General features: G+C 41.6%; 50 protein-coding genes (2 of these 50 running past the window's edge). 17 read left to right on the forward strand and 33 right to left on the reverse strand.

Annotation, left to right across the window (positions count from 1 at the left end; all coding sequences use genetic code 11):
- Positions 1–2102: the 3' portion of a TonB-dependent receptor domain-containing protein gene (locus FTT99_RS04130; protein ID WP_180131759.1), read on the forward strand. The gene continues 28 nt to the left of window position 1, outside the view; 2102 of the gene's 2130 nt are visible here — the last part of the coding sequence; its start codon lies off the left edge, out of view; the stop codon is at positions 2100–2102.
- Between the two features lie 106 nt (positions 2103–2208).
- Here FTT99_RS04130 and FTT99_RS04135 read toward each other — a convergent pair whose 3' ends face one another.
- Both FTT99_RS04135 and FTT99_RS04140 read right to left on the reverse strand, forming a co-directional pair.
- Positions 2209–3645: an amidase gene (locus FTT99_RS04135; protein WP_180131756.1), complete on the reverse strand. Its 1437-nt coding sequence runs from the start codon at positions 3643–3645 to the stop codon at positions 2209–2211.
- Positions 3646–3765: 120 nt separating this feature from the next.
- Complete coding sequence (locus FTT99_RS04140; RefSeq protein ID WP_180131800.1) at positions 3766–5190, reverse strand: PLP-dependent aminotransferase family protein; 1425 nt, start codon at positions 5188–5190, stop codon at positions 3766–3768.
- A gap of 197 nt (positions 5191–5387) precedes the next feature.
- On the opposite strand from FTT99_RS04140, the gene FTT99_RS04145 reads away from it, so the two are divergent.
- Positions 5388–6203, forward strand: coding sequence for a hypothetical protein (locus FTT99_RS04145; RefSeq protein WP_180131753.1), 816 nt, complete (start codon positions 5388–5390; stop codon positions 6201–6203).
- A gap of 209 nt (positions 6204–6412) precedes the next feature.
- Here FTT99_RS04145 and FTT99_RS04150 read toward each other — a convergent pair whose 3' ends face one another.
- Positions 6413–6571 (reverse strand): hypothetical protein, encoded by a 159-nt coding sequence (locus tag FTT99_RS04150; RefSeq protein WP_168379604.1) that lies wholly within the window; start codon positions 6569–6571, stop codon positions 6413–6415.
- Between the two features lie 121 nt (positions 6572–6692).
- Entirely contained in the window at positions 6693–7574 is an 882-nt protein-coding gene (locus FTT99_RS04155; RefSeq protein ID WP_078193328.1) for a LysR family transcriptional regulator, read from the reverse strand.
- Between the two features lie 163 nt (positions 7575–7737).
- Here FTT99_RS04155 and FTT99_RS04160 point away from each other — a divergent pair, with 163 nt between their 5' ends.
- The 8 genes from FTT99_RS04160 (at position 7738) to FTT99_RS16440 (ending at position 18410) form a co-directional block, all read left to right on the forward strand.
- Positions 7738–9255 (forward strand): CoA-acylating methylmalonate-semialdehyde dehydrogenase, encoded by a 1518-nt coding sequence (locus FTT99_RS04160; protein ID WP_180131750.1) that lies wholly within the window; start codon positions 7738–7740, stop codon positions 9253–9255.
- A gap of 15 nt (positions 9256–9270) precedes the next feature.
- On the forward strand, positions 9271–10161 hold the full coding sequence (gene mmsB / locus FTT99_RS04165; RefSeq protein WP_180131748.1) for a 3-hydroxyisobutyrate dehydrogenase: 891 nt from the start codon (positions 9271–9273) through the stop codon (positions 10159–10161).
- Between the two features lie 89 nt (positions 10162–10250).
- A complete protein-coding gene (locus FTT99_RS04170) occupies positions 10251–11906 on the forward strand; it encodes an AMP-binding protein (RefSeq protein WP_180131745.1) in 1656 nt (551 codons plus the stop codon).
- 121 nt (positions 11907–12027) lie between these two features.
- A complete protein-coding gene (locus FTT99_RS04175; protein WP_180035213.1) occupies positions 12028–13155 on the forward strand; it encodes an acyl-CoA dehydrogenase family protein in 1128 nt (375 codons plus the stop codon).
- An 80-nt stretch (positions 13156–13235) separates the two neighbouring features.
- Positions 13236–14009: an enoyl-CoA hydratase gene (locus tag FTT99_RS04180; RefSeq protein WP_180131742.1), complete on the forward strand. Its 774-nt coding sequence runs from the start codon at positions 13236–13238 to the stop codon at positions 14007–14009.
- A gap of 23 nt (positions 14010–14032) precedes the next feature.
- Positions 14033–15058: an enoyl-CoA hydratase/isomerase family protein gene (locus tag FTT99_RS04185; protein WP_180131739.1), complete on the forward strand. Its 1026-nt coding sequence runs from the start codon at positions 14033–14035 to the stop codon at positions 15056–15058.
- Between the two features lie 203 nt (positions 15059–15261).
- Positions 15262–16599: an MFS transporter gene (locus FTT99_RS04190; protein ID WP_180131736.1), complete on the forward strand. Its 1338-nt coding sequence runs from the start codon at positions 15262–15264 to the stop codon at positions 16597–16599.
- Positions 16600–17975: 1376 nt separating this feature from the next.
- Complete coding sequence (locus FTT99_RS16440; RefSeq protein ID WP_257229259.1) at positions 17976–18410, forward strand: cupin domain-containing protein; 435 nt, start codon at positions 17976–17978, stop codon at positions 18408–18410.
- A gap of 5 nt (positions 18411–18415) precedes the next feature.
- Here the strand turns inward: FTT99_RS16440 and FTT99_RS04200 are convergent, their stop codons facing one another.
- The 12 genes from FTT99_RS04200 to paaA form a co-directional block, all read right to left on the reverse strand.
- Positions 18416–19015, reverse strand: coding sequence for a gamma carbonic anhydrase family protein (locus FTT99_RS04200; protein WP_180161257.1), 600 nt, complete (start codon positions 19013–19015; stop codon positions 18416–18418).
- Positions 19016–19054: 39 nt separating this feature from the next.
- Positions 19055–19996, reverse strand: a complete 942-nt coding sequence (locus tag FTT99_RS04205; RefSeq protein WP_180129795.1) for a PaaX family transcriptional regulator C-terminal domain-containing protein — start codon at positions 19994–19996, stop codon at positions 19055–19057.
- Positions 19997–20053: 57 nt separating this feature from the next.
- The gene (paaK, locus tag FTT99_RS04210; RefSeq protein ID WP_180129792.1) at positions 20054–21346 is read right to left on the reverse strand and encodes a phenylacetate--CoA ligase PaaK; all 1293 of its coding nucleotides are present in this window, start codon (positions 21344–21346) and stop codon (positions 20054–20056) included.
- A 46-nt stretch (positions 21347–21392) separates the two neighbouring features.
- A complete protein-coding gene (gene pcaF, locus FTT99_RS04215) occupies positions 21393–22613 on the reverse strand; it encodes a 3-oxoadipyl-CoA thiolase (RefSeq protein ID WP_180129809.1) in 1221 nt (406 codons plus the stop codon).
- A 10-nt stretch (positions 22614–22623) separates the two neighbouring features.
- Positions 22624–24171: a 3-hydroxyacyl-CoA dehydrogenase gene (locus FTT99_RS04220; RefSeq protein WP_180129790.1), complete on the reverse strand. Its 1548-nt coding sequence runs from the start codon at positions 24169–24171 to the stop codon at positions 22624–22626.
- Positions 24172–24174: 3 nt separating this feature from the next.
- Positions 24175–24966 (reverse strand): 2-(1,2-epoxy-1,2-dihydrophenyl)acetyl-CoA isomerase PaaG, encoded by a 792-nt coding sequence (paaG, locus tag FTT99_RS04225; protein ID WP_078193733.1) that lies wholly within the window; start codon positions 24964–24966, stop codon positions 24175–24177.
- Positions 24966–25736, reverse strand: coding sequence for an enoyl-CoA hydratase-related protein (locus FTT99_RS04230; protein ID WP_180035256.1), 771 nt, complete (start codon positions 25734–25736; stop codon positions 24966–24968). Before FTT99_RS04230 ends, paaG begins: the two co-directional genes overlap by 1 nt.
- A 25-nt stretch (positions 25737–25761) precedes the next feature.
- A complete protein-coding gene (gene paaE, locus FTT99_RS04235) occupies positions 25762–26820 on the reverse strand; it encodes a 1,2-phenylacetyl-CoA epoxidase subunit PaaE (RefSeq protein WP_180035206.1) in 1059 nt (352 codons plus the stop codon).
- Between the two features lie 61 nt (positions 26821–26881).
- On the reverse strand, positions 26882–27382 hold the full coding sequence (paaD, locus tag FTT99_RS04240; protein ID WP_180023685.1) for a 1,2-phenylacetyl-CoA epoxidase subunit PaaD: 501 nt from the start codon (positions 27380–27382) through the stop codon (positions 26882–26884).
- Between the two features lie 27 nt (positions 27383–27409).
- Positions 27410–28165, reverse strand: a complete 756-nt coding sequence (gene paaC / locus FTT99_RS04245) for a 1,2-phenylacetyl-CoA epoxidase subunit PaaC (RefSeq protein WP_078193736.1) — start codon at positions 28163–28165, stop codon at positions 27410–27412.
- A gap of 15 nt (positions 28166–28180) precedes the next feature.
- Complete coding sequence (gene paaB, locus FTT99_RS04250; protein WP_078193737.1) at positions 28181–28471, reverse strand: 1,2-phenylacetyl-CoA epoxidase subunit PaaB; 291 nt, start codon at positions 28469–28471, stop codon at positions 28181–28183.
- Positions 28472–28508: 37 nt separating this feature from the next.
- The gene (gene paaA / locus FTT99_RS04255; protein ID WP_111884663.1) at positions 28509–29453 is read right to left on the reverse strand and encodes a 1,2-phenylacetyl-CoA epoxidase subunit PaaA; all 945 of its coding nucleotides are present in this window, start codon (positions 29451–29453) and stop codon (positions 28509–28511) included.
- A gap of 262 nt (positions 29454–29715) precedes the next feature.
- Between paaA and paaZ the strand changes: the two genes are divergently transcribed.
- From paaZ to FTT99_RS04275, 4 genes are all read left to right on the forward strand, one after another.
- Entirely contained in the window at positions 29716–31830 is a 2115-nt protein-coding gene (gene paaZ / locus FTT99_RS04260) for a phenylacetic acid degradation bifunctional protein PaaZ (protein WP_180129788.1), read from the forward strand.
- Between the two features lie 300 nt (positions 31831–32130).
- Positions 32131–33516, forward strand: a complete 1386-nt coding sequence (locus FTT99_RS04265; RefSeq protein WP_180129786.1) for an MFS transporter — start codon at positions 32131–32133, stop codon at positions 33514–33516.
- A gap of 398 nt (positions 33517–33914) precedes the next feature.
- Positions 33915–34151, forward strand: a complete 237-nt coding sequence (locus FTT99_RS04270) for a VF530 family DNA-binding protein (protein ID WP_078193741.1) — start codon at positions 33915–33917, stop codon at positions 34149–34151.
- A gap of 128 nt (positions 34152–34279) precedes the next feature.
- Complete coding sequence (locus FTT99_RS04275; RefSeq protein ID WP_111884666.1) at positions 34280–34978, forward strand: DUF1826 domain-containing protein; 699 nt, start codon at positions 34280–34282, stop codon at positions 34976–34978.
- A gap of 43 nt (positions 34979–35021) precedes the next feature.
- Here the strand turns inward: FTT99_RS04275 and FTT99_RS04280 are convergent, their stop codons facing one another.
- The 16 genes from FTT99_RS04280 to FTT99_RS04355 all read right to left on the reverse strand — a co-directional run bounded on the left by FTT99_RS04280 (position 35022) and on the right by FTT99_RS04355 (position 53509).
- Complete coding sequence (locus FTT99_RS04280) at positions 35022–35231, reverse strand: hypothetical protein (protein WP_180129784.1); 210 nt, start codon at positions 35229–35231, stop codon at positions 35022–35024.
- 195 nt (positions 35232–35426) lie between these two features.
- Complete coding sequence (locus FTT99_RS04285; protein WP_257229258.1) at positions 35427–35708, reverse strand: cation efflux protein, CzcI-like; 282 nt, start codon at positions 35706–35708, stop codon at positions 35427–35429.
- Positions 35709–35903: 195 nt separating this feature from the next.
- A complete protein-coding gene (locus FTT99_RS04290) occupies positions 35904–37307 on the reverse strand; it encodes an amino acid permease (protein ID WP_180129782.1) in 1404 nt (467 codons plus the stop codon).
- A gap of 213 nt (positions 37308–37520) precedes the next feature.
- Complete coding sequence (locus FTT99_RS04295) at positions 37521–38159, reverse strand: ATP-binding cassette domain-containing protein (RefSeq protein ID WP_180004427.1); 639 nt, start codon at positions 38157–38159, stop codon at positions 37521–37523.
- Positions 38146–38844 carry a molybdate ABC transporter permease subunit gene (gene modB / locus FTT99_RS04300; protein ID WP_180129780.1) on the reverse strand — a complete coding sequence of 233 codons (699 nt, stop codon included), beginning with the start codon at positions 38842–38844 and terminating at the stop codon, positions 38146–38148. Before modB ends, FTT99_RS04295 begins: the two co-directional genes overlap by 14 nt.
- 3 nt (positions 38845–38847) lie before the next feature.
- Positions 38848–39609 carry a molybdate ABC transporter substrate-binding protein gene (modA, locus tag FTT99_RS04305; RefSeq protein WP_180129777.1) on the reverse strand — a complete coding sequence of 254 codons (762 nt, stop codon included), beginning with the start codon at positions 39607–39609 and terminating at the stop codon, positions 38848–38850.
- 9 nt (positions 39610–39618) lie between these two features.
- Positions 39619–40866, reverse strand: coding sequence for a molybdopterin molybdotransferase MoeA (locus FTT99_RS04310; protein WP_180129776.1), 1248 nt, complete (start codon positions 40864–40866; stop codon positions 39619–39621).
- Positions 40863–41786: a bifunctional molybdenum cofactor biosynthesis protein MoaC/MoaB gene (gene moaCB, locus FTT99_RS04315; RefSeq protein WP_180129774.1), complete on the reverse strand. Its 924-nt coding sequence runs from the start codon at positions 41784–41786 to the stop codon at positions 40863–40865. The genes FTT99_RS04310 and moaCB overlap by 4 nt, the downstream gene beginning before the upstream one ends.
- A 51-nt stretch (positions 41787–41837) precedes the next feature.
- Complete coding sequence (locus FTT99_RS04320; RefSeq protein ID WP_180129773.1) at positions 41838–42404, reverse strand: molybdenum cofactor biosynthesis protein MoaE; 567 nt, start codon at positions 42402–42404, stop codon at positions 41838–41840.
- A 2-nt stretch (positions 42405–42406) separates the two neighbouring features.
- On the reverse strand, positions 42407–42658 hold the full coding sequence (locus FTT99_RS04325; protein WP_180161288.1) for a MoaD/ThiS family protein: 252 nt from the start codon (positions 42656–42658) through the stop codon (positions 42407–42409).
- 2 nt (positions 42659–42660) lie between these two features.
- A complete protein-coding gene (moaA, locus tag FTT99_RS04330; RefSeq protein WP_180129771.1) occupies positions 42661–43698 on the reverse strand; it encodes a GTP 3',8-cyclase MoaA in 1038 nt (345 codons plus the stop codon).
- Between the two features lie 356 nt (positions 43699–44054).
- Positions 44055–44678: a molybdenum cofactor guanylyltransferase gene (locus tag FTT99_RS04335; RefSeq protein WP_373684799.1), complete on the reverse strand. Its 624-nt coding sequence runs from the start codon at positions 44676–44678 to the stop codon at positions 44055–44057.
- Positions 44678–47470 (reverse strand): nitrate reductase, encoded by a 2793-nt coding sequence (locus FTT99_RS04340; protein WP_180129768.1) that lies wholly within the window; start codon positions 47468–47470, stop codon positions 44678–44680. The genes FTT99_RS04335 and FTT99_RS04340 overlap by 1 nt, the downstream gene beginning before the upstream one ends.
- Before the next feature lie 226 nt (positions 47471–47696).
- Positions 47697–49307 carry a nitrite reductase small subunit NirD gene (nirD, locus tag FTT99_RS04345; RefSeq protein WP_180129767.1) on the reverse strand — a complete coding sequence of 537 codons (1611 nt, stop codon included), beginning with the start codon at positions 49305–49307 and terminating at the stop codon, positions 47697–47699.
- Between the two features lie 243 nt (positions 49308–49550).
- The gene (nirB, locus tag FTT99_RS04350; RefSeq protein WP_218954487.1) at positions 49551–52088 is read right to left on the reverse strand and encodes a nitrite reductase large subunit NirB; all 2538 of its coding nucleotides are present in this window, start codon (positions 52086–52088) and stop codon (positions 49551–49553) included.
- Positions 52089–52159: 71 nt separating this feature from the next.
- The gene (locus FTT99_RS04355) at positions 52160–53509 is read right to left on the reverse strand and encodes an MFS transporter (protein ID WP_180129765.1); all 1350 of its coding nucleotides are present in this window, start codon (positions 53507–53509) and stop codon (positions 52160–52162) included.
- 446 nt (positions 53510–53955) lie between these two features.
- Here FTT99_RS04355 and FTT99_RS04360 point away from each other — a divergent pair, with 446 nt between their 5' ends.
- Together FTT99_RS04360 and FTT99_RS04365 are read left to right on the forward strand one after the other, a co-directional pair.
- Positions 53956–54543, forward strand: coding sequence for an ANTAR domain-containing response regulator (locus tag FTT99_RS04360; RefSeq protein ID WP_078190882.1), 588 nt, complete (start codon positions 53956–53958; stop codon positions 54541–54543).
- Between the two features lie 3 nt (positions 54544–54546).
- Positions 54547–55542 carry an ABC transporter substrate-binding protein gene (locus FTT99_RS04365; protein ID WP_180129763.1) on the forward strand — a complete coding sequence of 332 codons (996 nt, stop codon included), beginning with the start codon at positions 54547–54549 and terminating at the stop codon, positions 55540–55542.
- Positions 55543–55618: 76 nt separating this feature from the next.
- Here FTT99_RS04365 and catM read toward each other — a convergent pair whose 3' ends face one another.
- On the reverse strand, positions 55619–56542 hold the full coding sequence (gene catM, locus FTT99_RS04370; protein ID WP_180023667.1) for a cis,cis-muconate-binding transcription regulator CatM: 924 nt from the start codon (positions 56540–56542) through the stop codon (positions 55619–55621).
- A 103-nt stretch (positions 56543–56645) separates the two neighbouring features.
- On the opposite strand from catM, the gene FTT99_RS04375 reads away from it, so the two are divergent.
- On the forward strand, positions 56646–57671 hold the 5' portion of the coding sequence (locus tag FTT99_RS04375; protein WP_180129760.1) for a muconate/chloromuconate family cycloisomerase. 84 nt of this gene lie beyond the right edge of the window; 1026 of the gene's 1110 nt are visible here — the first part of the coding sequence; it begins with the start codon at positions 56646–56648; its stop codon lies beyond the right edge, outside the window.

Genomic DNA, 57671 nt, shown 5'->3' on the forward strand with positions numbered 1-57671 from the left:
ACAACACGTCACTTAAGCTTTTAAGCCTGATGATGCTTACTGCAATGGCACAATATAGTGTTGCAGATAGCAATGTATTACCTGAAATCACCATTAACGTTGAACAAAGTTCAATGGATGAACAAATAAAAAAAGCACTGACTAAAGTAAATGGTGCAACCAATGCGATCGTTGCAGCAGACATTCAAGATATACCCAAGCGAACAAATGCTGATTTATTTAAAAATCAACCGGGGATTTACGCGGCATCTTCAGGAAATGAAGGGGTGAAACTGTCGATACGTGGCTCGGGGATCAATCGTGCACCGGGGGCGCATGCTTCAGGGTTGTATGTAACCTTAGATGATTTGCCATTTACAGGGCCAGGAGGAACACCTTATGAACTGCTTGAGCCGCTGTGGGTAGACCACATAGAAGTTTTAAGAGGGGCTAATGGTTTAACACGTGGCGCATTGAGCTTGGGTGGTCTAATTAACTATGCCAGCCCAATTGGAAAAAATGCAGCAAAACTTTCAGTGCATCATGAAATGGGCAGCCACGGTTATCAAAAAAGTGAAATCAATTCAGGACAACAAATTGGCGACTTAGACTATTATCTTTCCTTAACGCAAAGTGATGATGACGGTTTTCAAGATCATGCTTCAAGCCAGAGCAAAGGTTTATCGGCCAATGTGGGATATAAAATAAACCCTAACCTAGATACACGTTTTTATCTGCGTTACCGAGAGACTGAACACCAAACCCCGGGACGTCTAACCCAACAACAGATTGAACAAAATCCAAAACAAGCAGTCCCCCAAAATATCTCGCTGAATAATAATCGTCCGCAGCCGGGAAGTCTTTGGCTGGCGAATAAAACCAATATGATTTTGGACACAGGTGATCGCTTACAGTTGGGTCTGGCCTATCATCATTATCCGATGGATTTGCAAGAAGGACTTTATAGTACTGAGGTTGACTATGACGATATCAGTACCTTATTTAACTACCAATTTGACCGAATCTTGTGGGGCCATGAAAGCCAAAATACTTTAGGTTTCCGTAGTACCACGCATTTGCCAGATGGTCAGGTCGTTGAACGCTTGCGTGTTGCGCAAGGCGCCTATGCTGCGGGTACAGAAACGCGGCATTATACCTACCAAGGTGGTGACTATGTTTTACATTATGCTAATGCCTTGGCACTACACCCACAGTTTTGGCTCGATAGTCGTGTTGCATTGGCGTACACCCATCGTGAAAGTGAAGTGACATGGCCTGTGCAAAGTCATAAAGAAAATATTCGTGAATGGAATGTCCTGCCATCGCTAGGTTTTCGATATCAAATCCAACCTGAAACACAGCTCTTTGCCAATGTCAGTCGAAGCTTAGAAGCACCACATCCTTGGGCTTTAATTTGGGGTTCGGATCAAAAGTTCCCCGATGAAAGTGGCGCAGCGACGGGACGCCAAAATGCTCCGATTCATTTGAATAGTCAGACAGCGAATACTCTTGAACTAGGTGGGCGTGGTCAACATGCACTGGGTGAGTGGAATATTGCATATTACTATTCACAGATTAAAAATGAACTGTTGGCTGTTGAAATCCAACCAGAGCCTAATCCGATAATTTACGAATCGAATGCTTCAGACACCATCCATCAAGGGATTGAAGTCGGTTTAAACAGTTCACTTTGGCAAAATGATACATATGGACAGGTTCAACTAAAACAAGCCTATACCTTGAATGATTTTCACTATAAAAATGATCCGGTATTTGGAAAAAATGAGCTTGCAGGTATACCAAAACACATCTATCAGGCTGAACTGAAATATGAACATCCTTTAGGCTTTTATGCTGCGGTGAATACACTTTATGCCGCAAAGGTCGCAACCGACTATGCCAATAGTTTCTACGCAAAAGATTGGCAAATTTGGGGAGCATCGTTCGGCTATATTCAACCGCAAAAACAGTATATGGCTTGGTTGGATTTCAGAAATATAGCCAATAAAAAATATGCATCTACCGTGACACCGGGCTATAACGATGCCGGCAAAGATCCTGCTCGTTTAACACCTGGTGAAGGTCGGGCGGTATATGCAGGACTGACGTATCATTTTAATTAAGCATCTTGTATTCCAATACAGTGATCCCTTGAAAAGCCTTATTCTGCGGATTTGAATAAAAAAAGGGAGCCAATCAGCTCCCTTTTTTAAACCTTTGATTAGTTTGTTAAGCAGTTCGAGGCATATCTTGAATACGTCGCCATGGCTGAGCTTCTTCAATTTCATACGCCAGTTCAATCAAGGTTTTTTCATCACCGACATCGGCTGATATTTGCATACTGATCGGTAGTCCGTCGTTTTGCGTTTCTCCCATAGGAATCGACATACCCGGCGCACCCACCACATTTTGAATAGGTGTAAATGTTACATAGTTCTGTATACGCTCAAATAACTGGTCAAACGGTAATTGAGGTGACAAATAGCCGATTTTCGGTGTGGTATGTGCAAGTACAGGCGATAGCAATACATCGTAATGCTTAAAGATTTCACGATATTGCTGCTGCATTTTCTTTAATCGATACAGAAATAGCGGGGTTTTATAAAAGTTTTTTTTATACAACTTCGATAAACCAACGGTTAAGTGATCTAACTCTTTGGGGTTAAAGTCAGCGCCAAAGATTTTCTTGCCAAAGGTACTCAGTAAAAAGGACAACATCCCCCAATATTCACTAAAATCTTCAACAAAGCTTAAGGAAAAAGGTAATTGAAGTTTTTCAACATGATGACCTAATTTTTCTAAGAGTGCTGCGCTATGCATTAAGGTTGCAGTTGTTTCGCTATCTATTTGCCCTGTAATCGATTGTGGGACTAAACCTATGCGTAATCGACGTTTAGAAGGTCCATGAATCATGCCTATGCGTGGCAGCTTTTTATTGTAATAACTTGACTCCATTCCTGCATAGAAATGCGCAGTATCTCGTATGCTACGGGTTAAGACACCTTCACTGATGATATTAATCGGAAGAGAGCCAGCTGCTTCACTGTCATAAGTACGTCCACGGCTAGGCTTTAATCCAATCAAACCGCAGCATGCAGCAGGGATACGAATCGAACCACCGCCATCATTGGCATGTGCAATCGGCACTACACCGGCTGCAACGAGAGCTGCGGAACCGCCAGAAGACGCGCCGCAGGAATAACTTAAATGCCACGGGTTATAGGTGGCTGATCCATCTTTATATTCGGTGCTGGCATTTAGACCAAATTCAGGGAGCTTGGATTTTCCTAATACGACAAAACCTTGATCTAAGATTTGTTGGCTAATTTGAGGATTACGATCGGCTGGTTTTGAACTTATGGCTTTTGAACCATGGCGTGATGGCACGCCTTGATAATCTAAATTATCCTTAAAGAAAAAAGGGACGCCCGCAAAAAGACCATGTTCAACATATTGATTTTGCTCTAAAGCACGTTGAAAACAGTCCAGTTCAATGGCATTTAGATACGGATTGACTTGTTCCGCACGTGCAATGGCCGCTTGTGTTATTTCCTGTACAGAGGCTTCTTTAGATTTGATGAGCTGTGCAATCCCCACAGCATCTAGATCTGTGAGTACATCCGAACTAAAGGCATGTATGCGTTGACTGTGTTTGTGATCTTCCATGAACTAACCTATTTGTTTTTTGAATTTTGGTAAATGTTGAATGAATTCGTTGTTATATCAACAACAAATATATGTATTTGAACAATATCTGTTTGAGCATAATAATGACAATAAAAATTGTCAAATATTCGTCTGATCTGAGGAAAGTGCAGAGATTGTACTAAGGAGGGCATCTAAAGCCTGTTGAATCTCATCCTTCCATGCAAAGGAACAATTTAAACGGATATATTGAGTTTTGGCTTTCGCAACATTAAATAAACGGTCTGGTGCAATGCCGATCTGCTGTTGAATTAAGGCTTCATAGACTGCCATACTTTCAACATTCTCCGGTAATTTTAACCAAAGAAAATAACCACTTGGATGATATTGTAATTTGCATCCAGTCGGTAGGCGGCTTTCTAAATAACGGTAAAACTGTAATTTATGTTGCTGTAGACTTTTTCTTAAGACCCGTAAATGTTTTTCATAATGGTAATTTGAAATAAATTCCACCAAGGCATTTTGCAATAAGGTATTGACGGAAATAGTACTCATGAGTTGTAAGTGTTGAATCGCTTGAGAGTATTTACCGGCGTGCACCCAACCGACCCGAAATGCAGCGCCCAACGTTTTAGAAAAAGAAGAGCAGTGTAAGACCATATTATTTTGGTCAAAGTATTTCATTGAAACAGGTTTCTTAGACGCATAATGCATTTCTTCATACACATCGTCCTCAATTAAATGCACATGATATTGGTGTAATAAAACGGCAATTTTTTGCTTGATTTCATCACTCACTGTGAAGCCCACAGGATTATGCGAATTCAGCATCAGCCAACAAATTTTGACGGGATAAGTTTTTAAAATATGTTCAAACGCGGTTAAATCAAAACCATCTTGTGGATGTTCAGGTAAGGTCACCACTTTAAGGCCTAAGCGCTCTGCAGCTTGCAAGGCGCCATAGAAAATATTTTGCTGTAACACAATATAATCACCCGGTGAGGCAATGGCCTGTAAGGAAAGATTCAGTGCATCCATACAGCCTGAGGTAATCACAATATCCTCTAGATCTGTGGCAATGCCTTGCATGCAATAACGCTGTGCAATCAACTTACGAAGGGCTAAATTACCGGGTGGAAGATTATCAATGGCATCGTAACTTTGGGGATTTCGGGAAATTTGCCCCATGATTTGGGTTAACTTTTTAGAAAAAACAATGTCTTGCGCTGGAAAAGCTGATCCCAAGGGAATGATTTTTTCATCTTGTATTGATTTTAAATACTTAAAGACCAGAGAGTTAATTTCAATGGGGGTATTTAAGGACACGATTTGAGCGTGTTCAGCCTCTATTTCGACTAAGCCTTGCGCCACATAGTAGCCTGATTTTTCACGTGCATAGATTAAGCCACGCGATTCTAACTCCTGATAAGCATTCATGACCGTGATTAAACTAAAACCGGACAACTGCACTTGTTCACGTAAAGACGGAAGTTTTTCGTGCGCTTTTAAAGTGCCATTTTCAATCAGTTGACGTAGGTGCTGAGCAAGCTGTTCCGATTTATACATAGTCATCAACAAGACAAGATTCTGTTATAAATATATCAGTAAAATTAATTGTGCATTATATTTTTATAACAGATGAGTCTGTAGTGTTATATGTTTTTTCAAATTCACTGTATCTAGTTTTAAGCTTGAATTTTTTATAAGGTGCATTGACCACAACACTTGTGGCGTCAAATGGTATGGAAGTTAGGGAGTTGAGTATGTTTAAAGCCAGTGAATTAGAACTGTTACAACATTTACTGGTGGGTGTTCCATTGACAGATTCAACGCTGCATCTGTTGCAACAACAGCATACAAATTTAGAAGCAGTGCTTTTACGCAGTCGAATTTTGCGCCAAGTACAGCAAGTGGGCTATGTCAGTATTTGTCAGGAGCATATGAATGCCAAGGCTGAAAATGCGGCTTTTTTATTTGCACCCTTTATCTTAGCGAATTTGAATCAGAAGGTGATCTACGCTGCACCGCAAAGCCCTGAAAATATTGCGATATTGAATCGTTATTATCATGCTGAGGCTAAACTTAGCGCATTTAAAGTTGATGATGTTTTATCGGGACTAAATGTCTACATTGAGCTACATAATGAACAACTATCGCCAGCAGAATACTTCTATTTTAGTTTGATCAATAGCTTATGTAATCCGAAAGTTTCCAGAATCATTTGTATTACACATCTAGATATCGACTTAGAAAAATTAAAACAGCTCGCTGAATTTTTAGATGTTGAAATCCATGTCTTGGCGGATAAAGTTGAACCGATTGATTTTGATCTAAATAAAATCAATATGTTAAAGCTGCTATTTAAAGACAAAGATCAGCAATATATCGATTTATGCCAAAAATTTTCGTTTATTAATGCGCAAATTTTACAACGATTAGGTTTATATGAGTTTGACCGTGCGCAAGTCTTGGTAGAAGACATGTTTTATTCAGAACACATCTTTGAAAAAATGTCGGTCTACGGTGAATATATTCAAACGCATCTACAGCACCAAGTTAAAAAGCAAAGTCCTGCATAAGCTATTCAGATGGGAAAGTAATTTTATAGCTGTGATTTGATCACTTTAAAAATGCAAAAAGCTTGTAAATGTAGACTTACAAGCTTTTTTAAAATTCAAATTTAAACCAATTTATTTGGCCTAATGATCAATATGAACTGATCATGAGCGAACATGAAATGTAAGATATACATGCAATAGCGAGTTGTAATAAGTGAATAGATATTCGCTTAAGGTAGATAGGAATTATCTGCACCAACGACAAACGCTACACCAATACAGAATAAAAGCACATAGATCGAGAACCAAATAATGGCACGCTTAAAGGCCTTATCTGAAATTTCACTGTCTGCATATTTTTGCGGTTTTTTAGGCTCTTGATTGCTCATAAGATGTACTCTAAATCCCTAGTGGTTATAGGTGATTATTGGGGTATATCACTTGAAAGCATAGATACAACATTCATCTAAATTTCTATAACAGTTATAGTTTGGAAGGTAGCTTCATTTCTTAATCCATTAATAAACTATGATATTGATCGGTTCTTTTTCTCAAAAAGTCCCAGACCAGCTTAATGCGCGGCTCATGCTGTAAATCGACTAAGGTCAGCATCCAAAAGGTATGCACAAAACGAACATCTTGCGCCAAAACTTGTTCTAATTCGGGTTTTTCCTCGGCCAAAAACTTGGGCAATATTGCCAATCCTGCACCCGCACTCACGGCAATTTGTTGTGCCAAAATACTGCTACTTCTAAAGTTGGCATTAAGCTGAATAGGTAAGCGCTCTAAACAATACAGTTCGGGACTATAGACTAAATCATCTATATAGTTCACAAAAGTGTGTGATTTTAAATCTTCTAATGTATGAATGGGTTGCGTGTTTTTTAAGTATTCTTTACTGCCATAAATCTTTAAACAATAGTCTGCCAGTCGAGTAATAATATAAGGTCCTGATTTCGGTCGATCGATGGAAATAACAATATCTGCTTCACGATGTGAAAGTTTGATCATTTTCGGGACAGGAATAAGGTCGATAGTCAATAGAGGGTATTTTTTGGACAATTCTGCCAAGAGCTGTGTCAAAAATGCTGTTCCAAACCCTTCGGGTGTGCCAATTCGCACACGACCTTGCATAGGTTGGTTAGGTTTTTCGATTTGTAAAAATGCCTGTTCCATTTGTTCAACGCGAGGAACCAGTGCCAAACCTTCTAAAGTGAGCTCATAACCTGTGGCTTCACGTTTAAATAATGGTGTGCCTAAAGCCAGTTCTAGCGCATGTATACGTCGAGAAACCGTACTGTGCTCAACACCGATAATACGTGCGGTATTGGTTAGGGTTTTCGCACGAGCCAAAACCAAAAAATACTGTAAATGATCCCAATCTACTTTCATTGTTATTGTCATCCCTGTGCATATTTGCACATCAATCGTGCGTGAATCTCTATTGGTAGTCAAAATTTTCTTTGCTAGTTTGAAGTGAATTGGAAAATATAAATATAAGGCTTTTGGATATTTTCTAAGTCAGTACAAAACAATAAGTGCCTATGGAGAGGTCATGAACACAATGTCAAATATTCAGTCAGCGACGGCTAAATTATTAATTAACGGTAAATTTGTAGAGTCAAACACTACAGAGTGGCAAGACATTCTAAATCCTGCAACTCAAGAGGTTTTGGGTCGTGTTCCAATGGCGACTATGGAAGAAGTGGATGCAGCGATTGCTTCAGCGCAAGAGGCTTTTAAAACATGGCGCTTAACGCCTGTTCAAGCACGTATGCGCATTATGCTGAAGCTACAAGATCTCATCCGTAGCAATATGAAAGAGATTGCCCGCGTACTGACTGCTGAGCAAGGAAAGACACTTGCAGATGCTGAAGGTGATATTCAACGTGGTTTAGAAGTCGTTGAGCATGCGTGTTCGGTTGGCACACTTCAAATGGGCGAATATATAGAAGGTGTTGCACGTGGTGTGGATACCTATACCTTGCAGCAACCTTTGGGTGTATGTGCAGGAATTACGCCATTTAACTTTCCTGCGATGATTCCACTGTGGATGTTCCCAATGGCCATCGTCTGTGGAAATACCTTTGTTTTAAAGCCATCTGAACAAGATCCATTATCGACCATGATGCTTGTCGAACTTGCGATTGAAGCCGGTATTCCAGCAGGTGTATTAAACGTAGTGCATGGTGGTAAAGACGTTGTTGATCGTTTATGCACACATCAAGCTATTAAGGCCATTTCATTTGTAGGCTCTACAACCGTTGGTACACATGTATATAACCTTGCAGGACAGCATGGAAAACGTGTGCAGTCGATGATGGGGGCCAAAAACCATGTGGTGGTAATGCCGGATGCCAATAAAGAACAAACTTTAAATGCCCTCGTTGGTGCAGCATTCGGTGCGGCAGGTCAGCGTTGTATGGCTTTGTCGGTTGCTGTCATGGTTGGTGAAAGTAAAGAATGGGTCAATGAACTGGTTGAAAAAGCCAAAACGCTGAAGGTCAATGCAGGGCATGAGCCGAATACCGATATTGGCCCAGTTATTTCACCTCGCGCAAAAGCACGTGTACTGGATTTAATTCAAAGCGGTGTAGAGCAAGGTGCGGAGTTGCTGCTGGATGGTCGTGATGTTCAAGTCATTGGCTATGAGCAAGGAAACTTTGTCGGAGCAACGATTTTTAATCAAGTTTCAACCGATATGCGCATCTATACCGAAGAGATCTTTGGGCCCGTGTTAGCCATTATTCATGTCGATACTCTGGAGCAGGCGATTGAATTGATTAATGCCAATCCATTTGGCAACGGTGTTGGACTATTTACACAAAGTGGTGCAGTCGCTCGTACATTCCAAAGTGATATCGATATTGGTCAAGTGGGTATCAATATTCCGATTCCTGTACCAGTTCCTTTCTTTAGCTTTACAGGATCGCGTGGTTCAAAACTGGGGGACTTAGGTCCATATGGTAAGCAAGCAGTTCAGTTCTATACACAAACCAAAACGATCACCAGTCGTTGGTTCGAAGATACACAAGAAAAAGGTGAAGTGAATACCACCATTAACCTACGTTAATTTAGGAGTTCAAGGATGAATATTGCCTTTATCGGTTTAGGAAACATGGGCGGAAAAATGGCTCAAAACCTACTCAAAGCAGGTTTTACGGTTTACGGTTTCGACTTAAGCGAAATTGCGATTCAGCATTTTACTGAAGCAGGTGGCATTGTTTGCCAAAGCCCACAAGATGCAGCGAAACAAGCAGATGTTGTAATTAGCATGTTGCCTGCTGCCAAGCATGTTAAAGAGGTGTATTTGGGTGAAGATGGTGTGTTGGCGGTAATGAAAGCAGGAAGCTTATGTATCGATAGCAGTACCATTGATCCGCAAACCATTAAGGACATAGCCGAAGCGGGTGCTGCACATCAGATAAAAATCTGTGACGCACCTGTTTCAGGCGGAACTATTGGTGCTCAGGCAGGTACATTAACCTTTATGGTCGGTTCAGATGATCAAACCTTTGAAAGAACCAAAGCGGTATTGGGCCACATGGGTAAAAACATTGTGCATTGTGGTGATGTGGGTGCAGGTCAAATTGCGAAAATTTGCAATAACTTGATTCTTGGTATTTCCATGGCAGCCGTTGCTGAAGGTATGGCGCTCGGTGCGCGTCTGGGGATTGATCCTCAAGCCTTAGCAGGTGTGGTGAATAGCTCGAGCGGACGTTGCTGGAGTTCGGATGTATGTAATCCATGGCCGGGTATCTCAGCAAATGCACCTGCAGGACGTGGCTATACCGATGGTTTTGCAACGCAGTTGATGTTGAAAGATCTAGGATTAGCTGTAGAAGCCGCAGGACAAGTCCAACAGCCGATTATTTTAGGTGGACTGGTTCAGCAGATGTATCAACAGCTGTGTTTACAAGGTAATGCACACTTAGATTTTTCAAGCATCGTGCAGCAATACTTACCTAAGGACGCTTAATCGCTTTGAACACCAATCTAGCCTAGGGATGGCTAAAAATACTAACACTCGTGTCGGAATAACAATAAATTGAGACTGAGGTAGAGAAGATGTCGAATTATCAAGATGTTGCAAAGGCATTTGACTTAAATCATGCTGCCAAAGAAATGTTATCAGGCTCTTTAGAGCAATTAAATGCATGTTATGAATGCTGCGACCGTCATGCGATTGATCAAGATAAGGTTGCACTGTATTGGCAAGGCAAAGATGGGCGGAAAGAACAATATACCTTTGCAGAGCTGCAACAGTGGTCAAGCCAATTTGCCAATTTTTTAAAGTCACAGGGTGTGCAAAAAGGTGATCGTGTATCGGGTTTATTACCCCGTACAGTTGAATTACTTGTGGTGATTTTAGGGGCTTGGCGAATAGGTGCTGTATATCAACCGCTATTTACCGCCTTTGGCCCCAAAGCCATTGAACATCGTTTACACCTTGCACAAAGCAAATTGGTGATTAGCGATGTTGGTAATCGCAGTAAATTAGATGAAGTTGCACATTGTCCTCAAATCGTTACTGTTGCAGATCCAGCGGGTCAAGGGATTCAACAGGGAGATTTAAACTTTTGGGATGAAGTAAACGCACAGTCTACAGATTGTGAAATTGTCCTACAGAGCATCAATGATCCATTTCTTTTGATGTTTACTTCAGGTACTACAGGTCCTGCAAAGCCCTTAGAAGTCCCGCTTAAAGCTTTGATCGCTTTTGGTCAATATATGAAAAATGCGGTAGGGCTACGTGAAGATGATTCGTTTTGGAATATTGCCGATCCGGGTTGGGCTTATGGTTTGTATTACGGAATCACTGGGCCACTTTTACTGGGACATGCAACACTCTTTTACGAAGGTGGTTTTAGCATTGATAGTTTGTGTCAGATTGTAGATGACTACAAGGTGACGAACCTTGCAGGCGCACCGACAGCGTATCGGATGATGATGGCAGCTGATCCTGAACAAATGGCAAAACTCAAAGGGAAGTTTCGAGTCGTCAGTAGCGCTGGTGAGCCGCTTAACCCTGAAGTGTTCCGCTGGTTTAAACAAGTTTTAGATGCACCGATCTTTGACCATTATGGTCAGACTGAAGTTGGTATGGTGGTGTGTAATCACCATGGTTTACAACATGATATTCGCGCAGGTGTCGCAGGTTATGCCAGTCCGGGATATCGCGTGGCGGTTGTTGATGAACAAGGGCAAGAGCTAGCTGCAGGAACGCCAGGAGTACTGGCTGTCGATATCAGTCAATCACCGATGATGTGGTTTGGTGGCTATAAAGAAAGTAGTAAGTCACCCTTTGTAAAACATTATTACCTCACGGGTGATACCGCAGAATTACACGCAGATGGCAGTATGAGCTTCGTTGGTCGTAATGATGATGTGATTACAACATCCGGTTATCGTATTGGGCCATTTGATGTTGAAAGCGCTTTACTTGAGCATGATGCAGTGATTGAAGCTGCGGTCATTGGTGTACCTGATCCGGATCGGACAGAAATTGTAAAAGCTTTTGTGATTTTAGCTGAGCATGTCACAGCGTCAGAAGATTTAGCAGAGCAACTAGGGCAATTTGTGAAAAAGCGCCTATCTGCACATGCTTATCCACGATTGGTGGAGTTCGTTCAAGAACTACCGAAAACTCCAAGCGGAAAAATTCAGCGCTTCTTATTAAGAAATCAAGAGATTGCAAAACAATCTACGCAGCATGCAAGTTAAAAGACGCAACGATTAACCCTTAATTAATGCCGAACAATCAGGATCAGGAATCAAGCTTTCATTCAGTTCCAATCATTTTCAAAGTGGATGAAAGCAATTGATTGATGTACAGGAAGATAAGATGCAATTTACCGAAGAACAATTATTAATTCAGGATATGGCACGCAGTTTCGCACAGGAACAAATTAAACCTCAAGCGGCTGAATGGGATAAACACGGAACCTTTCCCAAAGCGGCATTAGCACAGATGGGGGAACTGGGTTTATTGGGTATGTTGGTATCAGATGAATGGGGTGGTTCAGATACAGGTAATCTTGCCTATGTTATGGCTTTAGAAGAGATTGCAGCGGCAGATGGGGCAACCTCGACCATCATGAGTGTACATAACTCAGTAGGCTGTGTTCCTATTGCTAAATTTGGCACAGAAGAACAAAAGCAGAAATATTTAGTGCCTTTAGCACAAGGCAAAATGATCGGTGCATTTGCATTAACTGAGCCGCATACAGGTTCAGATGCTGCTGCCATTAAAACTCGTGCAGTTAAAGATGGCAATGAATGGGTGATTAATGGTGCTAAGCAGTTTATTACCTCTGGTCATAATGCAGGGGTCATTATTGTCTTTGCTGTGACTGATCCAAGTGCAGGGAAAAAAGGCATGAGTGCTTTTATTGTCCCAAGAGAAACACCTGGTTATGAAGTGATTCGTACTGAAGAAAAGCTTGGATTACATGCCTCAGATACCTGCCAAATCGCACTCACAGACGTGCGAGTGCATGAAAGCCTAATGTTAGGAAAAGAAGGTGAAGGTTTGAAAATCGCCTTATCAAATCTAGAAGGCGGTCGTATTGGTATAGCGGCGCAAGCGGTTGGTCTTGCACGAGCAGCATTAGAAGAAGCAACCCGATATGCCAAAGAGCGTATTACTTTTGGAAAGCCGATCTTTGAACATCAGGCAGTTGCGTTCCGATTGGCAAGTATGGCAACAGAAATAGAAGCTGCACGCCAATTGGTCTATCACGCGGCACGTTTAAAAGAAGCAGGACAACCTTGTTTAAATGAAGCGTCTATGGCCAAGCTTTTTTCATCTGAAATGGCTGAGCGTGTTTGCTCCGCAGCATTACAAGTCTTTGGTGGTTATGGCTATCTCAAAGATTTCCCTATAGAGCGTATTTATCGTGATGCACGTATTTGCCAAATCTATGAAGGTACGAGTGATATCCAACGTTTAGTAATTGCCCGCAGCTTATAACGTTGTCTTTAAGACCTTTAAAACGACAAGGCTTCAGACGAAGCCTACTTATAAATATTGAACATATATAGGGATCTCACATGCAATTTGAAACGATTCTGCTTGAAAAGAACAATGGTGTTGGACTCATTACTTTAAATCGTCCTCAGGCCTTAAATGCATTAAATAGCACATTAATTCAAGACCTTAATTTGGCGTTGGATGATTTAGATCGAGACCCTGCCATCGGCTGTATGGTTATTACAGGTTCAGAAAAAGCCTTCGCCGCTGGTGCAGATATTAAAGAAATGGCTGAACTGAGTTTTCCAAATATTTATTTGGATGATTTTTTTCATCTGGCAGATCGAATTGCTCAGCGCCGTAAACCTCTAATCGCAGCTGTCAGTGGTTATGCGTTAGGTGGAGGCTGTGAGTTAGCGCTCATGTGTGACTTTATTTACTGTGCCGACAATGCAAAATTCGGTTTACCAGAAGTAACTTTGGGTGTAATCCCGGGGATAGGTGGGACACAGCGTTTAACGCTTGCTATTGGTAAGGCCAAAGCCATGGAAATGTGTCTGACTGCACGACAAATGGGTGCAGCAGAAGCAGAGCAGAGTGGTTTAGTTGCTCAGGTCTTCCCTAAAGAGGAGTTAGTCGAAAAGACCTTAAAAGCTGCTGAAAAAATAGCGGAAAAATCTGTGGTGGCAACCATGATGATCAAAGAGTCAATTAACCGTGCATTTGAAGTCAGTTTGCAAGAAGGTTTACGTTTTGAACGTAGAACATTCCATTCGATTTTTGCAACTCAAGACCAAAAAGAAGGCATGCAAGCATTTGTTGAAAAGCGCCAAGCCAATTTTAAAAACAATTAAAAATAAAAAAGGATGATATGGATATGAGTACAAATAACTTAATGATTGAAGAACATGGACATTTAGGCCAAATCAGTTTAGATCGCGTGGCAAGTTTAAATGCCTTGTCTTTGGAAATGATTCAAGGGATTCAACAGCAATTAGCACTATGGGCTGATCAAACTAATATTCATGCTGTACTTATTCGCTCAAATAGTCCCAAAGCATTTTGTGCAGGTGGCGATATTCGTTATCTCTATGATAGTTATATGAATGGTAAAGAAGATCATCAAGCTTATTTTCAAGCTGAGTATGAAATGCTGAATACCATTCGTGCGTATGAAAAACCCATTATTGTCATACTTGATGGCTATGTACTTGGCGGTGGATTTGGCTTGGCCCAAGCATGTCATGTGCTTATCAGCAGCGAAAAATCTAGATTTGCCATGCCTGAAACTGCCATTGGATTTTTCCCAGATGTGGCTGCGACACACTTTTTATCACGTTTAGATGATATTGGTGTGTACATGGCAACTACAGGCGATCAAATCAGTGCCAGCGATGCGTTGTATCTAGATTTGATTGACTACCATGTTCCGAGTGAGCAACTTGTTCAATTAGAAGAAGAATTAAGAAATTCCAAGCAACTAAGCAAGGAAAATATTGAACAATTGATTGCGAAATATATTACTCGACCAGCGGAAAGTGAACTTAGTCAAAATGCAGATTTAATTCGTAAGCATTTTGGTTTTGAGAGCATTGATGCCATTGAAAATAGTCTTGAAAATGAACAGCATAATGATGCTCAAGTGTGGGCGTTAAAAATACGGAATACATTGGAACAACGATCTCCAATCGCGAAAAGGATCAGTTTACAACTCCAGCATTTAGGTCGTGGGCTTTCACTAAAGCAATGCATGCAAATTGAACGACATTTGCAAGATGTTTGGTTTCAACATGGGGATATTGTTGAAGGTGTGCGCGCATTAATTGTGGATAAAGACAAACAGCCAAAGTGGCAACAGTCTAGTCCGACTTTAGACAAAATATTGGAGGAAATATCTATTTAATCAGTGATTTAAAAAACTTTAACGGTTCAAACCCTTGGTCAATATTCATATTCAATTTGTTATTAGATATGAAGAAGTGACTCAGCGTAAATTAAACACATATAAGATCTAAAAATATTGATTTTCATGAAGAAAATCATCACACAAATCAAGCATCGTGAAAATGCAACATAGAAATATCTTGCAGAATAAGGAAGATAACAATGCAAAATGTACAGGGAAACACAGCTCCACCAGCTAAGTCCTCGCATCGTTTAGCGGGTATTTCCAGCATGGTGGGTACAACCATCGAATGGTATGACTTTTTTATCTATGGTGCTGCCGCAGCACTCATTTTCAATCGACTTTTTTTCCCAAATCTTGATCCATTAACTGGCGTATTGGCAGCATTTGCCACTTATGCTGTAGGCTTTATTGGTCGACCACTTGGTGGAATTGTTTTTGGTCATTTTGGCGATAAAATCGGTCGTAAATCAATGTTATTGGTCACATTAATGTTGATGGGTATTCCAACGGTGATGATTGGGTTGTTACCGACTTTCGAAACCATTGGTTATTGGGCAACGGTCTGTTTAATTATTTTAAGATTTATACAGGGCATGGCCATGGGTGGAGAATGGGGCGGAGCAGTCCTCATGGCGGTAGAGCATGCGCCAGCGGGTAAAAAAGGCTTTTGGGGAAGTTTACCGCAAGCCAGTACAGGTGGTGGTTTATTGCTCGCTTCGGTAGCTTTAGGCTTAGTCTCAATGTTACCTGAAGAAGCGTTATTTAGCTGGGGTTGGCGTCTACCATTTTTAGCCAGCATTATTTTACTGGCTGTAGGTTGGTATATTCGTGTAAAAGTGCCTGAATCACCAGACTTTGAAAAAGTTAAAGCTCAAACCAAATCAATTAAAGTTCCAGCAAAACAAGTGTTTAAAAATCATCCTAAGCAGTTGATTACGATTATTTTATCTCGAGCTGCTGAAAATGCTTGGTTCTATTTGGCATCGACATTTGCTTTAGCCTATACCACCACACAGCTAAATATTCCTAGGCAAGATATCTTGTTTGCAACGATTTGTGGTGCTGCAGTCATCATGGTTATTACGCCAATTTTTGGACATTTGTCTGATAAAGTTGGGCAAAAAAACATGTTTAGATTTGGTTTATGCGTCCTGGCTTTATACAGCTATCCATTTTTTGCGATGTTAAATACTAAAGATCCAGTATTGGTTTGGACGGCCATTGTGATTGGTATTGGTGGGGTTTTTCCTTTGATGTATGCGCCGCAGTCACAGTTATTTTCACGCCAATTTCCAGCAGAAATACGCTATAGCGGTATTTCAATCTCAGTTCAATTTGCAGGCGTGCTAGGTGGTGGTTTAGCACCATTAATCGCGACGAAATTGCTGAGTATTGGTGATGGAAGCCCTAATTTAATTATTGCCTATATTTCAGGCTTTGCAGTGATTGCGATTATTGTATCATCATTCTTAAAGCCGGATCAAATAGAGCGAAAGGCAAATGCATTTAGCAGTGAGGAAATCAAATCTTCCTAAATCAACAATCAGGAAAACAATTGATTGATTTAAAATATAGAATTTCAATATAGAAATACATGTGAACAGCCATAGCAACAATTGTTATGGCTTTTTCTTGTCTAAGGATTGTGTCAGGACAAATTTATTTTTAACGTAGCTTAGGATCATAGCAATTTGAATACGGTTTATGTGCAAGAGCTGTGAATCATCATCTTAGTAAATAAAGTTGAAGCATTTCGTATAATGTATATTATGTTAAATAAAGTATTATGCAAACCTAAACATGATACTGACCTATTGTCTGGCTTACGTAATTCTCTGATTCTTTAATTGGGACAAAAAAACTATTCTTATTTTCTCACATTGATCACTTGTTTAATGCTTTGATTCCAAAAAATTGTCACATGACGTTTTTCTTAGGATTTACTATAGTACATCGAAAAATGACCCTATTTTCCTAGAGTCATCTTGTTATGCGTCATATTAACGCCAAGCAATCCTCCCAGCATATTTGAAAAATTTGATAACATTTTAAAATATGCTTTGACACATATTTGGCATCTTGATCAATTCCTAAGAAACACAAAGAGCCCATGTATATAACCATGGCAAACCAATGATGCTTAGTCTAATTTTTACTGTAACATCGACTGAAAAGTAAATAAGAGTGATCTTTAAAATCACCAAAAAGTCCGAGCAACTATATGCTTTTTAAAGCAAATTAACGTAAGTCCATATCACATCATGACTATGTAAGTCGCAATCTTCTCGTACGAAATTCCGTCTTGGGCTTGAAATTATAAAATTTTGGGCGCTGTGGAGTAGTTAATAAAGTAGCAACAGGTATTTTGTTTATAGATAATTACAATGCTGATCTTGCTACGCGGTGTAAGGATACTTTTGAACCGCTAAATTGAACCATGAATTGTCTTAGTATCTCCTTGTACTGAGCCCCTTGTGATCACTCGGACCTGCCTCCCCACCTTTACATGCAACCGACATCCCTCCTTCTCATTTCAGTCCGTTGCACTGCAATTCACTTGATAATTCAACTACTGACATGGTGTTTAAACTCGTATAGTGTTGTTGAAAAAGTTACACTTATTTTCTCTATAAATTATTAAACGTGTACTGTGTGATGCATCTTCATGCTGACTTTTCAAAACTAATTATCATCACTCCGCAAAAATACTAATGGGTCAAATCTCCATGCGGTGAAGTCAATGGTATGATGCTTGACCGAATTGGTGCAGAAAAAGCGCGCGCAACCAGTGTGATTGAATTTTCGCCAAAGGCTCAATTCACTTAACATACGCCCCCCCTTTGTGAAGAGGTTTTGGTCTTATGGAACATTTACTGAAAATGAGGATCAACACTATCTTGTAGGATGGTATATGCGTAATCCACATCAATCTACCCATCGTGTATCAAGCGAAATGGGCTGCCAAATTTTTGTCAAACTCATGCAAATGACAGAACATGAAGTGACTCCAACACGCATCAATACTCATGGCCCAAAGCATTGGCGCATTCAGCAAGGCCGAGAAATCTGCTCCTTATTTAAATCAAATGTTGAACAGACTTTTTTGGAAAAATTAAAACCCCATCAATGCATGGCTAAAAGTGCTGAACACGGCATTGAAATTTTTATACTTACAGGTGCGCTTAGTTCAGCACACCATGTATATCCTATGGGAACAACCTGGATGCGCTTCCCTTCAGATTATGATATTGATCTAAACGCTACCGAATTAGGTGCAACGCTGTATATCAAAAGCGCACATTTGCAACATGCTAGAGACGTTTGGACAGCTGAATTAAATATGTGAAAAGCTTAAATCTGTTGCTTTAAGACATGATCTGCCTGAAAAATTTGATAAGTTAAACGTTCTGATGTGTCATGGGGTAATGGCTTCACTTCTTGCATACTGTTGAGACAACGCTCGGTTAACTCAATGTACTGCGCCGTACCATGACGTTTCCAAGCAATTTCTTGATCGGTTAAGGCTCTCACCACCCGTGCAGGACTGCCCAATACCAGCATATTATTAGGAATCTCTGCTTTTGCCTTAACTGTACTGTTGGCACCTATAATCACATTTTCCCCAATCACAGCTTCATCGAGAATCACACTATTCATGCCAATGAGGGCATTCTTGCGTACCACACAGCCATGCAAAATAGCACCATGACCAACATGACCATACTCTTCCACCAAGGTCACACTGTTTGGAAAGCCATGAATGGTACAAGAATCTTGTACATTGGCATTTTTTTGAATATGAATACGGCCAAAATCGGCACGTAAGGCAGCAAAAGGTCCAATATAAACCCCTGCCTCAATAATCACATCGCCAATCAACACGGCGTTTGGGTGTACAAAAGCCTGAGGATCGACCACAGGAATCACGCCATCAATGGCATAGCACGGCATTGTTCTATCCTTATTGTTAATTTTATATTAGACGCTAACTTAATAGCTCAAATCTGGCTGTTTTAAACCACCAAAACGTTTATAGAACTGTGGGTGTGCGGGCGGCATACTGCCTTCAGCCGTACGTGCAACATTTAAGAAAAACTCATCGCCTGCCATAAATACCGCCTGATACAAATTGGTACTTAAATTACGTGCAATTAACGACAGCCAGTCCGTCGGTAACAAGTCAAATGGTAAATTTGGATCTTTAAGTAAAATACGACGGAACTGATGAATCAATAAGATACGAATTTGAAAGGCTTGGACAGCATCTATTTCTTCTTCTTGCTCAACAAAATAGAAAAACTCACGGAAATCACTAATAAACTTTTCATAGCGTTGATGCAATTCTTGAATGGGCCAATTCACAACCACCATACGTTTAATCGTAGGATAAGATTCTTGCCAAAGTTCTAGGGTTTCGGCACGAAACACCACCACTTGATCGGTCATTTGATGACTAAGTAATAAATTTTGCAGCTTTTGTTGATCACAGCCTGGATAAGCCATGACATTAGTTGCAATATTGGCAAACCCTAACCACTCAAGCTCTTTCTTTAAGACCAATTTGTTTTCAAGTTCAACTGAGCTCAGTAGCACCAAGTCCCACTTTTTATCCCAATCTTTATGACTAAAGCCATAAATTTTCTGATCAGCCATGATAAAACGCTGACGACTACTTTCCGTAATACGATAATAACTGGTGCGCCCAATTTTCTCTGAACTGAGCCAGCCATTTTGTACCAAACGAAAGACCGCAGTACGCACTGAACGTTCATTCAAGCCAAATACGTCCATTAGCTGAATTAAGCTCGCAAGACTGATGACACCTCCACGGTGATAAATGCTATCACCAAAAATGGTCATGACCAATGAAGTCCCACTGAGCGCTTCACGTTGAATAAACTCATCAATAATTTGTTTTAATTTAGGATTCATTGCGTTTTCATTTACCTATTGAATTGCCTGACGACCTTTATCGTCAGGCATGTTCATTTAAGCGGATTGTCGAATATCAAAAACGCGCTGCGCTTTGCCTTCAGAGCGAGGTAAACTCCCTTCATTCAGCACTTCAACACTCACACTAATCCCCACCATGGTTTTAATCTGTGATTTTAATTGGTTTGCAAGCTGCATCGCCAATTGAGGACTGCTATCTTGACGCATTTCAGTGCGAATATGCAATGTATCCAAGTGACCTTGCTTACAAATATGAATCTGATAATTGGCAATTAATTGTGGAATTTGCAAAATTTGCTCTTCAATTTGCGATGGGAACACATTCACACCACGAATAATCATCATGTCATCACTGCGACCGACAATTTTATCCATACGACGCATGGTACGTGCTGTGCCTGGCAGTAAACGTGTCAAGTCACGGGTACGATAACGAATCACCGGCATGCCTTCTTTGGTAATTGTCGTGAATACCAATTCACCCAGCTCACCATCTTGCACCACTTCGCCTGTTTCAGGATTGATAATTTCTGGATAGAAATGATCTTCCCAAATGGTTGGGCCATCTTTGGACTCTAAACATTCCATTGCCACCCCAGGACCCATGACCTCAGATAAGCCATAAATGTCTAAGGCATCAATACCTAAACGCGTTTCAATTTCTTTACGCATTTCATTGGTCCAAGGTTCAGCACCAAATACACCGGTTTTAATAGAACAGTCTTTGGCTGAACCAAACTTTTTCTCAAGGGCTTCAATGATATTCAAGCAATACGATGGTGTCACCATGAGTGCTGTTGGTTTAAAATCGTGAATTAACTGCGCTTGTTTGTCTGTTTGCCCGCCTGACATTGGAATGACAGTAGCACCCAAACGCTCTACGCCATAATGTGCACCTAAGCCACCAGTAAATAAACCATAACCATACGACACTTGAATGGTGTCTTTACTGCTTAGCCCTGCAGCACGCAGCGATCGTGCGACTACGTCCGACCAGATATTGATGTCATGTTGGGTATAGCCAACCACCGTCGGTTGACCTGTGGTGCCCGATGAAGCATGTACGCGCACAATTTGCTCTTGAGGCACCGAAAACATGCCAAATGGATAATTGTCACGTAAATCTTTTTTGGTGGTAAAAGGGAATTTTGCTAAGTCTTCTAGATGTTTAAAATCATCCGGATGTACACCTGCTTCATCAAACTTTTGCTTATACACCGTGCTGTTATGATAAGCATGATTGAGCGTCTTTTTTAAACGCTCAACTTGCAGTTGACGTAATTCATCTACAGATGCGGTTTCGATGTGTTCCATTGCATTTTTATTCATTGTCTTACTCCTTACGCAGTCATCGCGACAGCTTGTTTTATGTCAATCAATTACGTCCTGAATTGATATTTTCGAGTATTAAGGCAACACCTTGCCCAACACCAACACACATGGTGCACAGCGCATATTTTCCTTGTTGAATTTTCAGTTGATGCATTGCGGTAAGGACTAAACGTGTACCACTCATGCCAAGTGGATGGCCCAAAGCAATGGCACCACCATTTGGATTGATACGTGCATCATCATCCGCTAAACCCAGTTCACGAATCACAGCTAAAGCTTGTGCTGCAAAGGCTTCATTGAGTTCAATCACATCCATTTGCTCTAAAGTTAAGCCCATTTGTGCTAAAACTTTACGCACTGCAGGTACAGGCCCAATACCCATATAACGCGCTTCTACACCAGCACTTGCAATCCCTAAAACTTTCACTTGGGGAGTTAAACCATGCTGCTCAGCAAAGGCATTATTACCTAAGAGTAAACATGCAGCACCATCATTGACACCTGATGCATTGCCTGCTGTGACCGAACCTCCTTCTTTACGAAATGGTGCTTTAAGTGCATTTAAAGCCTCTAGTGTGGTTTCTGCACGTGGATGTTCATCGAGAACAACATGCACTACACCTTTTTTGCTTTTAATCTCAACTGGTAGAATCTCACGCTCAAAGCGACCTTCAGCCTGTGCTTTTGCGACTTTTTGCTGACTGTTGTAGGCAAATTGGTCTTGATCGGCACGGCTGATATTGTATTTTTCTGCCACGTTCTCAGCGGTTTCTGGCATGCTGTCCACACCAAAATTGGCTTTAAATGCAGGATTGATAAAACGCCAACCAATCGTGGTATCAAAAATTTCAGGTGTACGGCTAAATGCACTCGTCGGTTTAGACTGAACAAATGGCGCACGAGACATGCTTTCCACACCACCTGCCAAGACAAACTGCGCTTCACCTGATTTAATAGCACGCGAAGCAAGACCAACTGCATCAAGACCTGAAGCACATAAACGGTTTACGGTAATAGCAGGTACACTGTCAGGTAAACCGGCAAGCAAGCTTGCCATCCGTGCCACGTTACGATTGTCTTCACCCGCTTGGTTGGCACAGCCGAGAATCACTTCATCGACCTCCGTCCAAGGCAAATTTGGATGTTGTTGCTTCAAATACTGAATCGGCAATGCAGCCAAATCATCGGTACGAATACTACTTAAACCACCGGCATAGCGCCCAATTGGGGTACGAATCCCATCAAAAATAAATACGTCTTGCATCATTTTATCCTTAACTGGCAGCGCGTAATGGCTGCTGCGTTGACACATGTCCTTGTGCCGCTTTTTTTAATAAATATAGATTAGGACGATAACGCTCTTCACCATAAATACGATACAGATTTTGCAAAGTCTGTAAAATAATGTTGTATCCTAATTCTTGTGCCCATTGGAATGGTCCTTTAGGATAATTCACAGCAAATTTCATGGCTGCATCAATGTCTTGTTCAGACGCAATTTGATGTAAAACGGCCTCGCATCCTTCATTGACCAACATGGCAATAGTGCGCAGTACATATAATCCTGGATGATCCTGAGACCAAATCGGAATAATATTTAGACCGATAAACAACTGTTCAATCGTTTTTTGATCTATCGCTGTACACGCTGGTGAAGCTGTAACTGCAATGGCTTTGGCTTGTGACCAATCGCCATGCCAATCCATCAACACCACTTTTTGTGATGCATAATCAATTTCGGCAGATTGCCCCATTGATAAACGTAAAGACACATCACCGATGAGAATTTCAGCCATTGGCGCCGCTTCAATACGCAGATTAATATGTAAAGATTGTTGCAATAGCTCGATCAAACCCTGTGAATGTGACCAATCACCTTTGACCACCATCTCAATTTTTTCAGGTGATTTACTGTAAATCACAGGGAGTTGATACACTTTTTTAGAATGTTCTGTTCGATAGTCATAAAAACCCTGTTGAGTTTTTCGACCGAAACAGCCTGCATCGACTAATTCTTTTTGAATTAAGGATGGACGATAACGCGGTTCATCAAAAAAGGCATCATAGACACTCTGTGTGACAGAAAAATTAATGTCTTGGCCAATTAAATCGGTCAGCTCACACGGCCCCATCGAAAAGCGTCCACATTCACGCATGATAAAATCAAGCTGCTCAGGTGTGGTGGCATTTTCCTGCAGGGCACGAAATCCTTCCGCATAATAAGGACGTGCAATACGATTGACGATAAAACCAGGGGTGGATTTTGCACGTACTGGCACTTTTTTCCATGCTGTCATCAAGCTGACTAAAGCATCAGAAATTGCTGGGTCTGTTTTTAAGCCTGCAATCACTTCCACTAACTTCATCACTGGTGCTGGGTTAAAGAAATGCAAACCGACCACGCGTTCTGGATGTGGAATATTGGCAGCAATCGCAGTAATCGAGATTGAAGATGTATTGGATGCAAAGATCGTCTCAGGCGAGCAGATATCAGCAAGCTGTTGAAATAGCTTTTGTTTAACGTCTTTGTTTTCTATAATCGCTTCTACAATCAGTTGGCTGTCTGCTAATGCGTGTAAATCCGCTGCCACGTTTAAATTGGACAAGGTCAGTTGCAAGAGATCAGCCGCCATTTTTCCGGCATCTACACGTTTTTGTAATTGCTGTTTTAGTGCAGCAAAAGCACTTTCTACACGTTGTGGATCGACATCATACACATGGGTCGGATGGCCATGCATGGCCGCCAATTGTGCAATGCCGATGCCCATGGTACCGGCACCAATCACTGCCACAGGGGCATGCTGTAAATGAAGTTCTGCCATGATTTAGCATCCTGTATATTGTGGTGTACGTTTTTGCATAAAGGCTTGTACGCCTTCACGATAGTCACTGCTACGCCCTGCTAAACGCTGTAAATCACGTTCTAAAATCAATTGCTCATCGAGGCTATTAGCTGCTGCAGCATGAATGGCTTTTTTAATCAATGACAAACCATAAGTGGGTTGTGTCGCTAAATGTTCTGCCAATTTGCTGGCTTCGGCTTTCAGTTTTTCGTCTTCAACCACTTGCCAAATCATGCCCAATTGTTGTGCTTGCTCAGCAGGAATCTTATCGCCAAGCATAGCCAAAGCCATTGCTTGTGCACGACCAACCAAACGTGGCAAAAACCATGTTCCACCCGAATCTGGAACTAAACCTAAACGACAAAAGGCTTGAATAAAGGATGCTGATTTTGCAGCCAGTACAATGTCACACGCCAAAGCAATGTTGGCACCTGCACCCGCTGCTACACCATTCACTGCACACAGCACTGGTTTCGGCATTTCAGTAATCAGTTTGATCAGTGGGTTATAATACATTTCAATCGAGCGGCCTAAATCAGGTGCATCGGCATTTGGATCAACCACGCGGTCACTTAAATCTTGTCCTGCACAAAAACCTCGACCTTCCGCAGAAATCACCACTGCACGAATCTCAGCATTTTTTGCCCATGCTTTGAGAACTCCTGAGACTTCTTTGTGCATAGTTTCATTAAAGCTATTGAGTTGCTTTGGACGATTAAACGTTAAATAACCGACTGCATTTTTTTCTTCGACAATAATTGTTTGGTAATCCATTACACACCTCTAAATGCGGGTTGTCTTTTTTCTAAGAAAGCTTGAATGCCTTCCTTACGATCTTGGGTTGCTGCCAACCACACAAAATGTTGACGCTCGAGTTTTAAACCCTGGCTTAGGGTCACTTCATGAATACTTTTTAGCGACTGTTTAATCACACGAATCGCTAGGGGTGCTTGCTTGGCAATTTTTTCTGCCAATTCAACGGCATATTGCACCGTTAAAGCTGTTGGGCAAATTTGACTGCTGATCCCGTGTTGCAATGCGGTCTGGGCGCTGATCATTTCACCTGTCATTGCCCAACGCATACACAGTTGCTGACCGACGAGACGTGCCAAACGCTGTGTTCCACCTGCCCCGGGCAACATGCCTAAACCAATTTCTGGTAAAGCAAATTGTGCATTTTCACCACTCAACACAATGTCACCATGCAATGCCAATTCAAAACCTGCACCTAAGGCATAACCGTTGACGGCCATAATTAAAGGCTTTGAAAACTCATCAATCCGCTTCCACAACTGTGGTCGTTGATCCTGTTGAATGCTGACCACATCAAGTTGGGCAAGCTCATTCAAATCCGCACCTGCAGCAAAGCATTGTGAATGACCTGTAATCACGACTGCACGCACTTCACGGTCTGTATCTAAGGTTGTTAGATAATCCGCGAGCTCTTGCAATGTGGCATTGTTTAAGGCATTGCGTTTTTCAGGGCGATTCAGTTCAATGAGCACCACACCGGTTTTTGGAGAACTACTTTTTAGATATTGCATGTCCATACTTTCATTCCACACGGCGTTATTCATCAAAACTTAAGCGTACATTGGCAGTGGTTGGACGGGCTTGGCAGCTCAAGACATAACCTCTTGCAACTTCATCCTCTTCAAGACTGTAGTTGATGGCCATCTCGACTTCACCTTCAAGTACCTTACACTTACAGGTGGCACACACCCCACCTTTACAGGCATAAGGTAAATCTGCACCTGCACGTAATGCGGCATCGAGGATGCTGTCATCTTGTTTTGATACCTCAATGATCAACTCACGACCATCTAAAATAATGTTGACCTTTTCTTCACTACGTTGCGCAACTTGTTGTGCTGATGCTTTTGTAGTCGTACCTGTATTAAAACGTTCTGTATGAATCTTGCTGCGCTCAATCCCTAGCGTCGGCAAAATTTCCTCAACGGCCGTCATCATCTCTTCTGGACCACAGGCAAAGCAGTGATCAGTATCTGTACGAATCAAACCGGCTTTGGCCAACTGCTGGAGCTTTTCAGTATCAATACGACCGTTAAAGATCTCGCTGTCATTCAATTCACGTGAAAAAATATTCACCAATTGCAAACGCTGATGAAAGCGATCTTTAAGATCCATGATTTGTTCAGCAAACATGGTTTGTTTCCATGAACGATTGCCATAAACCAGTGTAAATGTGGCATCTTGCTGACGATTCAGCACTGATTTCACGATGGATAAAATTGGCGTAATTCCACTGCCTGCAGCAAAGCCTAAATAATGTTGTCCACCGACTTTTGCTGCTTTTTGGAAAAAAACCCCTTGAGGTGGCATCACCTCTAACACATCCCCTGCTTTGAGGTTTTCATTTGCCCATGTTGAAAATTGACCTTGATCAATTTTTTTAATGGCAATACTCATATCTTCTTGCACATCGCTACAAATCGAATAGCAACGACGAATTTCACCTTGCTCTGTGAGATGGCGAATAGTCAGGTGTTGACCTGGTTGATATTGAAACGCTGAGGTTTGTTCATCTTGCACAGCAAAAGAAATACAAATGGCATTTTCCGTTTGCGGCTGGATTGATTTAATGGTTAAGGGAATAAATTGACTCATTGTTAAAATCCTTCTTTTATTTTATTGCTGTGCTGTTCAGCGCACATCGATGTCCATTAGATTAAATACATTTAAAGTAATCAAAGGGCTCTAAGCAGTCTTGGCAGCGGTATAAGGCTTTACATGCAGTAGAACTAAACTCGCTTAACAGCTGTGTATGTGCACTGCCACAATGTGGGCAAGCCACGCCATCCGTCAGCGCCACATGCGTACCACACAGATGAGATGAACCTTGTGGTGGTGCAATACCGTATTCACGTAGCTTTTCTTTACCTGATTCACTCATCCAATCCGTGGTCCATGCCTCAGATAAATCCACTACTACTTTGACAGGGTGAATGTCATGCGCCAACAACGCTGTTTTGATTTCGTCTTTGAGTAAATCAGTGGCAGGACAACCGCTATAAGTTGGGGTCAAACGCACCACAATCTCTTGGCTTGCATTGAGTTCTACACCACGAATCATGCCCAAATCCAAGACCGATAACACCGGAATTTCTGGGTCAGACACCTGTTGTAAAATCTCCCAACATTGCTGCTCAACGTGTTGAATTCGGTTCATGTCACTCACTCCCTGTGAACGCTGTGATTACCACACCATCTCTGGATAGCTGCGTTGTAAATATTGCAACTCGGCAAGGACATAACCTAAATGTTCAGTATGCAAACCTTGCTTGGCTCCGCTACGGTAGGCTCCCTCTTGTGGTAGTTGTAGCTCGAAACGCGTTAATTCCGATTGAATCAGTTCTAACCATTTCGCAGGCAATATTGTTAAGTCAGGAACAATGCCGGCTTCTACCAATTGTTTTTCATCGTTAGTCAGTGCAAATAGCTCTTCGGTGAAACGCCACAATTGATTTAAACCATGTTGCACTTTGTCATGTGCTTCTTGCGTACCCAGACTTAAGCGCTCCATCCAAGCTGTTGAAAAACGTTGGTGATATTTCACTTCTTTGAGAGACTTAATCGCAAAGGCAGACAGTTCGGCATTGTTGCTATTGCTTAACGCGGCAAATAACAAGGCATGATAATGATCCATTAACCATTGACGTACGATGGTCTGTGCAAAGTCGCCATTGGGTTGTTCACAGAGCAGTAAATTGCGATATTCACGCTCAGTTCGGAAGTACGCTAAACGATCTTCATCACGTCCTAAACCTTCAATACTCCCTGCCAGTGAAAGCGCAGTACGTGCCTGACCTAATAAGTCCAAGCCAATATTCGCAAGTGCGATATCAAGCTCAAGTTCAGGTGCATGCCCACACCACTCTGCTAAACGATGTGACAAAATCAGTTGGCTGTCACCAATGTGTAATAGAAATTCGGATAAAACTTTATTGGTCATGCTGTGATCCTCCAATTACATATGCTCAATGCCGTGTGGAATGTTGTAAAAGGTTGGATGACGGTAAACCTTATCCAAATGTGGTTCAAAAAACTCCGCTTTTTCATCTGGTTGCGAACAAGTAATTAACTCAGATTTGACCACCCAAATACTGATACCTTCGTTGCGACGGGTATACACGTCACGCGCATTTTGTAAGGCTATTTCATCATCAGGTGCGCGTAAGCTACCCACATGTCGATGGCTTAAACCTTGTTTGCTACGTACGAAGACTTCGTATAAAGACCAATTGTTTTTGTTATCCATGATTAAACTTCCTGTATGTCATTGATGACTTAAATGCTTATGCAATTTTGCGCGTGTCATTGAATTGCTGTTGTTTTTTGGCATAGCTTGCTGCTGCATCACGAACCCATTTGCCGCCTTCCCATGCTTTACGACGTGCTTCAATACGTTCATGGTTGCATGGACCTTTACCTGCGATCACATTAAAGAATTCAGTCCAATTCACTTCACCAAACTCATAATGACCGGTCTCTTCATTCCACTTCAGGTCTGGATCTGGCACAGTTAAACCAAGCTGTAAAACTTGTGGCACGGTGTTATCCACGAATTTTTGACGTAAGGCATCATTACTAAACAGCTTAATTTTCCAATTCATGCTTTGTTCACTGTTCGGTGAATTGTCATCACTTGGACCAAACATCATAAGTGCAGGCCACCAAAAACGATTGACTGCATCTTGCGCCATTTGTTTTTGTTCAGGTGTGCCTTCTGCTAAACGCATCATGGCTTCAAAGCCTTGACGTTGATGGAAACTTTCTTCTTTACAAATACGCACCATGGCACGTGCATAAGGACCATACGAGGTACGGCACAAAGCAACCTGATTGACAATTGCCGCGCCATCGACCAACCAACCAATGGCTGCGACATCTGCCCAACTTAAGGTTGGATAATTAAAGATTGATGAATACTTCATGCGACCTGCAATCAGTTTATCCATCATATCGTCACGATCTGCGCCTAAGGTCTCAGCTGCGCTATAGAGATATAACGCGTGACCTGCTTCGTCTTGTACTTTGGCTAGTAATACCGCTTTACGTTTTAAGGTGGGCGCACGGGTAATCCAATTGCCTTCTGGCAACATACCAATCACTTCAGAATGTGCATGTTGTCCAATTTGGCGAATTAAAGTTTTACGATAAGCGTCTGGCATCCAATCCTTTGGCTCAATCGATACATTATTGACAATGTTGTCATCAAATCTTTGTTGTTGCGTGTTCATGTTGTCTCACTTATCCCAAGTGTTGTTAGATTCAAATTAATACGATACAAAAAATAATTCAATTGATTTTTATTGGTATCATATAAATATTTTTAACACCTATTAATAAGACACTGTTTTTATTTAATTAATATTTTTTTCATACTAAAAAATAATTTTTTCAACAAGGAATTTGATTGACAATCTGTTTTTTTAAATGCAATTTATGAAACACATATTATAAATTTAATATTAACAACGTATCATAAATGGAGTTATATCGATGTTGGATCTTGAGCAAAATTCACAAGACAATACCATTTCAGTGGATGGCAAATATGAGCCATCGGAATCTTTACTGCGCTTAAGTTCATTGGTTCTTGGACAAGAACACGTTGCATCAGCAGACTTACGTACAGTATTTCACGCCATTTCAGGTCAAGCCATTTACCAAGTCAGTAGTCATGGCATTGACACTCAAGCCGTGGTGCAATATGCCAAAACGCATGGTTCAAGTGTTGCCAATTGGACCTTTCATCAACGTGCCAATGCATTAAAGCAAATTGCACAGTACTTATTGGAACGTAAAGAAGACTACTATGCGCTTGCCGCAGCAACGGGCTGTACCCGTAAAGATGCGTGGATTGATATCGAAGGCGGTATCGGCACATTATTTGCCTATTCAAGTTTAGTCCGCCGTGAGCTGAGCGATGAAAAGGTTTGGATTGAAGATGATTTTATTCAACTGTCTAAACACGGTTCATTTGGTGCCAAGCATTTACTGAGTCCCAAAGCCGGCGTAGCAGTACATATCAATGCCTTTAACTTCCCGATTTGGGGCATGTTGGAAAAAATTGCACCGACTTTATTGGCGGGTGTGCCGTGTATTGTTAAACCTGCAACAGAAGGTGCTCAGTTGACCCATGCAGTGGTGAAGGCCATTCATGAAAGTGGTTTCTTACCTGAAGGTGCATTACAGCTGATCTGCGGTCAAACCTACGATCTCTTTGAGCATTTAAATGAACAGGACACTGTGACATTTACTGGTTCTGCCTCAACGGGACAAAAATTACGTGCACATCCGCATTTAAATGCCTATTCCATTCCATTTAGTATGGAAGCCGATTCAGTCAACAGTGCCATCCTGACAACCCAAGCCTCAGATGAAAGCATTGATTTGTTTGTCCGTGAAATTTTCCGTGAAATGACCACCAAAGCCGGACAAAAATGTACCGCGATTCGCCGAGCATTTGTCCCTACGGCTTTATTAGAGACGGTGCAACAGCGTTTAATTGAAAAGCTGAAAAAAGTCGTATTGGGTGATCCAAGCCAAGAAGGCATAACGATGGGTGCTTTGGCGAGCTATAAACAAAAGCTCGATGTTGCAGAAAAAGTCGAAATATTGGCACAAGATGCTGAGATTATTTTTGGCAGCCATTTACGCCAAGATATCACTATAAATGGTACATATCATGAAAAATCAGCCTTATATCCACCTGCAGTTTTACTTTGCCGTCAACCGCTTGATGCACAGTACGTCCATCAGGTTGAAGCGTTTGGCCCAGTGGTGACACTGATGCCGTATAGCACAGAAAGCGAGTTGGCAACCTTGGTTGCAAAAGGTGAAGGCAGTTTGGTGGCATCCATTGTACGCAATGCGGATGAAAATATTGAAAGCTTAGTCGCAAAAATTGCACCATGGCACGGTCGCCTGCATATTCTAGATACGGAAAGTTCACGTGAAAGTACAGGTCATGGTTCACCCCTACCACTTTTAGTCCATGGTGGACCTGGGCGTGCGGGTGGTGGTGAAGAATTAGGAGGCTTACGTGCAGTCAAACATTATATGCAACGTACAGCATTACAAGGCTCACCAAATGTGTTAACCCAAATTGGTCATCGCTGGACAGCAGGTGCACAAGTCTTTGAAGATCGAGTTCATCCATTTAAAAAATCATTTGATGAACTGCGTATTGGAGAGCGTTTACTAACCGCACGACGCACCATTACCGAAGCAGATATCGTTAATTTTGGTGGTTTGAGTGGCGACTATTTCTATGCACATATGGATAAAATTGCCGCTGCAGAATCATTGTTTGGTGAACGCGTTGCGCATGGTTACTTTATTGTATCTGCAGCAGCCGGTTTATTTGTAGATGCCGCAGCAGGCCCTGTTATTGCCAATTACGGTATGGATAATTTACGTTTTGTAGAGCCCGTCAAAATTGGCGACACCATTCAAGTGGAACTGACCTGTAAGCAAAAAACACCAAAAACCTTGCGTGATTCAGAACAAAAACCTCACGGCGTGGTGGTGTGGGACATTAAAGTGAAAAACCAACGTGGTGAATTGGTTGCAACCTATGACATCTTAACGCTTGTCGAGCGTGATGCATAATTTCGACTCAACCAAAAAGGAATCAATATGATTCCTTTTTTTTATATTATAGATTTATCTGTATCTTTTTTTGTAAATAGCATTGACGAATAATGAATTTCAACCTAAATTCAATTAATGATACTTTTTAAAACTAAAATAAATAATAAATGTATCAAATATATTTCAATAATAGCTTTGCACAGGAAGTTGCAAAATGAATGACAAAACAATGGTTTTAGAAACAGTTGGTTGCATCAAGCAACCTGCGATTTTAATCAAAGTAGGTAGTTTTATGGACATGAATAAAAGGAATTTCGCATGAATAATTCGCAAATAGAAATGAATACACCAGAACTTGCAATGGATATCCCCGAACAATCGAGGACACAGAAAATTGCTTTAGCAACCATCGTTGGTACCACCATCGAGTGGTATGATTATTTTATTTATGCTGCTGTTGCAGGTTTAGTTTTTAACCAACTTTTTTTTACACCTGCCGGACCTGCTTTCGGAACCCTATTAGTCTTCGCCTCGATTGGTATTAGTTTTATTTTCAGACCCTTTGGTGCCTTTATTGCAGGTTACTTTGGCGATAAATTAGGACGTAAAGCTGTACTCGCTATGACTTTGCTTTTGATGGGTGGGACGACGACCATGATTGGTTTACTTCCAACCTATGAGAATATTGGTATCGCAGCTCCGATCATTTTAATTTTATTGCGTATTTTACAAGGTATTTCTGCAGGTGGTGAATGGGGTGGAGCTGTATTAATGGCTGTTGAACACGCTCCTACCAAAAAACGTGGCTTATTTAGTTCATTTCCACAGTTAGGTGTACCACTAGGTTTGTTACTTGCATCCTTTGTTCTGGTGATTATGACCGCTTATGTTTCTCCTGGTGACGCATTTTTAGAATGGGGATGGCGCGTACCATTTTTACTCAGTATTATTTTATTTGGTTTAGGCTATTGGATTCGTCGCTCAGTTGAAGAAAGTCCAGTGTTCGAACAATTAAAAGAGCGTAAAGGCACAGCAAAAAAACCAATACGGGAACTATTTTCTGAGTATAAACAACTTATTTTAACAGCTTCCCTTCTTACTGCTGGTACAACTTCACTAGGTTATATGACAGCAGGCGGTTTCATTCAAAGTTTTACTACTAATCCAAATGGTATGGCGTTAGATCGACCAACAATTTTGAATTTAGTCTGTACTTCTGCAGTCATTTGGACATTCTTTACTTGGCTTTCAGCAGTCATGTCCGATAAATTTGGTCGAAAACCTATTTATATTTTAGGTTCAATCATCCAAATTTTAACTGCACTATTCTTATTCCCATTGGTTAGCACTGGTGAATATGTATACATTATGCTTGGTTTAGCAATACTCGCTATGGGAATTGGAATCACCTATGGTGTGCAAGCTGTTTATTATTCTGAACTCTTTCCTGCATCTATTCGATTCTCTGGTATTTCGATTACTTATGCACTGGGTTCAATCATTGGTGGTGCATTTGCTCCCCTGATTGCTGCAGCTTTAATCACTAAAGCTAACGGCATTTTCTTGGTAAGCACCTATCTGACGGTTATGGCTGTTATTGCTTTCATTGCAATCTGTGTACTTAAAGACCGCACAGGTATTACACTGGAACCAACCGATGAAGCTGAGAATGCACAAAAGAAATCGCCATTAGTTTGGAAATAATCTTAGCGTTTAGATTTTTAAAATGACTTGCACATGATGTCATTAAAAATAAGACTTGACTCGGACTTTTCAATCCGAGTTTTTTCTTGACTGATGCTTATAAATTTCTGCATATATAAACAGTCAAAAGAAGTATAAGGCTGACTAACTAAAAATGAATTGTTTAAATTAATTATTTTCTGAATGCCAATTCTTCTTTTATTGATTTTACGCTTATAAATCTTCATACCCAAGATCTTATCTAGAGTGCTTCTTTGTTTTTAAGCAATCTTAGTCTTGCAAAATAGCTTCGGAAATATGTTAAATATTGAATATGAATCACATTTCAGTTCAAGCTCCCACTTTTTTCAACTCGCTCAGGTTATAATGATCGTCTCCCAAAATACGATTGATCTAATATGAGCACCTCCAATGACCCTTTACACGGCAAAAAACTTGCTGACATCTTGGATGAATTATTGGATTACTACGGCGGTTTTGAGGGCTTAAGCCGTAAAATTGAAATTAGATGTTTTTGCATAGATCCAAGCGTTAAATCATCACTACGATTCTTACGTACTACACCTTGGGCACGTGAAAAAGTAGAAAGCTTATATTTGTATGTCTTACGCCAAAAAGCCAAACAGAAAGCATAACGATTAATACCTAAGCTCAAATAATCTTGTATAGCAGTGTGTGTTTTAAGATAAAATGAAACTGCTGAATCCTTCTAGCTATTCCTTGCACGCAGTATCTTCGCCTCAGATTTAATTCGATCCCTATTATGAGCAATCCTTTTTCCCAGCATCCTCAAATTGGTGTAGTTACTACATTTTCTGAATTGATTCACAGTCATTTCGAAGGTCAAATGAATGCGCTTTGCTGGCAACGTAGCTTACAAGGTGACTTTAAAGAAGTAGTCAAAAAACTCGAACTGATTGAAAATATTACTGAAGTTTCTATAGATGATCTGATGGAATTAAAGCTTTCAGCGCAAGGTCATTTAGCTAGAGAAATCATTTTAAATGACATGCAACAATTAACAGCATTTGGTGCATCACCCTCGCTGAATTTGCTTAAATGTTATGAACGCGATGATGAATTCGATTTCATCTCAACCGATGTTTATTCTTTTCATGTTGATCGATCACCCATCGCTACCGATACCTTTTTATGTACGTATTATGGTGCTTCCAGTGATATTGTGCCAAATGATCAAGTCACACAAAAAATCTTAATTCCTGAAATACGAGATCAACTCAAAGCTTTATACGATGGCCCTGACTCAGAGTTTGATGACTTTTTAAAGGAATATTTTTTTGATTTACATTATCAACTCAAAGACAATGCTGTGCCTGTAAATTTAGGCAATGGTCATCTATGGCGTTTAGCGGTGGATCATCCTACACAGCCAGTTTTACCTTGTGTGCACCGCGCACCTGTTGAAAATGCAGGTGAATATCGGCTTATGCTGATTTGCTGATTTTAAATATTGATAAATCCTGAGTCCATACGATCCATTCTGTCTAATGAATGAACCGTAATTGAGATCGAGCTGTATTAAGGCAGCGGTAAAGCACTGGCAGTAGCCAAATATCTGTTTGTGCTTGGTCGTATTGTACCTTGGCAAATGCAGATTCGAAATTGCTGACATTTTTAGCAAAAGTACTTTGTAAGGCCATCGAAATACCAACAGCTAAGCCTAGACGTATAAACGCCGTAAAATATAAAGACATGATTTTTCCCACTCATTTATTAAAAAAAAGTGGCGGGAATGTTTTAGGCTATCCCGCCATTAGCGGGGCATAAACAGGAGGAGGTGTTTGCAGTAAGAGATCAGGCGCTTGATAAAGATTCGTCCAAACAAATTTTGGCAAATATTCAAAGGCCTGATGCGCAATAAAAAGAATCGATTGTTGATTTTGTACAATCTAATGCGTCATAGACGGCAAATGGTCTTGATGATCTTCACCGAGTTGCAGATCACTTGCGGTATTTTTGACTGGTTTATTACTTGATTCAGATGCTTGATGCAACGAATGCTGTGGATTGGTTTCACTGCTGACGCATAAGGTATTTTGATGATGACCAAAATGATAGCTTTGAACAACTTGGGTTTGCTCTTCATGCACACAGAAAGCGGCTGCCACGTTCCAAAGGGTTTGGAACATGAACAATCCGACTAAGACTGTTATCCATGTCGCAGAACGCATATTGCATCAATCAAGAAAATTTTAACGATTATAAAGCTTGGAGTCGGTCGAAGGTCAAGTGAATCTTTGAATTTGTCTTAAAAGTGGATTGCCATAGAGATATAACGTAACGCATTCGCTTTAATCCCCTGACATGACACATTCTAAAGACAATCCATTGGTTCATGATTACAATTTTTATCGGCGAAACCTTTTTTAATTTAGTTCTGAATCATTCTTCAAATTAGCTTTTCTTGTCACAACTAAGCCGCAGAGAACCACCAATGTTGTGACACCTAAGGACAATGAAGTCTCATAACTGTAGGCTGGAGATAAAAACATATAGATCAGCACACTTAAAATCACAATAATGACAGCCCATGTCAGCCATGGAAATAGCCACATTTTAAACGCAACCTCAGTTCCATTTTTTTCGATTTGTGTTCTCAATTTAAGCTGTGAAAATGCAATCACTAAATAAACCAATAAGGCAATTGAACCTGTTGTAGACAGTAAAAATCCAAATACTTGGCCTGGAAATAAATAATTGACTGCACAGCAAATTAAGCCCACTACAGACGATGCCAATACTGCAATTGCAGGCACACCAGAGGCATTAATTGATGTGACCCATTGAGGTGCTTCTTTGCGTGTCCCCAATGAAAATAGCATCCTTGATGAACTATAAAGTGCAGCATTCATACAACTTGCAACCGCAATAAAGACTACACTATCAATAATCAATTTGGATTGAGGGACATTTAAACTGACCAAGACATATTGGAAAGTGCCTAATTGTTGTAATTGTGGTGAACGCCAATCTACCAGTGCAACCGTTATAAAAATTGAAACCACAAAAAATAAGATGACCCGATACAGTACTAAATTGGTTGCACGTTTAATTTTTTGTTCAGGATCTTTTGATTCTGCTGCAGCGATAGACAGTATTTCTACACCAAAGAATGAAAATGCTGAAATCAATATTGCTGAAAGTACACCACCCAGGCCATTTGGCATAAATCCATCATTTTTAAATAGATTTTCTACACCACTTACATTAGGTGCTAAAGGCCAAAACCCCAATATGGCGGTGAGTCCAATGGCGATAAAAATTACAATAGCCAAGACTTTTATCAGAGAAAACCAAAATTCAAACTCACCAAAACTCCGAGTACTAAAAAAGTTCGCTAAACTGAGAAGCACAATAAAGAATGTCGCAAATACAGCACTTGATATTGAAGGAAACCATGCATGCAGAATTTCTGCACCAGCGATTGCTTCAATTGGAATAACTAAAACCCAAAACCACCAATATAACCATCCGATGGTAAAGCCCGCCCAAGGCCCAATGGCTTTTCTTGCATAGGTTGAAAATGAGCCGGTGTCAGGTTGAGCTACAGCCATTTCTCCCAACATTCGCATGATTAAAAAAACCAAAATACTGGTAGTAATATAAGCAAGAACGGCGGCAGGCCCTGCTTTTGCAATCGCAGCAGATGATCCAACAAACAGTCCAGCACCAATTACACCACCAATACTGATCATTGTAATATGCCGATTAGATAGCCCTGCACCCAGTTTTGCAGTTGAATTATGTGTGGCTAAGCTATCATCATGCATCGATTAGATTCCCTGTCTGCACGGTCAGTCGTACAAATCATTATTTCCAAGATCATTAGGAATAAAAAAGGGAAAACGCTGTGTTCTCCCTTGTTTTGTAACAATTTAATCTAGAAAATGAGTTTTTCATAGTTCTAATCAAAACTTTAAGATGCAGCTTAATACCATTTTTTCATCTAATTCACTGTTATTACTTATATAATTTATATTTATTTAAAAACTTATTTGACCATTTTCTAGATACAAAATATGGGCTTTTAAATAATCTAACTCATCGCCATGATGCGTAACATATATCATCGGCAGCGCCAACTGTTCTTTCACCGTGTTTAAAAATGGCAATATTTGATCTTTCAGCCTGCGGTCCAGTCCTGTCAGCGGTTCATCTAACAGCAGTAAGTCAGGCTGTGACAGCAATGCGCGTCCTATGGAAACGCGCTGCGCCTCACCGCCAGAAAGTTCATGCGCCCGCCGTTTGAGCAGTGGCTGTAACTCAAGCAGATTAGTCACTTGCTCAAATTTAAATTTCGCATTTTCCTGAGCGCCTAAGTTCTCCGCATATTGCAGATTTTGCTGCACATTCATATGCGGAAAAAGCCATGCTTTTTGAAAAATCAGCGCAATACTGCGTTGATGCATCGGCACGTTAATCTTCTGCGCCGTATCGAACACATCACGCTGATTCAGCGATATATAACCTTGCTGCGGCTGCAGCAAACCAACCAAATTTTTCAGCAGCGTAGACTTGCCGCTGCCTGATGGCCCCATAATGCCCAGCAGCTGATCCTGCATCTGCAGCCGAGCCTGCAACTTAAAATCGGTGTATTGAAACTGAAAATCACACTGAAGCATGGTCGGCTCCGAGTTTTCGCTGATAGCGCTGTAAAATATAATAATTGGCAATCAATGCGCCAAAAGCCGCCAGCAATGAAAGGATCACTAAACGCATTGCGGCCTCTTCACCATTTGGCTGCTGTATCAACGAATAAATGGCGATAGGAATGGTTCGGGTTTCATCTGGAATATTGCCGACAAAGGTAATGGTTGCGCCAAATTCGCCTAAACTTCGGCTAAATCCTAAAATGCTCCCGATTAAAATGCCCGGCAATGCCAGCGGCAGGCTAATTGATGCAAATACCCGTAACGGATGCGCGCCTAGTGAGCCTGCAACCTGTTCCAGCTGCTGATTAATCATTTGAAAAGACAAACGGATCGGCTGCACAATCAGCGGAAATGACACAATCATGGATGCTAAAACGGCGCCTTTCCAATTAAATGCCAACTGTATTCCCCATGCACTTAACAGCTGCCCAATCCAGCCATTTGAACCAAATAAAATCAACAACAGATAACCCAAAACGACTGGCGGCAATACCATGGGCATTTGCAATAAAGCTTCAACTATAAACTTCAAGTGAAAATCATAACGTGCTAAAACCCATGCCAGTGCAATTGCAAATGGTAAGCAAAATAAAGTTGCACAAATGGCAACCTTGGCTGATAGATACAGCGCACTCCACTCTTCTGGGCTAAGCATGCTTTAACCTTTCACGCCAAAACCATATTGCTTAAAGATGATTTTGCTTTGAGTTTGATCTTTAAGGTAACGGTAAAACTTCACCGCCTCAGGCTTTGCTGCACCTTGGCTTGTTAAAGTGAGCGGGTAAATAATCGGCTGATGTGTACTATTAGGAAAAACGCCATCGATTTTAACTTTTTGGCTAATCATGGCATCTGTACGGTAGACAATACCTGTTTGGCATTCACCGCGCTCTACAAATGCCAAAGCCGAACGAACATCATCCGTTCCAACTATTCGGCCAGTTAAATTTGGCATCCAGCCCAACTTTGTTAGGCTTTGTTTTGCATATTTACCTACAGGTACGGACTCCATTTGCCCAGTACATAAGTGCCCTTGAAAAGACTGTGCAAAATTAAACTGCGGCACGGCTTTAAATTGTACAGTGCTTGTTTTAGGCGTAATCAGTACCAAATCATTAGACAGCACAGCGTGTACATGTTTGGCTGATACTTTTTGCTTTTGCACCAAGTAATTCATCCAATCCTGATCCGCCGAAAAGAATAGGTCACTTGGTGCGCCAGCTTCGATTTGTTTAGCCAAAGCAGATGAAGCGCCAAAAACAGGTACGATTTTAGTTTCTGGATTCTGTGCTTGGAATTGTTTTGCAATATCAGTAATCGCATTCGTCAAACTGGCAGCAGCATATATTTTTACCGTTTCCGCTTGCACCATACTTGCTGTACCGCAAAGTACAGCTAAAAAAGTAAGTCGAATATGCATAGCATGCTCCTACTGCTGTATCAGCAAACCTTGAAGAAGATTACCTGCCTGTACAGACTGACCAGCAGGAATACGAACAAGACAATTGGCTTGCATAAGATTGCTCAACATGTGGGACTGCTGTTTAGCTAAACTGGTCAGCTGCACAGCACCTTGCTCAAACCGAACTGACATTCTTAAAAACCGTTCTCGCGCATCTGCTTTTAAATCATGTGTGATCACACCGCTAAACCATTCCAAAGGAGTTGTTTGACCTTGTAATGCTTTAAGCAGTGAATCTGTATAAATTTGCATACCGACATATATAGCAGCGGGATTGCCCGGCAGTCCGAGTAAATAACAGGAGGTGCTGTCTGGACGCCGATATTGTGCAAACAGCATTGGTTTGCCGGGTTTTTGTTTCACTTTCCAGAAAATTTGCTGAAAACCGATGTCCAAAGCTGCGGGACGAACAAAATCATAATCACCTACAGATACGCCGCCAGTCGTTAAAATTAAATCAAAGCTGTCTTTTAAACGGTTGAATAAATCTAAAACCGCCTGTTTTTCATCTGCAATATGAATCACTTCAACTTGGACGTGCTGCGACTGAAACCATGCTGAAATCAGCGGTGCATTGGCATCAAATATTTTACCTGCACGGTAATCTTCTATATTTTGCGCAACTTCATCACCTGTTATTACGACAGCAATTTTTGGATAGGCAAAAACTTCGCAGTGTGAAATACCAGCCATACTGAGTGCTGCAATTGCGCCGACCATCAGCTTTTGACCACGAGCTGCTAAACATTGTCCAACTGAAATTTCCTCACCGGCATCTCTAATATCTGCATGCGAGTTTAAGGCTGCAGTCAGCTCAATCTGCTGTGTATCCGCCTTCACTATTTCTTGCCGCGCCACAGTTGCCGTACCTTCCGGAATCGGTGCGCCAGTAAATATCCGGACAGCTTGGCCTGCTTTTAAAATAGTTTCAGCCGTTTGCCCTGCACGGATTTCTCCAATGAGCTCAAATTGAGTGCCTGCTTTAATTTCACCCGCTGCACAAATGGCATAGCCATCAACTGCGCTTTGTGCAAATAAAGGCAGCTGAATTTGTGAATGCACATCTGCCGCCAAATAACGGCCTAAAGCGTGCTGAAGCGCCAAAGTTTCATGCGCTAAATTTTGCGTATGTGTCTGAATCAGCGCAAGTGCTTCGTCCACTGAAATCAGTCCTGCTTCAGCACCGCAGCCTGTATGCAATACGGCTTGGTTCATTGGTAGCCTCCTGCGTGGGGAATATTTTTCTGCACATCAAAGAGATGTACCAAGGCAGGTAAAATGGCAACCAGTGATTCTTTTGCGCCTTGTCTGCTGCCCGGCAGTGTAATCACTAAACTGTCATCAATATAGCCAGCAACACCGCGGCTGAGCGCTGCATAAGGCGTACGTTTCTGCCCAAAACTGCGGGATGCTTCCATTAGCCCAGGAATTTCCCGTTTTAACAGCGGCTGAATGGTTTCAACGGTTAAATCTTTAGGGCCAAGACCTGTACCGCCGACAGTCAAAATCAGCGGATATTGCGCCTTATGCTGTTCAACAAGAGCCAAAAGCTGTTCAGGACTGTCTGGTATCACTTGATAGCTGATGTTGCTGAAGTTTGCTTCTTCTAAAATTTCGAGGACATTTTGCCCCGCAGTATCCGGTTTTTTACCGGCAGCAACTGTATCTGAAAGCACAATAATCGAAGCCGATAAGCTTTCTTTTAATACACGGGTAAAATGTGATTTACCGCCTTTTTTCTTTTGCAGTTTCACTTGATCTAAGCATAAATCTTCAGGTTCACAGTGCGGTTTAAGCATGTCATACAGCGTTAAACCTGCAAGGCTGACAGCAGTTAAAGCTTCCATTTCTACCCCTGTAGGCCCAATGGTTTCTACAGTAGCAATAATTTCAACCTGTGCCTCACCCAACTCATACTCCACATCCGCACGGTAGATCGGCAGCGGATGGCATAAAGGAATCAGTTCATCGGTACGTTTAGCGCCCAAAATACCTGCAATACGTGCGGTTTTCAGCGCGTCGCCTTTTTCTGTATTGCCATTACGCAGCAGTTCAATGCAATGTGGCGGTGCATGCAGTATTCCAGTTGCAATGGCTGTACGGTAACTTTCCGCTTTCATGCCCACATTTTTCATTGCTTTGTCCTTATCTTATTCATTTGCATGTGCAGTATTAAATTTGAGGTTTTATAGATGCCATTGATAAATATTGGCATTCAAATGCATAGTCTGATGGCTGCTTTGGTGTGAATGTTCACATGACTCGCCATGGATATGTGTATGCTTCGTTTCGTGATCTGCCACTTCAGGCGCGTGATCCTTACGAATACAGCAGCCCTCTACATATTGACTGCTGCCATCCATATAAAACTCTTCTTTCCACACCGGTACTTCATGCTTAACCCGTTCAACCGCTTCTTCACAGGCTGCAAAAGCCTCACGGCGGTGCGGCGCATAGACCATTGCGATAATGGCCGTATCACCGACCTGCAGCGCACCAATACGGTGTACAACCCGTACATATGACACGCCGTATTTGGCTTGAATTTCCTGCTCAATTTGACGGATCATTTTTTCAGCCACAGGCGCATAAGCTGTATATTTCAAAGCTTTTACCGCTTTGCCTTCATGGTGATTACGCACCGCGCCAATAAATACACCTATACCGCCACATTCAGGAAATGCCTCAATGCTGTCAAAATCAGCTTGGCTGAATACCGTATCTTGTATGCGTGAAATATGCTTGAGCTCCATATTCAGCCTCCCGCCACAGGTGACAGCAGCACAACGGTGCTTTCCTGCACCAATGCGGTTTGCCTTGGCACAATATCTTCCCCAATGGCACAGGCGCAGCGTTCAAGCATGCTGAATGACTCCGGAAATTGATCTGTAACTTGCTGTAAAACCTCTGCAATTGATTGCTGTGCCAAGCAAGTCAGACTTAAATTCGCTGGCAGCAGGCGTTCAATAGCGCCAAAAGATTCTATTTTGATGGTGATCTGACTCATCATTAGCCTCCAATCATATGCATGCTGATTTTTCTAGATGGACTGGATTGAGCTGTTATGGCATGAAAGCCTTGCTCCTTCTGCCAAATATAACTGCCTAATTTTTGCTGCAAAGCCATTGCATCGAGCGGCATTAACTCTGTTGTTTTACTGCTTTTCAGCTGCTGAATTTCATGGCTGAGATTTAAACCTTTTCGGGCAAACAGGCAGTTAAAAAACTCGCCTTGCGCATTCAGTCTCAAACGGTCGCAGCTGCCGCAAAAAGAATTGCTGATGGTTGAAATAATGCCTATAGGCAAGCCGTTGATTAAGTATGATCTGGCTGGTGACGCACCTTGACCGTGCACTGTTTGCACTTCAAAAACAGTATTGAGTTTATCCAGTATGTCTTGTTCGGTAACGACCGCAGCTTTAGACCAGTTTTGATCACCATCCAGCGGCATAAACTCGATAAACCGCAGTTCGAAACCTTGTTGCAGCGCCCATTTTGTTAATGGAATGATTTGCTGTTCATTTAGACCTTTCATTAACACAGCATTGATTTTTATTTCAAAGCCCGCTTGCTGAGCAGCTTCAATCCCGTCTAATACAGGCTGTAATTGTTTTTGTGTCAGCTGGAAAAATTGCGCTTCATCCAAACTGTCTAAGCTGATATTTATGCCATCTAGGCCAGCTTGTTTTAGGGCCTGTGCATATTGCTTCAGATAATGTCCATTGGTTGTCATGGAAATACGTTTAAGGCCTAGATTTCTGAGGTGCTGCAGCTGTTCAATAAAATGTACAACGCCTTGACGCATAAGAGGTTCACCGCCGGTGATCCGGATTTGATCAATCCCGCGCAGCACCATAAACTCACAAAAATTGTAAAGTGATTCAAAACTAAGAAGATTATGTTTTTTCATCCATTCAGGATGTTCAGGCATACAATAGACACATTTAAAATTACAGCGGTCTGTCACTGAAATGCGCAATTTGCGTTTTTCACGGCCAAACTGATCCTTAAAAATGGTCGCTGGCTGTAATTGTGTCATGCTGTTCATGTTTATCTTCCATGGTGCTGTCATTTGCCCTGTCTTAGCTCAGTACAAATTTTGCGCCCTCTTTTCTTGCAGTAAAAATTGCAATAAGTGTTCCAACTTTGCGCTTTTTTGAATATTTATTTCAGAGGATTTGGTTTGTTTTTTTGACACACAAAATCAATAACTTATAAATAACTAATAGCAATTAAAAATATAAATTGCCGTTAAGCCCATTATTTAAGGTATAAAAGCAGTCTGTTTTATCTCTAGATATCATGCTCAAAAGCTTCATATTGGCTGTAGATTTTCTCTCTGGGTTCAAAAACAGCACATTAGGCTCATTATTTGAAATGAAAGCTCCGCAAAAGGTACAGCTTTTAGAGAAAATTCAGCTGACGGTGCTGCTGCAGCTCATCTAGAGAGTTAATGCTGTGAAAAAAGAGTGCATTATTTTGAAAACGTGCAACTTGCATGCGCATTTCGGCAAAACAGCCTTTTAAACTGCGCTGTTTTTGATCAAGATGCACCTGCAGCATTGTGAGACTGCTTCGTTTCAGCAAACAAAATGGATACAGCGCTTTGCCATTAATTTCCACTACAGCTACTTCACACAAGGGATCCCGCTGCATGGCCTGATGCAATCTCGAAAGCACTTTCTTCGGGATATAGGTCACATCGCACGAGACAAACAAAACATAATCAGACTCAACATGTGACCACGCGCTTTTCATCCCCATCAATGGCCCTAAAAATCCGGCTTCATCATCTTGATAAAAGCGGATCGAGGGAATGAGCCGTTTATAAATCGAATGATCGCGATGGCTGTTGATCCAGACATTTTCAGCTCGTGATTTCAACTGCTGATGGATCTTAATCAGCTGAATTTCATTATCAAATTTTTGCAGCACTTTATTCATGCCGTTCATTCTGCGGGCCTGACCGCCCGCCAAAATAACCAAGTCTGTTTCTGGATAGCTTACTGATTTGGTGATTTTCTTCATCATTCTGCGTACTCCGTCTGACAGGCTTTAATTAAGCCTCGAATTTCTGATAAGCACGAACCGCAATTGCCGCCGGCCTTTAAACATGCAGTAACTTGTTTTTCATGGGTAATATTCTTTTCTTTAATGGTTTCAATAATGGTATTTTTACCGACTTTAAAGCAGCTGCACACCAGCGGACCTGCACTGTTAGTCATGTTCATCGGCTGACCTGCAAGCAGCGCTTTGCGGTGCATTGCACTTAGACGTTCACGCTTAAACATGCCAGCAATCCAATCACGGTCTGGCAGCATAGAGCGCTGCGCAATATATAGACTGGCAATTAAATGCCCATCTTGCAGCACCACGGTATGACTCAAATCGGCAGTTTGATCTTCCAAATTCAGCCATTCAAAGCTTTCATCGGTAAATGGCAGTAATATTTTCAGCTGCTGAACCGTGTTTCTAAATTTTTTACGATCTGCCAACTCAAAACGTGTCGCTTTCGCTGTTTTAATTTTGGTCCACCACACCGTGTTTTGAATTGTGTTTTGCACCATTTGCTCAAAGCCGTCACGTACATACAGTACACCTTGCCACTGTGTATAAAACGGCTGTACAAATACAGGTGTATGTTTAAATTCAGGCTCACCAGATAGTGCATCGACCACAGGATTCACCACTTTGCCTATACGCGCATCCGATGCGACTTGGTCATTCCAATGAATTGGCGCAAAGATTTGACCGCGTCGAATTTTACTGCTGACCTGTGCACGTAAAATACATAAGCCCCAGTTAGATTTCACCTCAACCAGTTCCCCATCTTTAACACCAAACTTCAGTGCATCTTGCGGGTGTATTTCACAAAATGGTTCGGCGATATGTGTACTCAAGTTTGCAGATAAACCCGTACGGCTCATGGTGTGCCATTGATCACGGATACGTCCAGTATTTAAAACCAGCGGATATTCGCCGCAAATCTTGTTCAAAGGGTCAATAGCGGTTATTGCGACAAACTTAGCTTTGGCATCGGGATGGCTGAATTGACCTGCTGAAAACAAACGGCTGACTGCATCAACGCTCTGATCTAACTGCCAAACTGGCCATTGCACGGGCTTTAATTCAGCATAATCTTGTGCAGATAACTTACTTAAACCCTGCAAGTTAAAGTAGCGAAAAGACTCAGTTGTATCACGTTGATCTAAAGGCGCATTTTGATAGGCAGATAATTTTGCATGTTCAATAAATATGTCATAGCTGCTGCTGTAGTCAAAACCGCTATAACCCATCTTTTGCGCGACTTGTGCAATAGACCACCAATCTGCTTTGGCTTCACCCGGCGCATCTAAAAATGCAGTTTGACGTGAAATACGGCGTTCAGAATTGGTAACGGTTCCGTCTTTTTCACCCCAGCCCAATGCAGGTAAAAGCACATCTGCATATATTGCTGTGTCTGTGTCTTTGCAAATGTCCGACACCACTACAAACTCGCATTGCTCTAAGGCACGTTTGACTTGATCTGCATCTGGCAAGCTCACAACAGGATTGGTAGCCATAATCCAGATGACTTTTATTTTGCCGCTTTCAACCGCCTGAAACAGATCAACCGCTTTTAATCCCGCTTTATTGGCAATAAATGGACTTTGCCAAAACTCTTGTACTAATGCCTGATGCGCTGTGTTATCGACATCTAAGTGCGCAGCCAGCATATTGGCTAAGCCGCCAACCTCGCGGCCGCCCATCGCATTGGGCTGACCTGTCATAGAAAATGGCGCTGCGCCTAATTTTCCGATTTTGCCTGTAAGTAAATGGCAATTGATAATGCTGTTGGCTTTGTCTACACCGCGCGAAGACTGATTAACCCCCATCGAAAATAGCGACATAACTTTGTCAGTTTGCGCAAATTTTTCAAAAAATAGCTGTAATTTTTCTAAAGAAATACCTGTGCGCTCAGCAACTGCTGTCATAGAAGCTTCTGTTTTACTTTGCTCCAGCGCTTGCGCTAAACCTTGAGTATGTTTGGCGATAAAATCTACATCACCATGGTTATTTTGTACTAAATACTGCAGCAAACCGTTGAACAGTGCGACATCTTGCCCCGGTAAAATTGGCAAATGCAAATCTGCAGCCTCACAGGTACTGGTAAAGCGCGGATCAATGACCACCACGAATAAATCACGTTCTTCTTTGGCTTTCATAATGCGCTGATACAGCACGGGATGGCACCATGCTGTATTGGAACCGACCAGCACCACCATATCTGTATGCTCAAAGTCTTCATAGCTTGCTGGTACAAGGTCTTCACCAAATGCACGCTTATGTGCCGCCACAGCCGATGACATGCAAAGCCGTGAATTGGTGTCAATATTTGCAGTACCTAAATAGCCTTTGACAAATTTGTTAACGGCATAGTAATCCTCCGTCAGCAGTTGGCCCGACACATAAAAAGCGATGCTTTCACGTCCGTACAGATCTATACATTGCTGAAATTTTTCGGCAATCAGTGCTGTTGCCGTGTTCCAATCTGTAGCCTGACGAGTATGGAATGGCGATGTTTGACGCCCAAGCATCGGCTGTAAAACACGTGTTTCTAATCCAATCGTATCGGCTAAGTTACTGCCTTTAATGCACAGCTTGCCATAGTTTGATGGATGGTTCGCATCGCCAGTCACGCTCACTTTTTGCCCTACAGCAGTCTGTTCAACTGTTGCGCTCACGCCGCAACCGACACCGCAGTATGGGCAAGTGGTTTGCGTTGTTTTAATTTTATTTTCTGTGGAGCTATGCAGTTCCACGATCGGGATGCTATTCACTTCTGCTGGCTCCTTTTCCAATTCTAACGAGGTATTGCAATAATTTTTAATATTAGACTACTTGCATAAGTAGATTTTTAATCAACACTTAATTCATATAAGAAGTTCCCTCTCCTTTTAAAGGATGAGGAACATAGTTCCGCAAGTGGGTGAGGATTTATATGAAAAGCCCCCTCATCCTAACCTTCTCCCAGTGGGAGAAGGGACTTTCAAAATTAAAGACGCATTACCCTGCTTTCTTTAATGCAAAATCCTTACCAAACAGCAATTTGTTTCGGATACTTGAAATTGGAGTTTGATCTGAAATCAATTCTGCATACCATGCCCCGTCTTCAGTATCGCCAAACAGCACAGCACCAATCACTCTATCTTTTTGAATAATAATGCGTTTATAGATTTGGCGTTTTTCATCATTCAAAATAATGTCTTCAAAATCATCCAACGGTTCAAAGTTGCCTGCAGAAAAAACATCACAGCCGCTGACTTTTAACTGCGTCGGAACCGTAGGCGCTTTGAAGGTTAAGCTGCCATGTTCGGCCAAATGCGATGCACAAATGAATGCCTGTCCCCAAAGCGGTTCAACTAAACCGAAAGTTTGGCTTCGGTGTTCAATACATTCACCCACCGCATAAATACTCGGATCAAAAGTTTGCATGGTGTCATTCACCATGACACCGCGGCCGCAGCGCAGTCCTGCACTTTGCGCAAGCTCAATATTCGGACGAATACCCACCGCAAAAACCACAAGATCTGCATCTAAAACAGTACCGTCTTGCAAACGCAGCTGCTTCACATGGCCATCTTCACCCATCAACTCTTGGGTATTTGCTGCGGTCATGATTTTTAAACCTTTTTGTTCAATCGCATGATTGAGCATTAAGCTGGCTTTTTCATCTAACTGACGGTCCATAATACGATCCATCAAATGCAGTACTGTGACATTCATGCCACGCTGTTTCAGGCCATACGCAGCCTCTAGGCCAAGTAAACCGCCGCCAATCACCACTGCATTTTGCTTAGATTTACAGTAATCCAGCATGCGGTTTACATCATAAATATCACGGAAGCTGAGAACACCTTTTAAGTCAGTTCCCGGTATAGGCGGAATAAATGGCTTAGAACCTGTCGCTAAAATCAGACGGTCATAATCGATGACCAAGCCTTTTTCTGTGTATACCTGCTTGCGCGGACGGTCTATGCGTACCGCCGCATCACCTGCTACAAAACGGATATTTTTGTCTTTATACCAAGCATGTGAATGCAGCATGATATCTTCAATGGTTTTATCACCTGAAAGCACAGGTGAAAGCATAATTCGGTTGTAATTACCCCAAGGTTCTTCACCAATGACCGTAATTTCATAACGCTCTGGCGCCATATCCAGCAGATCTTCTAAGCAACGCATACCTGCTAAGCCATTGCCGACCAAAACAAGTTTCATCAACTCAGACGATGGCGCGTTATTGGTAATATAGGTTTTTTGAGCAGTTGGACTAATCAGCACACGGCCATTTTCAATTTTGCTTGGAAAAACCAAGAGTTTTTGGTCTTTATCTTCTAAGCAGCGTCCAGTAGCAAGGCTGAAATGCTGTTTATAAATGGGTGATGCCACAACACGCTCACCCTGCAAGTCACCAATAATACCGCGGGACATAACATAGGCTTGGCTAAATGGGTCCTGATTGCTGAGCGCATAAACCCGCTTTTCTTCACCGACACGGAATATCGCAATTTGCTGATTTTCAATCAGTGCGCCCACACCTGTATTTGGCGTAATATCATCTAATGCACAAACATCAAACCAGTCTAAATCATTCATTTCTTTTAAAATTGTCATCTTTAAGTTCCTCTTATCATTCTTTAGCTTTATTAGATCTCTTACAGAAGTTCTTTTTATCCATAAATTCATTTAGATCTAAATTCCCTCTCCTTTTAGGAGAGGGTTAGGGAGAGGTATTTGTTAAAACTCTTCATCCTAGCCTTCTACCTGAGCCATATAAGGTCTAAGTAAAGGAATTTATACTTTGAAAAATAATGGAAAATTTTAATTTTAACTTTCGTAAGATCTCTATTGCTGTGATTAAGCTTCAACCACTGGAATGCGTGACGAATCGCGTTCAGCTTCTGTTTTGGGTCTGATTTGACCGCGAACGGATGCAAACTGAATATGCGGATCATTTTGCTGTTCTGCTTTTGCATTCACGAAAGTCACAAAGCGTTTACGTACTTCAGGATCTTCTACAGCAGTACGCCATTCATCTTGATATGTACCCACAACATGGCTCATACGGCGTTCAAGTTCACCCGCTACGCCAAGCGAATCATTTACAACGACATCTTTCAGGTAATCTAAACCGCCTTCCATGTTGTCGCGCCATACAGAAGTACGCTGCAAACGGTCTGCTGTTTGAATGTAGAACATAAAGAAACGGTCAATGTATTTGATCAATGTTTGCGTATCTAAGTCAGAAGCCAATAATTCTGCATGACGCGGTTTCATACCGCCATTGCCGCATACATAAAGGTTCCAGCCCTTTTCTGTCGCAATCACGCCCACATCTTTACTTTGCGCCTCAGCACATTCACGGGTACAGCCCGACACAGCCATTTTCAGTTTGTGCGGTGAGCGAAGGCCTTTGTAGCGGTTCTCTAAATAAATCGCCAAGCCGACTGAATCGTCCACGCCATAACGGCACCAAGTACTGCCGACACAAGATTTCACCGTACGCAGTGATTTTCCGTAGGCATGGCCAGACTCAAAACCAGCAGCAATCAATTTTTCCCAGATTTCAGGCAGTTGATGCACTTGTGCACCAAACATATCAACACGCTGACCGCCTGTAAGTTTGGTATATAGACCATATTCTTTGGCAATTTGACCCACGGCAATTAATCCGTCCGGAGTAACTTCACCGCCCGCCATACGAGGTACTACTGAATATGAACCGTCTTTTTGAATATTGCCGAGGTAGTAGTCATTACTGTCTTGCAAGCCCGCATGGCTTGGTTTAAGTACAAAGTCATTCCAGCATGACGCTAGGATATTGGCTGCCGTCGGTTTACAGATATCACAGCCTAAACCATGGCCATGCTGTTGAATCAGGTCATCAAAGGTTTTGATTTCGTTCACACGTACCAAGTGATAGAGCTCTTGGCGTGAATAAGCAAAGTGTTCACATAAATGGTTATTTACAGTTACACCTTGACGCTGAAGCTCTGATTTAAGTACTTGAGTGACTAATGGCGCACAGCCGCCGCAAGCTGTTGCAGCTTTAGTACATTTTTTCAATGCGCCTAAAGAAGTCGATCCGTCAGCAATGGCTGAACAAATATCTGCTTTAGAGACGTTGTTACATGAACAAATCGTTGCGCTGTCTGGCAGCAGATCGACACCGCTTCCGCCCGATTTACCTGAAGATTGTGCATAGCCAGGCATGATTAGGCTTTCTGGAACTTCTAAGCCATTCAGCATCATTTGCAGCAGGTCATTGTATTCTTTAGCACAGCCCACCAATACTGCACCTAGCAGCTTAGTTTTCTCTGCATTCACGACAATTTTTTTATAAACCTGAGCTGCTTCATCTGCATAGAAATAGCTTAAAGAATTTGGTGTCATTGCATGCGCATCGCCTACAGATGCAACATCAACTCCCATCAGTTTCAGCTTGGTGCTCATATCTGCACCAGCGAAAAGCGTGCAGTTTTGTTCCATCACATGCTTTGCTGCAATACGTGCCATGTCATAGCCCGGCGCAACTAGGCCATAAATTTTATTTTGCCAAAGCGCACATTCACCAATGGCATAAATGTCAGGGTTTGAAGTTTGGCAATAATCGTTAATTACAATACCGCCACGCTCACCAATGGCTAAACCACTTTGGCGCGCTAATTCATCGCGTGGGCGGATACCTGCAGAGAATAAGATGATGTCGGTTTCCAGTTCAGAACCATCACCAAACTTCATTACATGCTTCGCATTTGCACCGTCTTCAATGCAAGATGTTGCTTTTTGCGTATGGACTTTAACACCTAGATTTTCAATTTTCGAGCGTAAAACTTTACCGCCTAGATCATCAATCTGAACTGCCATTAAGCGTGGTGCAAATTCAACAACATGGGTTTCTAAGTTTAAATCACGCAGCGCTTTTGCTGCTTCTAAACCCAATAAACCGCCGCCGATCACCACACCTGTTTTAGCATTGAAGCTTGCGGCACGGATGGCATCCAAGTCTTCAATGGTACGGTACACAAAGCAGTTTTCACGTTCATTGCCTGGAATTGGCGGCACAAATGCATATGAACCTGTTGCGAGCACCAGCTTGTCAAAAGAAAGAATATCACCGTGATTGGTCGTGACCGTTTTATTACGCTGATCAATTTCAACCGCTTTGGTGCTCAGGCGTAAATCTATACCGTATGCATCAGCAAAGTCGCTGCGGCATAGGGTTAAATCTTTAGCCGATTTACCGCTGAAATATTCAGTTAAATGCACACGGTCATAGGCTAAACGCGGCTCTTCAGCCAAAATGGTTAATTCAACATCATCACCTGCGTGTTCCAGTACAGATTCGATAAATTTATGGCCAACCATGCCATGTCCAATCATGATGATTTTCATATTCTTTCTCCGCAAGATTTTTTTTGTTTGCCCCTAAAGCGCTATGTTTTGTTTAGAGGCAACTTTCAGTATTAGTTTTGAGCTTCAGCTAAATTTCGTTCATTTACAGCTTGTTCAAATAGGCGCTGTTCTTTTTCTTTATGCTCTACAGAGAAGCGGATCATCAGTACACAGCTTGCAGCGATAACCACTAGACCGCCCAACACCATAAGCGTGGTTTGAATATCCAGCATGCCTTTAAGCAAGAAGCCTGCAGCCACTGCACCTACGTTACCGCCTGCACCGATAATGCCTGCAACACCGCCTAAAGCATCACGGTCAATGAATGGCACCAGCGCATAGGTAGCACCGCAAGCCATATGTGTGAAGAGCGCAAAGACTGTCATTGCAAGGATTGCAAGCACTGCAGTATTCATTTGTGAGAAGACAATCAGGAATAAGCCTTCTAGCAGAATCATGGCAAATAACACTTTGGTACGGCCATCTAAGCCTTTTTTAGTCGCTACTTTGTCCGAAACAATGCCGCCAAGCGCACGAGCAAACAATGCAAGCAAACCAAAGATACCTGCTGCCATACCCGCCTCTTTTAATCCAAAGCTGAAATGGTCGACGTAGTACATTGCTACAATGTTGTGAATAAAGATTTCAATACCGAAACAAGCTGCGTAAGCGCCAAATAGAATCCATACACGGTAATTGCGTGCTGCATGCATTAGAATTGCCAAGCCGCCTTTTTTGTCACTGCCAACACTGATGCCTTGTTCGCGAAGTTCTTTAAAGTTGCCTTGCGGGCAGTCTTGGGTAAATTTCCAATACAGCGCGCCTACGATCAACATCATCACACCAGGAACGATTAACGCTATGCGCCAGCCCATCGCTTGCTCTACACCAAACATAACGAGTGCGCCAAGCAATAAAGGCATGAGGGCTTGAGTTGCACCGCCGCCGGCATTACCCCAGCCTGCTGTTGCCGCATTGGCTGTACCCACCACATTAGGCGCAAACATAATGCTAGTGTGGTATTGCGTGATGACAAAGCTTGCGCCGATCGCACCGATCAGCAAGCGGAAGAAAAGAAAAGATTCATAGCTATTCGCAGATGCAACCCCAAAGACTGGGATGCTGCCGACAATTAATAATGCTGTGTAGGTCTTACGCGGGCCATATTTATCACATAAAGGGCCGACAATCAGGCGGACTAAAATCGTGATTGCAACCGCAGCAATATTAATATTAGCGATTTGGTCTTTTGTTAGATTAAATTCGCCAGCAATCACTGGCATCAACGGTGCACAGGCAAACCATGCAAAGAAGCAAACAAAGAATGCGAGCCAACTCATGTGGAAGGCCCGCATTGCTGCTGAAGAAAAATTAAATAGACTTATTTTTGTGGCTTTTTTGGCATTTAAATTTGAAGACATAACCTTCTCCTGACTGAACTGAACGCATGAATTACTCGGTTATGTCGCTAACACATAACAGAGTCGATCAGAACGGACGTCGTTGGCCGTCTAACAAATTTTTAGAGTCTTCTTTGACTCAATAAGTATTAAGCACGATACGTGCCAAGTTTTTATTTCAATCGTAAATTTCATCTCTATATTTAAGCATTGAGCACCGATCTATCCGAAAATAAGCGAATTAAGGTAAATAGATAGTCAATATGCCTATAGAGATGCGGCTGAATGTTCAAACGTGGTTCAGCCCTGCACAAGATCAGTGCACAGAAATGGTTCAATTTTAAAATGTGCATATAACCAAGCTAAAATTTAGAAGCAGATTTATATTTTGTATTGTCTTAAAATTTGGCATTTAAATTGCTTAGAAAACTCAATACGTATTTGTTTGGCTCTGTCTGAGCGTTTGCATGCCAAAACTAAAAATAGCCCTAATTGATGATGATCAAGAACGCGCTGAATTTATTCAAGCCTCATTAATTCAACATGACTTTGATGTGGTCGCCAGTTTCATGATTGATCATTTAAATATGTCATATCTGCAAAATATTCAGGCAGATGTGATTTTATTGGATATGGATCATCCACATCGCGATGTCATTGAAAGCTGTGTCAGCCAATTTGACTTACCGACTGTTCTGTTCACTAAAAATTCGAGTCTTGAAATCATCCGAAGCGCGATTGATGCGGGTGTCACGGCATATATTGTCGATGGTATTGACCCTGCACGTTTGAATAGCATTTTAGAAATTTCGATTGAACAATATAAAAAGCATAAAAAACTGCTGAATGATTTGGCTGAAACCAAGTGCAAACTGGCCGATCGAAAAGATATTGAAAAAGCCAAAGTGCTTTTAATACAAATGCATGGTTTAACCGAAGATCAAGCATTTAATTTGCTGAGAAAAAATGCCATGAGTCACCGTATGACGATGGGTGAAATGGCGCGCCGACTGCTTGATGCGCAAGCGCTGTTACAGTCTCAATTTAAGGAATAAACCATGCAAAAGCTTGAAAAAACTGATATTCACTTGGGCTATATTCCTTTACTTGACTGTGTTGCTTTGCTCTGGGCAGAACATCAAGGTTATTTTGCGGAACAAGGGTTGAACGTCACGCTGACTCAAGAACCATCTTGGGCAAGTTTACGCGACCGTCTAGCTTTTGGTTTTTTAGATGTAGCACACTGTTTATCGGCCATGCTGCCTGCGTCTGTGACGGGCAAAGACCATCTCGGCATTCCCTTACAAACCTCTCTTACACTCAGTACTAACTGCGCTTATATTAGTTTGAGTCAAAAGCTGTGCTATGAATTAAATATCCATGCTTTAGATCTACCAATTAATTCAGCAGAGAAAATCGTATCTGCGATAAAACAGAATCAAACGATTCAGTTGGCGCATGTTTTTCAGCATTCGATTCATCATTATATTCTAAGAGAATGGCTGGCACTTGCAGACACAGAAATTGCTCAAACGCAAACGTTTTCAACTTTACCACCGCCTTATATGGTCGAAGCAATATCAACGCAACGAATTGATGTATTCTGTGTCGGAGAGCCGTGGAATACGCAAGCTGAAATACAAGGCTATAGTCGTATTATTGTCAATAGCCAAGATATTATTGATCATATTCCAGATAAAGTTTTGGCTTTTACCCATGATTGGGCAGAAAAACATCCCAATACCTTAAACGCAATCCATCTTGCCATCCAAAAAGCCCAAAACGATCTGCTTCAACAAACGCATTTTTCTGAAATATTTTCTTTGTTAAAGCAATATCACATCATCCGTTTTGATTGTTCTGAGCAGATTCAGGTCGAGGCCTTTCATCGGATCAAAAACATCATTCAAAATTTTGGTAAGACCCAAGCGCCACAAACTTCAGATTTTGAATGGATGATTCAAAAAATGCAGCAATACGATCAATTAAATATTGAAGATGAAAAGGTTATTGAAATAGCTCAGTCTTGTATTTATCAGGATGCTTTGGGCTGAAGTGATTGATATTCCATAAGACTCTATCATCTGAATAGTGGATTTTATGAAATATCAATCATGAAACATTGATTAGTTATGCATCTGCATCGATGGCGCGCAGATCGATATTTTCTTCAACAAAGACTTCACGAATGCAATCCAATATCTTTGGAATGTAATTACTATGATCCATATTGCGCACTGACAAAGAAATTGGACTATAGGCTTCCAAATCTAAGATTGGAATGTACATCAAATTTTTCATCCCAATATCACTAGCACTTTCAGGAATCAGGGAAATGCCCTCTCCCGACGCTACTAAGCCCAAAGCCATATGAATTTCACGCACTTCGGTTAAATGTTTAGGTACAAGTCCTAACTCGGTAAAAATAGATTGGATGAGGGTGGAAAAATTCGGTTTAGGTGTCGTAGGGTAGGCAAAAATTGGTTCATCTAAAATTTGAGAAAGATAAATGCCTTTGTCTTTAAATTCAGCCAAATGATGGTTTTTATGAATAGCTAAACGTAGCGCTTCTTTTCTTAATAAAACACGTTTAATAGACGGATCTGTTAATCGCAGTCGTCCAAAACCAATATCGATTCGACCGGTTTTTAAGGCTTCAATCTGATCACGTGTGCCACATTCTATGAGTTCAACATGAATATCTGGGTTACGTTGTCGAAATAAATAAATAATTTGTGGCAATAATGCGTATAAAAGCGAACTGACATAACCAATGCGGACAGTTTTATCGACGGCATTAATTCGCTGTGCCATGGTTGTGGCCTGGGCGGTATGCGTCAATATCTGTACAGCATGCTCATAAAAGAACATACCTGCTTCTGTGGTTTTCACGGGTCTAGAACCACGCTCAAACAAGGTAATCCCCAGTTCTTCTTCAAGTTTTTGAATTTGGCGGCTCAAAGGCGGCTGAGCAATACATAATTTTTCTGCTGCCTTGGTAATACTTTGCTCTTCAACCACGGTGACAAAGTAACGTAAGTGCCTTAATTCCATTTATATACCTTTTAAGTATCTAAAAATACCAAAATCGCTCTAGTTAAAGATATTACATTAAATTAGGGTATATAAATAGTTGGATAGATAAGAAATATGCAAGATGTATAAGTCGATTGAAACCCTGCTCGTGGAAATCCCAACAATCCGTCCGCACAAGATGGCTGTTGCAACCATGCAAACGCAAACCCTTGTTTTGATTAAAATCACTACCGAAGATGGTTATATCGGTTGGGGTGAAGCGACGACGATTGGTGGTCTAGGCTATGGTGAAGAAAGCCCTGAAAGCATTCGAATCAATATTGAAACTTATTTTAGTCCTTTACTGAAAACTCTCACTGGTTTGAATGTTGCTCAAACCATGCAAGCCATTAAACGTAATATTAACGGCAATCGCTTTGCTAAATGTGCCATTCAAACGGCGCTACTCGATATTTTGGCGCAGCGTTTAAATCTGCCTTTGAGTGAATTATTGGGCGGTCGTTTACGTGACAGCTTACCTGTTCTTTGGGTACTTGCATCTGGCAATACGGAAAAAGACATTGCCGAAGCACAAAAGATGATTGCGGCAAAACGACACAATATTTTCAAACTTAAAATCGGTTCACGCCCCGTTGAAGCTGATGTTGAGCATGTTTTAGCCATAAAAAAAGCGTTAGGTTCAGACATTTCTATACGTGTAGATGTCAACCGTGCATGGTCTGAATTAGATGCCATTAAAGGCATTCAATTGTTACAAGATGGTGGTGTTGATCTGATTGAGCAGCCTTGTGCAATCGATAACATTGACGCGATGCGCCGTTTAACTCGTCGTTTTGATATAGCCATTATGGCAGATGAATCATTGATGGGTCCGCAAACGGCATATCAACTTGCGCGGCACAATTCTGCCTCTGTTTTTGCAGTCAAAGTTGCACAGTCTGGTGGTTTAATCGAAGGCTGTGAGGTTTCTAAAATCGCCAAACTTGCGGGTATCGATTTATATGGTGGAACCATGCTTGAAGGCCCTGTGGGCACTATTGCATCGGCACATGCATTTTCTACATTTGACAATTTAGCTTATGGCACAGAGCTTTTTGGTCCATTGCTGTTGACTGAAGAAATTTTAAAAAACCCACTTCAATATCAA

Origin of the sequence: Acinetobacter sp. YH12040 (genome assembly GCF_013420005.1) — a bacterium.
Taxonomy (GTDB): domain Bacteria; phylum Pseudomonadota; class Gammaproteobacteria; order Pseudomonadales; family Moraxellaceae; genus Acinetobacter; species Acinetobacter amyesii.

Excerpts from the sequence above, each read along its gene's own strand:
- FTT99_RS04135 (WP_180131756.1), bottom strand. The coding sequence starts at position 3,645 with ATGGAAGATCACAAACACAGTCAACGCATACATGCCTTTAGTTCGGAT.
- FTT99_RS04140 (WP_180131800.1), bottom strand. The coding sequence starts at position 5,190 with ATGTATAAATCGGAACAGCTTGCTCAGCACCTACGTCAACTGATTGAA.
- FTT99_RS04145 (WP_180131753.1), top strand. The coding sequence starts at position 5,388 with ATGTTTAAAGCCAGTGAATTAGAACTGTTACAACATTTACTGGTGGGT.
- FTT99_RS04150 (WP_168379604.1), bottom strand. The coding sequence starts at position 6,571 with ATGAGCAATCAAGAGCCTAAAAAACCGCAAAAATATGCAGACAGTGAA.
- FTT99_RS04155 (WP_078193328.1), bottom strand. The coding sequence starts at position 7,574 with ATGAAAGTAGATTGGGATCATTTACAGTATTTTTTGGTTTTGGCTCGT.
- FTT99_RS04160 (WP_180131750.1), top strand. The coding sequence starts at position 7,738 with ATGAACACAATGTCAAATATTCAGTCAGCGACGGCTAAATTATTAATT.
- mmsB (WP_180131748.1), top strand. The coding sequence starts at position 9,271 with ATGAATATTGCCTTTATCGGTTTAGGAAACATGGGCGGAAAAATGGCT.
- FTT99_RS04170 (WP_180131745.1), top strand. The coding sequence starts at position 10,251 with ATGTCGAATTATCAAGATGTTGCAAAGGCATTTGACTTAAATCATGCT.
- FTT99_RS04175 (WP_180035213.1), top strand. The coding sequence starts at position 12,028 with ATGCAATTTACCGAAGAACAATTATTAATTCAGGATATGGCACGCAGT.
- FTT99_RS04180 (WP_180131742.1), top strand. The coding sequence starts at position 13,236 with ATGCAATTTGAAACGATTCTGCTTGAAAAGAACAATGGTGTTGGACTC.
- FTT99_RS04185 (WP_180131739.1), top strand. The coding sequence starts at position 14,033 with ATGAGTACAAATAACTTAATGATTGAAGAACATGGACATTTAGGCCAA.
- FTT99_RS04190 (WP_180131736.1), top strand. The coding sequence starts at position 15,262 with ATGCAAAATGTACAGGGAAACACAGCTCCACCAGCTAAGTCCTCGCAT.
- FTT99_RS16440 (WP_257229259.1), top strand. The coding sequence starts at position 17,976 with ATGCGTAATCCACATCAATCTACCCATCGTGTATCAAGCGAAATGGGC.
- FTT99_RS04200 (WP_180161257.1), bottom strand. The coding sequence starts at position 19,015 with ATGCCGTGCTATGCCATTGATGGCGTGATTCCTGTGGTCGATCCTCAG.
- FTT99_RS04205 (WP_180129795.1), bottom strand. The coding sequence starts at position 19,996 with ATGAATCCTAAATTAAAACAAATTATTGATGAGTTTATTCAACGTGAA.
- paaK (WP_180129792.1), bottom strand. The coding sequence starts at position 21,346 with ATGAATAAAAATGCAATGGAACACATCGAAACCGCATCTGTAGATGAA.
- pcaF (WP_180129809.1), bottom strand. The coding sequence starts at position 22,613 with ATGCAAGACGTATTTATTTTTGATGGGATTCGTACCCCAATTGGGCGC.
- FTT99_RS04220 (WP_180129790.1), bottom strand. The coding sequence starts at position 24,171 with ATGGCAGAACTTCATTTACAGCATGCCCCTGTGGCAGTGATTGGTGCC.
- paaG (WP_078193733.1), bottom strand. The coding sequence starts at position 24,966 with ATGGATTACCAAACAATTATTGTCGAAGAAAAAAATGCAGTCGGTTAT.
- FTT99_RS04230 (WP_180035256.1), bottom strand. The coding sequence starts at position 25,736 with ATGCAATATCTAAAAAGTAGTTCTCCAAAAACCGGTGTGGTGCTCATT.
- paaE (WP_180035206.1), bottom strand. The coding sequence starts at position 26,820 with ATGAGTCAATTTATTCCCTTAACCATTAAATCAATCCAGCCGCAAACG.
- paaD (WP_180023685.1), bottom strand. The coding sequence starts at position 27,382 with ATGAACCGAATTCAACACGTTGAGCAGCAATGTTGGGAGATTTTACAA.
- paaC (WP_078193736.1), bottom strand. The coding sequence starts at position 28,165 with ATGACCAATAAAGTTTTATCCGAATTTCTATTACACATTGGTGACAGC.
- paaB (WP_078193737.1), bottom strand. The coding sequence starts at position 28,471 with ATGGATAACAAAAACAATTGGTCTTTATACGAAGTCTTCGTACGTAGC.
- paaA (WP_111884663.1), bottom strand. The coding sequence starts at position 29,453 with ATGAACACGCAACAACAAAGATTTGATGACAACATTGTCAATAATGTA.
- paaZ (WP_180129788.1), top strand. The coding sequence starts at position 29,716 with ATGTTGGATCTTGAGCAAAATTCACAAGACAATACCATTTCAGTGGAT.
- FTT99_RS04265 (WP_180129786.1), top strand. The coding sequence starts at position 32,131 with ATGAATAATTCGCAAATAGAAATGAATACACCAGAACTTGCAATGGAT.
- FTT99_RS04270 (WP_078193741.1), top strand. The coding sequence starts at position 33,915 with ATGAGCACCTCCAATGACCCTTTACACGGCAAAAAACTTGCTGACATC.
- FTT99_RS04275 (WP_111884666.1), top strand. The coding sequence starts at position 34,280 with ATGAGCAATCCTTTTTCCCAGCATCCTCAAATTGGTGTAGTTACTACA.
- FTT99_RS04280 (WP_180129784.1), bottom strand. The coding sequence starts at position 35,231 with ATGTCTTTATATTTTACGGCGTTTATACGTCTAGGCTTAGCTGTTGGT.
- FTT99_RS04285 (WP_257229258.1), bottom strand. The coding sequence starts at position 35,708 with ATGCGTTCTGCGACATGGATAACAGTCTTAGTCGGATTGTTCATGTTC.
- FTT99_RS04290 (WP_180129782.1), bottom strand. The coding sequence starts at position 37,307 with ATGCATGATGATAGCTTAGCCACACATAATTCAACTGCAAAACTGGGT.
- FTT99_RS04295 (WP_180004427.1), bottom strand. The coding sequence starts at position 38,159 with ATGCTTCAGTGTGATTTTCAGTTTCAATACACCGATTTTAAGTTGCAG.
- modB (WP_180129780.1), bottom strand. The coding sequence starts at position 38,844 with ATGCTTAGCCCAGAAGAGTGGAGTGCGCTGTATCTATCAGCCAAGGTT.
- modA (WP_180129777.1), bottom strand. The coding sequence starts at position 39,609 with ATGCATATTCGACTTACTTTTTTAGCTGTACTTTGCGGTACAGCAAGT.
- FTT99_RS04310 (WP_180129776.1), bottom strand. The coding sequence starts at position 40,866 with ATGAACCAAGCCGTATTGCATACAGGCTGCGGTGCTGAAGCAGGACTG.
- moaCB (WP_180129774.1), bottom strand. The coding sequence starts at position 41,786 with ATGAAAAATGTGGGCATGAAAGCGGAAAGTTACCGTACAGCCATTGCA.
- FTT99_RS04320 (WP_180129773.1), bottom strand. The coding sequence starts at position 42,404 with ATGGAGCTCAAGCATATTTCACGCATACAAGATACGGTATTCAGCCAA.
- FTT99_RS04325 (WP_180161288.1), bottom strand. The coding sequence starts at position 42,658 with ATGAGTCAGATCACCATCAAAATAGAATCTTTTGGCGCTATTGAACGC.
- moaA (WP_180129771.1), bottom strand. The coding sequence starts at position 43,698 with ATGAACAGCATGACACAATTACAGCCAGCGACCATTTTTAAGGATCAG.
- FTT99_RS04335 (WP_373684799.1), bottom strand. The coding sequence starts at position 44,678 with ATGAAGAAAATCACCAAATCAGTAAGCTATCCAGAAACAGACTTGGTT.
- nirD (WP_180129767.1), bottom strand. The coding sequence starts at position 49,307 with ATGACAATTTTAAAAGAAATGAATGATTTAGACTGGTTTGATGTTTGT.
- nirB (WP_218954487.1), bottom strand. The coding sequence starts at position 52,088 with ATGAAAATCATCATGATTGGACATGGCATGGTTGGCCATAAATTTATC.
- FTT99_RS04355 (WP_180129765.1), bottom strand. The coding sequence starts at position 53,509 with ATGTCTTCAAATTTAAATGCCAAAAAAGCCACAAAAATAAGTCTATTT.
- FTT99_RS04360 (WP_078190882.1), top strand. The coding sequence starts at position 53,956 with ATGCCAAAACTAAAAATAGCCCTAATTGATGATGATCAAGAACGCGCT.
- FTT99_RS04365 (WP_180129763.1), top strand. The coding sequence starts at position 54,547 with ATGCAAAAGCTTGAAAAAACTGATATTCACTTGGGCTATATTCCTTTA.
- catM (WP_180023667.1), bottom strand. The coding sequence starts at position 56,542 with ATGGAATTAAGGCACTTACGTTACTTTGTCACCGTGGTTGAAGAGCAA.